Source organism: Microbacterium sp. KRD172 (assembly GCF_017168295.1).
GTDB classification, from domain to species: Bacteria; Actinomycetota; Actinomycetes; order Actinomycetales; family Microbacteriaceae; genus Microbacterium; species Microbacterium profundi.
On record NZ_JABFAS010000002.1, the window covers coordinates 680,491 to 738,161 of the forward strand.

At 66.8% G+C, this 57,671-nt stretch carries 52 protein-coding genes and 1 pseudogene (1 of these 53 running past the window's edge); 27 read left to right on the plus strand and 26 right to left on the minus strand.

The window, feature by feature from the left end; all coding sequences use genetic code 11:
* Together J1M43_RS03555 and J1M43_RS03560 are read left to right on the plus strand one after the other, a co-directional pair.
* A partial coding sequence (locus J1M43_RS03555; RefSeq protein WP_241245183.1) for a cytochrome b/b6 domain-containing protein occupies positions 1–1,472 on the plus strand: 1,472 nt, incomplete at its 5' end.
* Complete coding sequence (locus J1M43_RS03560; RefSeq protein WP_033105908.1) at positions 1,472–2,335, plus strand: alpha/beta fold hydrolase; 864 nt, start codon at positions 1,472–1,474, stop codon at positions 2,333–2,335. The genes J1M43_RS03555 and J1M43_RS03560, both read left to right, overlap by 1 nt.
* A 25-nt stretch (positions 2,336–2,360) precedes the next feature.
* Here the strand turns inward: J1M43_RS03560 and J1M43_RS03565 are convergent, their stop codons facing one another.
* Complete coding sequence (locus J1M43_RS03565) at positions 2,361–2,867, minus strand: GNAT family N-acetyltransferase (protein ID WP_033105909.1); 507 nt, start codon at positions 2,865–2,867, stop codon at positions 2,361–2,363.
* Positions 2,868–2,976: 109 nt separating this feature from the next.
* Here J1M43_RS03565 and J1M43_RS03570 point away from each other — a divergent pair, with 109 nt between their 5' ends.
* From J1M43_RS03570 to rocD, 7 genes are all read left to right on the plus strand, one after another.
* The gene (locus J1M43_RS03570) at positions 2,977–3,537 is read left to right on the plus strand and encodes a thioesterase family protein (RefSeq protein WP_206475821.1); all 561 of its coding nucleotides are present in this window, start codon (positions 2,977–2,979) and stop codon (positions 3,535–3,537) included.
* Positions 3,538–3,628: 91 nt separating this feature from the next.
* The gene (locus tag J1M43_RS03575) at positions 3,629–7,300 is read left to right on the plus strand and encodes a proline dehydrogenase family protein (protein ID WP_206475823.1); all 3,672 of its coding nucleotides are present in this window, start codon (positions 3,629–3,631) and stop codon (positions 7,298–7,300) included.
* 95 nt (positions 7,301–7,395) lie between these two features.
* Positions 7,396–7,830 (plus strand): hypothetical protein, encoded by a 435-nt coding sequence (locus J1M43_RS03580; RefSeq protein ID WP_206475825.1) that lies wholly within the window; start codon positions 7,396–7,398, stop codon positions 7,828–7,830.
* Positions 7,830–8,045: a helix-turn-helix transcriptional regulator gene (locus tag J1M43_RS03585; protein WP_206475827.1), complete on the plus strand. Its 216-nt coding sequence runs from the start codon at positions 7,830–7,832 to the stop codon at positions 8,043–8,045. Before J1M43_RS03580 ends, J1M43_RS03585 begins: the two co-directional genes overlap by 1 nt.
* Position 8,046: 1 nt before the next feature.
* On the plus strand, positions 8,047–9,048 hold the full coding sequence (locus tag J1M43_RS03590) for an NAD(P)-dependent alcohol dehydrogenase (protein WP_206475829.1): 1,002 nt from the start codon (positions 8,047–8,049) through the stop codon (positions 9,046–9,048).
* 171 nt (positions 9,049–9,219) lie between these two features.
* Positions 9,220–10,134 carry a dimethylargininase gene (gene ddaH / locus J1M43_RS03595; RefSeq protein WP_206475831.1) on the plus strand — a complete coding sequence of 305 codons (915 nt, stop codon included), beginning with the start codon at positions 9,220–9,222 and terminating at the stop codon, positions 10,132–10,134.
* Positions 10,131–11,342: an ornithine--oxo-acid transaminase gene (rocD, locus tag J1M43_RS03600; protein ID WP_206475833.1), complete on the plus strand. Its 1,212-nt coding sequence runs from the start codon at positions 10,131–10,133 to the stop codon at positions 11,340–11,342. Before ddaH ends, rocD begins: the two co-directional genes overlap by 4 nt.
* Before the next feature lie 208 nt (positions 11,343–11,550).
* Here rocD and J1M43_RS03605 read toward each other — a convergent pair whose 3' ends face one another.
* From J1M43_RS03605 to J1M43_RS03615, 3 genes are read right to left on the minus strand one after another with little or no spacing between them, the layout of a single operon-like run.
* Entirely contained in the window at positions 11,551–13,452 is a 1,902-nt protein-coding gene (locus tag J1M43_RS03605; RefSeq protein ID WP_206475835.1) for a BCCT family transporter, read from the minus strand.
* Between the two features lie 38 nt (positions 13,453–13,490).
* Positions 13,491–14,816: an MFS transporter gene (locus J1M43_RS03610; protein WP_206477310.1), complete on the minus strand. Its 1,326-nt coding sequence runs from the start codon at positions 14,814–14,816 to the stop codon at positions 13,491–13,493.
* Between the two features lie 5 nt (positions 14,817–14,821).
* A complete protein-coding gene (locus J1M43_RS03615; protein WP_206475837.1) occupies positions 14,822–15,262 on the minus strand; it encodes a MarR family transcriptional regulator in 441 nt (146 codons plus the stop codon).
* Between the two features lie 44 nt (positions 15,263–15,306).
* Between J1M43_RS03615 and J1M43_RS03620 the strand changes: the two genes are divergently transcribed.
* The 4 genes from J1M43_RS03620 to J1M43_RS03635 all read left to right on the plus strand — a co-directional run bounded on the left by J1M43_RS03620 (position 15,307) and on the right by J1M43_RS03635 (position 18,960).
* The gene (locus tag J1M43_RS03620) at positions 15,307–16,050 is read left to right on the plus strand and encodes a copper homeostasis protein CutC (RefSeq protein WP_206475839.1); all 744 of its coding nucleotides are present in this window, start codon (positions 15,307–15,309) and stop codon (positions 16,048–16,050) included.
* A gap of 97 nt (positions 16,051–16,147) precedes the next feature.
* The gene (locus J1M43_RS03625) at positions 16,148–17,014 is read left to right on the plus strand and encodes an alpha/beta fold hydrolase (RefSeq protein WP_206475841.1); all 867 of its coding nucleotides are present in this window, start codon (positions 16,148–16,150) and stop codon (positions 17,012–17,014) included.
* Between the two features lie 18 nt (positions 17,015–17,032).
* Complete coding sequence (locus tag J1M43_RS03630; RefSeq protein ID WP_206475843.1) at positions 17,033–18,082, plus strand: lipoate--protein ligase family protein; 1,050 nt, start codon at positions 17,033–17,035, stop codon at positions 18,080–18,082.
* Positions 18,079–18,960, plus strand: a complete 882-nt coding sequence (locus J1M43_RS03635) for a site-specific DNA-methyltransferase (RefSeq protein ID WP_206475845.1) — start codon at positions 18,079–18,081, stop codon at positions 18,958–18,960. Before J1M43_RS03630 ends, J1M43_RS03635 begins: the two co-directional genes overlap by 4 nt.
* Before the next feature lie 13 nt (positions 18,961–18,973).
* On the opposite strand, the gene J1M43_RS03640 is transcribed toward J1M43_RS03635, so the two are convergent.
* The 4 genes from J1M43_RS03640 to J1M43_RS03655 form a co-directional block, all read right to left on the minus strand.
* Positions 18,974–19,762 carry an aldose 1-epimerase gene (locus tag J1M43_RS03640; protein WP_206475847.1) on the minus strand — a complete coding sequence of 263 codons (789 nt, stop codon included), beginning with the start codon at positions 19,760–19,762 and terminating at the stop codon, positions 18,974–18,976.
* Positions 19,763–19,828: 66 nt separating this feature from the next.
* Positions 19,829–21,136, minus strand: a complete 1,308-nt coding sequence (locus tag J1M43_RS03645) for an ABC transporter substrate-binding protein (RefSeq protein WP_206475849.1) — start codon at positions 21,134–21,136, stop codon at positions 19,829–19,831.
* Between the two features lie 69 nt (positions 21,137–21,205).
* Positions 21,206–22,066: a carbohydrate ABC transporter permease gene (locus J1M43_RS16650; protein WP_206475851.1), complete on the minus strand. Its 861-nt coding sequence runs from the start codon at positions 22,064–22,066 to the stop codon at positions 21,206–21,208.
* Positions 22,056–22,916 carry a carbohydrate ABC transporter permease gene (locus J1M43_RS03655; protein ID WP_206475853.1) on the minus strand — a complete coding sequence of 287 codons (861 nt, stop codon included), beginning with the start codon at positions 22,914–22,916 and terminating at the stop codon, positions 22,056–22,058. The genes J1M43_RS16650 and J1M43_RS03655 overlap by 11 nt, the downstream gene beginning before the upstream one ends.
* A gap of 335 nt (positions 22,917–23,251) precedes the next feature.
* Here J1M43_RS03655 and J1M43_RS03660 point away from each other — a divergent pair, with 335 nt between their 5' ends.
* The 7 genes from J1M43_RS03660 to J1M43_RS03690 all read left to right on the plus strand — a co-directional run bounded on the left by J1M43_RS03660 (position 23,252) and on the right by J1M43_RS03690 (position 30,367).
* Entirely contained in the window at positions 23,252–24,247 is a 996-nt protein-coding gene (locus J1M43_RS03660) for a LacI family DNA-binding transcriptional regulator (RefSeq protein ID WP_206475855.1), read from the plus strand.
* A gap of 127 nt (positions 24,248–24,374) precedes the next feature.
* On the plus strand, positions 24,375–25,589 hold the full coding sequence (locus J1M43_RS03665; RefSeq protein ID WP_206475865.1) for an N-acetylglucosamine-6-phosphate deacetylase: 1,215 nt from the start codon (positions 24,375–24,377) through the stop codon (positions 25,587–25,589).
* A gap of 14 nt (positions 25,590–25,603) precedes the next feature.
* Positions 25,604–26,371, plus strand: a complete 768-nt coding sequence (locus J1M43_RS03670) for a 6-phosphogluconolactonase (RefSeq protein WP_206475867.1) — start codon at positions 25,604–25,606, stop codon at positions 26,369–26,371.
* Positions 26,371–27,816, plus strand: coding sequence for a tagaturonate epimerase family protein (locus tag J1M43_RS03675; RefSeq protein WP_206475869.1), 1,446 nt, complete (start codon positions 26,371–26,373; stop codon positions 27,814–27,816). Before J1M43_RS03670 ends, J1M43_RS03675 begins: the two co-directional genes overlap by 1 nt.
* Positions 27,813–28,580, plus strand: coding sequence for an SDR family oxidoreductase (locus J1M43_RS03680; protein WP_206475871.1), 768 nt, complete (start codon positions 27,813–27,815; stop codon positions 28,578–28,580). The genes J1M43_RS03675 and J1M43_RS03680 overlap by 4 nt, the downstream gene beginning before the upstream one ends.
* Positions 28,581–28,610: 30 nt before the next feature.
* Positions 28,611–29,849, plus strand: coding sequence for a D-mannonate dehydratase ManD (manD, locus tag J1M43_RS03685; protein WP_206475873.1), 1,239 nt, complete (start codon positions 28,611–28,613; stop codon positions 29,847–29,849).
* Positions 29,846–30,367, plus strand: coding sequence for a gluconokinase (locus J1M43_RS03690; RefSeq protein ID WP_307823227.1), 522 nt, complete (start codon positions 29,846–29,848; stop codon positions 30,365–30,367). Before manD ends, J1M43_RS03690 begins: the two co-directional genes overlap by 4 nt.
* Here the strand turns inward: J1M43_RS03690 and J1M43_RS03695 are convergent.
* The 4 genes from J1M43_RS03695 to J1M43_RS03710 all read right to left on the minus strand — a co-directional run bounded on the left by J1M43_RS03695 (position 30,354) and on the right by J1M43_RS03710 (position 34,548).
* On the minus strand, positions 30,354–31,826 hold the full coding sequence (locus J1M43_RS03695; protein WP_307823229.1) for a carboxylesterase family protein: 1,473 nt from the start codon (positions 31,824–31,826) through the stop codon (positions 30,354–30,356). The genes J1M43_RS03690 and J1M43_RS03695 overlap by 14 nt on opposite strands.
* Positions 31,827–31,899: 73 nt before the next feature.
* Entirely contained in the window at positions 31,900–32,073 is a 174-nt protein-coding gene (locus J1M43_RS03700; RefSeq protein ID WP_206475752.1) for a hypothetical protein, read from the minus strand.
* 106 nt (positions 32,074–32,179) lie between these two features.
* Positions 32,180–33,157, minus strand: a complete 978-nt coding sequence (gene galE / locus J1M43_RS03705; protein ID WP_206475877.1) for a UDP-glucose 4-epimerase GalE — start codon at positions 33,155–33,157, stop codon at positions 32,180–32,182.
* Between the two features lie 23 nt (positions 33,158–33,180).
* A complete protein-coding gene (locus J1M43_RS03710; RefSeq protein ID WP_206475879.1) occupies positions 33,181–34,548 on the minus strand; it encodes an 8-oxoguanine deaminase in 1,368 nt (455 codons plus the stop codon).
* 224 nt (positions 34,549–34,772) lie between these two features.
* On the opposite strand from J1M43_RS03710, the gene J1M43_RS03715 reads away from it, so the two are divergent.
* Positions 34,773–36,338: a nucleobase:cation symporter-2 family protein gene (locus tag J1M43_RS03715; RefSeq protein ID WP_033105928.1), complete on the plus strand. Its 1,566-nt coding sequence runs from the start codon at positions 34,773–34,775 to the stop codon at positions 36,336–36,338.
* A gap of 114 nt (positions 36,339–36,452) precedes the next feature.
* On the opposite strand, the gene galK is transcribed toward J1M43_RS03715, so the two are convergent.
* Positions 36,453–37,649, minus strand: coding sequence for a galactokinase (gene galK, locus J1M43_RS03720; RefSeq protein WP_206475881.1), 1,197 nt, complete (start codon positions 37,647–37,649; stop codon positions 36,453–36,455).
* A complete protein-coding gene (gene galT, locus J1M43_RS03725) occupies positions 37,646–38,737 on the minus strand; it encodes a galactose-1-phosphate uridylyltransferase (RefSeq protein ID WP_241245315.1) in 1,092 nt (363 codons plus the stop codon). The genes galK and galT overlap by 4 nt, the downstream gene beginning before the upstream one ends.
* Positions 38,738–39,004: 267 nt before the next feature.
* Here galT and J1M43_RS03730 point away from each other — a divergent pair, with 267 nt between their 5' ends.
* Positions 39,005–40,000 (plus strand): LacI family DNA-binding transcriptional regulator, encoded by a 996-nt coding sequence (locus tag J1M43_RS03730; RefSeq protein ID WP_033106543.1) that lies wholly within the window; start codon positions 39,005–39,007, stop codon positions 39,998–40,000.
* A gap of 26 nt (positions 40,001–40,026) precedes the next feature.
* Here J1M43_RS03730 and J1M43_RS17150 read toward each other — a convergent pair whose 3' ends face one another.
* From J1M43_RS17150 to pgm, 3 genes are all read right to left on the minus strand, one after another.
* Positions 40,027–40,329, minus strand: coding sequence for a hypothetical protein (locus J1M43_RS17150; protein ID WP_374058527.1), 303 nt, complete (start codon positions 40,327–40,329; stop codon positions 40,027–40,029).
* The gene (locus J1M43_RS16655; RefSeq protein ID WP_241245184.1) at positions 40,320–40,610 is read right to left on the minus strand and encodes a hypothetical protein; all 291 of its coding nucleotides are present in this window, start codon (positions 40,608–40,610) and stop codon (positions 40,320–40,322) included. Before J1M43_RS16655 ends, J1M43_RS17150 begins: the two co-directional genes overlap by 10 nt.
* A gap of 356 nt (positions 40,611–40,966) precedes the next feature.
* On the minus strand, positions 40,967–42,628 hold the full coding sequence (gene pgm, locus J1M43_RS03745) for a phosphoglucomutase (alpha-D-glucose-1,6-bisphosphate-dependent) (protein WP_206475887.1): 1,662 nt from the start codon (positions 42,626–42,628) through the stop codon (positions 40,967–40,969).
* Between the two features lie 74 nt (positions 42,629–42,702).
* Between pgm and pheA the strand changes: the two genes are divergently transcribed.
* Entirely contained in the window at positions 42,703–43,653 is a 951-nt protein-coding gene (gene pheA, locus J1M43_RS03750; protein ID WP_033105933.1) for a prephenate dehydratase, read from the plus strand.
* A gap of 145 nt (positions 43,654–43,798) precedes the next feature.
* Here pheA and J1M43_RS03755 read toward each other — a convergent pair whose 3' ends face one another.
* Together J1M43_RS03755 and J1M43_RS03760 are read right to left on the minus strand one after the other, a co-directional pair.
* Positions 43,799–44,026: a methyltransferase gene (locus tag J1M43_RS03755; protein WP_235272352.1), complete on the minus strand. Its 228-nt coding sequence runs from the start codon at positions 44,024–44,026 to the stop codon at positions 43,799–43,801.
* Between the two features lie 89 nt (positions 44,027–44,115).
* Positions 44,116–45,171: an LLM class flavin-dependent oxidoreductase gene (locus J1M43_RS03760; protein WP_033105934.1), complete on the minus strand. Its 1,056-nt coding sequence runs from the start codon at positions 45,169–45,171 to the stop codon at positions 44,116–44,118.
* 73 nt (positions 45,172–45,244) lie between these two features.
* On the opposite strand from J1M43_RS03760, the gene J1M43_RS03765 reads away from it, so the two are divergent.
* Positions 45,245–47,011, plus strand: coding sequence for a sodium:proton antiporter (locus J1M43_RS03765; protein ID WP_206475889.1), 1,767 nt, complete (start codon positions 45,245–45,247; stop codon positions 47,009–47,011).
* A 99-nt stretch (positions 47,012–47,110) separates the two neighbouring features.
* Here J1M43_RS03765 and J1M43_RS03770 read toward each other — a convergent pair.
* Positions 47,111–48,034: pseudogene (locus J1M43_RS03770) on the minus strand (dicarboxylate/amino acid:cation symporter); the annotation flags it as partial.
* Between the two features lie 100 nt (positions 48,035–48,134).
* On the opposite strand from J1M43_RS03770, the gene J1M43_RS16945 reads away from it, so the two are divergent.
* Complete coding sequence (locus J1M43_RS16945) at positions 48,135–48,512, plus strand: BRCT domain-containing protein (protein WP_206475891.1); 378 nt, start codon at positions 48,135–48,137, stop codon at positions 48,510–48,512.
* A 35-nt stretch (positions 48,513–48,547) separates the two neighbouring features.
* Here the strand turns inward: J1M43_RS16945 and J1M43_RS03780 are convergent, their stop codons facing one another.
* Both J1M43_RS03780 and J1M43_RS03785 read right to left on the minus strand, forming a co-directional pair.
* Positions 48,548–48,997: a TA system VapC family ribonuclease toxin gene (locus J1M43_RS03780; RefSeq protein WP_206475893.1), complete on the minus strand. Its 450-nt coding sequence runs from the start codon at positions 48,995–48,997 to the stop codon at positions 48,548–48,550.
* Positions 48,994–49,230: a CopG family transcriptional regulator gene (locus J1M43_RS03785; protein WP_206475895.1), complete on the minus strand. Its 237-nt coding sequence runs from the start codon at positions 49,228–49,230 to the stop codon at positions 48,994–48,996. Before J1M43_RS03785 ends, J1M43_RS03780 begins: the two co-directional genes overlap by 4 nt.
* Positions 49,231–49,298: 68 nt before the next feature.
* Between J1M43_RS03785 and J1M43_RS03790 the strand changes: the two genes are divergently transcribed.
* Positions 49,299–50,999, plus strand: a complete 1,701-nt coding sequence (locus tag J1M43_RS03790; protein ID WP_241245185.1) for an HNH endonuclease signature motif containing protein — start codon at positions 49,299–49,301, stop codon at positions 50,997–50,999.
* A gap of 246 nt (positions 51,000–51,245) precedes the next feature.
* Here the strand turns inward: J1M43_RS03790 and J1M43_RS03795 are convergent, their stop codons facing one another.
* From J1M43_RS03795 to J1M43_RS03810, 4 genes are all read right to left on the minus strand, one after another.
* Positions 51,246–52,601, minus strand: a complete 1,356-nt coding sequence (locus J1M43_RS03795) for a hypothetical protein (RefSeq protein WP_206475896.1) — start codon at positions 52,599–52,601, stop codon at positions 51,246–51,248.
* Positions 52,602–52,675: 74 nt separating this feature from the next.
* Positions 52,676–54,559: a hypothetical protein gene (locus tag J1M43_RS03800; protein WP_206475897.1), complete on the minus strand. Its 1,884-nt coding sequence runs from the start codon at positions 54,557–54,559 to the stop codon at positions 52,676–52,678.
* Between the two features lie 48 nt (positions 54,560–54,607).
* Positions 54,608–54,682, minus strand: coding sequence for a helix-turn-helix domain-containing protein (locus J1M43_RS03805; protein WP_084595794.1), 75 nt, complete (start codon positions 54,680–54,682; stop codon positions 54,608–54,610).
* Positions 54,683–54,942: 260 nt separating this feature from the next.
* A complete protein-coding gene (locus J1M43_RS03810; RefSeq protein WP_152594851.1) occupies positions 54,943–55,233 on the minus strand; it encodes a hypothetical protein in 291 nt (96 codons plus the stop codon).
* 262 nt (positions 55,234–55,495) lie between these two features.
* Between J1M43_RS03810 and J1M43_RS03815 the strand changes: the two genes are divergently transcribed.
* Positions 55,496–57,671, plus strand: partial view of an ATP-dependent Clp protease ATP-binding subunit gene (locus tag J1M43_RS03815; RefSeq protein ID WP_033105944.1) — the 5' portion only. Its footprint extends 353 nt past the window's final position; 2,176 of the gene's 2,529 nt are visible here — the first part of the coding sequence; the start codon lies at positions 55,496–55,498; its stop codon lies beyond the right edge, outside the window.

Sequence of the window (57,671 nt, forward strand, 5' to 3'; positions counted from 1 at the left end):
CTGCCGCAGCATCCGCCGCACCGTCCGCCCCCGCCGCACCGTCCGCTCCCGGCCCCAAGGTCGAGCCCCCGCGGGGCGTTGAGCGAGCCGAAGGCGAGACGAAACGGGTTGAGCAAGCGGAGCGCGTCGAAACCGCGGCAGCATCCGCAATCGAAACCTCGACTCCCGCGGCAGCATCCGCAGGTGACGCCCTCCGCCGGGGCCTGCCCCGCACGCCCGGTGGCGAGCCCTGGCCTCCTGCCGGTACGGCCGCCAACGCGGGTGTGGCTGTTCCGGCCGCTGCGTCTGTCGAAGCGTCCGGGGCTGCGGCAGCGACAACGAGCCCTTCGACAGGCTCAGGGATCGGCTCGACAGGCTCAGGGATCGGCTCGACAGGCTCAGGGATCGGCTCGACAGGCCCAGGGATCGGCGAAGTGGCATCGTCCGAGGTCATCCCGGCATCCACCACCGTCGCGACGGTCGATGTCAGCACTCCACTGCCGTTCCAGCGCACGGTGTTCCCCGGCAAGAACGCGTTCACGCGTCCGGCCCCGAAGCCGGAGCCGACCCGCATCGGTCCGTTCACGAAGGTGCAGTGGGCTGGCGCGGTGATCGTCGGCGGTATCGGTCTGCTGGGCGCTGCCGCGATGGCTGTGCTGTTCGTGCGCTGGCTGCTGAGCCTGTCGGGTATGCAGGACTTCCTGCAGACCTATCCCGGCGAATACCACCTGCCCGAGGGTGCCCCGGTCGGGTTCCCGGGGTGGCTGGGCTGGCAGCACTTCTTCAACGTGTTCCTGATGGTGCTGATCATCCGCTCCGGTCTCAGCGTGCGAAACGACAAACGTCCGACCGCGTTCTGGACTGCGCGGGGCAAAGCGAAGAGCAAGATCAGCCTGACGCTGTGGTTCCACCAGTCACTCGACATCCTGTGGCTCGTCAACGGCATCATCTTCGTGATCCTGCTGTTCGTCACCGGGCAGTGGATGCGCGTGATCCCCACCAGCTGGGAAGTCTTCCCGAACGCGATCTCCGCAGTGCTGCAGTACATCTCGCTGGACTGGCCGACCGAGAACGGCTGGGTGAACTACAACTCGATCCAGCAGATCACCTACTTCGTGACGATCTTCATCGCCGCGCCCCTGGCCGCGATCACCGGTGTGCGGATGAGCGGTATCTGGCCGAAGAACGCGGACAAGCTCAACAAGGCCTACCCGGTCGAGTGGGCGCGTGCGCTGCACTTCCCCGTGATGCTGTACTTCGTCGTGTTCATCGCGATCCACGTCTTCCTCGTGTTCGCGACCGGAGCGCTGCGCAACCTCAACCACATGTACGCCGCGCAGGGCTCGACCGATCCGAACGCCTACGCCGACAACTGGACCGGCTTCTGGTTCCTCGTCGCATCCCTCGTCGTGATCGCCGCCGCATGGGTCGCGGCCAGACCGTTGGTCCTCGCACCCATCGCCAAGCTCTTCGGCAACGTCAGCGCCCGCTGATGACGACGGAATCTCCGCAGCCGATACGCGTCGACAACGACGGGATCGCGCTGATCGGTGACCACTGGCCCGCCGGTGACGACTCCAAGGGCAGCGTGCTTCTGCTGCACGGCGGTGGCCAGCGCAGGCACTCCTGGCGGGGAACAGGCGAGTGGCTGGCACGGGCAGGCTGGTCCGCATATGCCTTCGACGCGCGAGGACACGGCGAGAGCGACCGGTCTCCGAGCGGTGACTACGCGGTCTCGGCGCTTGTGGACGACGCGATCGCCATCATCGACAAGATCGAGGAGGCACCCGTGCTCGTCGGTGCTTCGATGGGCGGGATGACATCGCTGATCGCCGAGGGAGAGCGCGGCCCTCTGGCGCGAGGACTCGTGCTCGTCGACATCGTCGCGCGCATCGAGCCAGCGGGTGCATCGCGAATCCAGGAGTTCATGCGCGGAGCGCCGAACGGATTCGCGACGCTGGAAGAGGCATCAGACGCCATAGCCGCGTACAACCCGCATCGTGCGCGCCCGAAGTCACTCGACGGGCTGCGGAAGAACCTCGTTCAGCAAGACGACGGACGCTGGCACTGGCACTGGGATCCCCAGTTCCTGCAACGTGGCACCGAACCGGAACGAGAGGTCCGGCATGCTCGCGCCGCGGCCGCCGCACGGAACATCGCCGCGCCGACGCTTCTGGTGCGTGGTGCGCATTCCGACATCGTCAGTGATGAGGGTATGCAGGAGATGCGCGCACTGATTCCGCATGCGCAGGCCGTCGAGGTCAGCGCGGCCGGTCACATGATCGCCGGCGACGACAATGACGTGTTCACCGGAGAACTGCTCCGGTTCATCGATTCCACTGCGCTTCCGCGCTGACTCGGGCCTCGGCGCACGTGGCGTCTCAGCGCGTGAAGCGGACTTCGGTCAGCGTCTCGCCGAGGAACGGCTCGGTGTGGCTTGCGCCATCGAGAGCGAAGCCGTTGCGCGCGTAGAAGCGGTGAGCGCGGGGGTTGTCCTCCGCGACCCAGAGGTACAGCGGCTCGTCCTTCTCGACAGCCGCATCGAAGAGCTTCTGGCCGAGGCCGGTGGAGTGATACTCGCCGAGCAGGTAGATGAAGTACAACTCGCGGAACGCCGGAGCGTCCTTGTCGCGCGCAGGCCCCGAGCCGACGAAGCCGACGATCTCGCCGTCGACGAGCGCGGCGCTCATGCTGAAGTCATCACCCTGCGCAGCCCAGTGCGTCCAGAGCTCCGCCATGCGCCGGGGCGAGACGCGTTCGAGCGCAGCCTTGCTGATCAGGTGGTCGTAGGTCTCGTGCCAGCACTGCGCGTGCACGCGACCCAGAGCTTCCGCATCCACATCACGGACCGGACGGATGATGACTTCGGGCTGGGCTTCGGCGCTCATGCCCGTGACTCTACGCGCGCCTCGGGCGAAGGTGAAATCGAGCGACGTCGCTGTTCGATTCCCACAAAGGAGTTCGCGGATCATAAGCCGCTGGCTACTATCGATCCTCGTGAACGTGATCTGGAGAACCCTGCTCGTGATGTGGCGTGCGCGCCGGCGACTGCGTAGAGAAGGGCGTTGCGCGCCCGCCGATGTCGGGCGGGTCAGGGCGACGACCCTGCCGACGGACATCGACGTGCTGCGTCACATGAACAATGGACGCTATCTGTCGCTGTTCGACCTCGGCCGCTGGGATCTGCTCGTGCGCACGGGTATGGCCGACGCGATGAAACGCAATGACTGGTACGCGGTCGTGTCCGCGGAGACCGTGACGTTCCGCAAATCGCTGCAGCTCTGGCAACGGTTCGACATCGAGTCGCGCCTGCTCGGTCATGACGACAAGGCGATCTATCTCGAGCATCGCGCCGTGGTCGACGGCGAGATCTACGCCAAAGCGATCATCCGCGCACGGATGCTCAAGCGCAGCGGCGGTACCCTGTCGCACCAGGAGCTGTTCGCCGCCGTCGGCAGGCCAGAGGGCCTTCCGGACGTCGAGGCGTGGGTGCACGAGTGGGCGACGGCATCCGCCCTTCCCTCGACCAGAGCAGTCGCCCTCAGCGTCTGGGAGTGAGCATGAGGACGCAGCGTCGTCGCGTGAAACGAACGTGATGGCCGCTGTGTGTCACCGCGCCATGATGCGGCCGCGCTCCTAGGCTGAACACATGTCAGAGTCGTCGCTGCGCGGAGCCGATCAACTCGCCGATCAGGCGGTCGAACTCGCGCGTCGCTGGATCGCCGAGGCGGCAGAGGCCGAGGTCGATCCTGCAGCCGCACGCCTGGCCGCCGTGCTGCAGGACAAGAACGGGCTTGCGTTCACGCTCGGTTTCGTCGACGGCGTCATGCGGCCAGAATCTCTGAGTGCCGCCGCCGCCCAGTTGCAGCGGATCGCACCGATCGTGCCAGACTTCCTGCCCTGGTATCTCCGCGGCGCGGTCCGCGTCGGCGGCGGCATCGCCCCGGTGCTCCCTGCACCGACGGTGCCGATCGCCCGGCGTGTGCTGCGCGAGATGGTCGGGCACCTCGTCGTCGACGCACGTCCGGCGAAGCTCGGCCCCGCCATCGAGAAGCTGCGGGAGACGGGCGCGCGACTGAACCTCAACCTCCTGGGCGAAGCCGTGCTGGGTGAGGCGGAGGCGAAGCGCCGACTCGACGGCATCCATGATCTGATCAAGCGGGACGACGTCGACTACGTGTCGGTCAAGGTCTCGTCCGTCATCAGTCACGTGTCGATGTGGGCGTTCGACGAGATCGTCGACGCGGTCGCTGCGCGCCTGCTGCCGCTCTATCTCACTGCAGCATCGAACGGCACCTTCATCAACCTCGACATGGAGGAGTACCGCGATCTCGACCTGACGATCGCGGTGTTCACCCGCATCCTCGAAGACGACCGTCTGCTTCTTCTCGAGGCCGGCATCGTGTTGCAGTCGTACCTGCCCGATGCGCTCGAGGCGCTGCGTGAGCTCACCGCGTGGGCGAAGGCGCGCGTCGAGCACGGCGGCGCGAAGATCAAGACCAGACTCGTCAAGGGCGCGAACCTCGCGATGGAGCGAGTGGATGCCGTGATGCACGGGTGGCCGCTCGCCACGTACGACACCAAGCTCGACACCGATGCGAACCACCTGCGGCTGCTCGATGAGGCCCTGCGTCCGGAGAACACCGCCGCCGTGCGGGTCGGGGTCGCCGGACACAATCTGTTCGGTATCGCGCACGCCTGGCTGCTCGCCGGCGAACGCGGTGTGACGGACGACGTCGAGTTCGAGATGCTGCTCGGCATGGCGCAGGGGCAGGCTCAGGCCGTCTCGCGCGTCGTCGGCCCGGTGCTGCTCTATGTGCCGGTGGTGAAACCGCATGAGTTCGACGTGGCCATCAGCTACCTGGTCAGGCGCCTCGACGAGAGCGCTGCGCCGGAGAACTTCCTCTCCGCTGCATTCGAGCTGCACGCCGACGAGATCCTGTTCGAGCGGGAACGGCGGCGATTCCTGCAGGCCCTGGATCGTGCGGGTGACCGCACACTGCGGGTCGTCCCGTTCCGTATTCAGAACCGGCAGACGCCGGTGCACGAATCACTGAGACCGATGACTGCCGCGCCGAGCGACGACGCTGACCTCACCAAAGCGGTGCTCGGAATCGCACGCGGCTCGGACGGCTCCGATGGGTCGGACGGTGAGGCGTACGTCGAGACAGCGGTGTACTCGCGACGCGAGGTGGAATCCGATCCGGCGGGTGCGCCGGGATTCGCGAACACGGTGGACAGTGACCCTGTTCTTCCGGCGAACCGTGAGTGGGCAGACGGCATCCGTGCCCGGATGGAGGCGTCGACGGTCGGCGATTCCGCACTGCGTGACGCCAGGATCGACGACGCCGCCGTGCTGGAGCAGCGGATCGCACGGGTGCGCGCCGCGGCGCCGGCGTGGGGTGCGCGTCCGGCATCCGAGCGCGCCGAGACGCTGTTGCGCGCGGCCGCGGCACTGGAATCGCGTCGGGGCGAACTCATCGAGGTCTCGGCATCCGAGACCGGAAAGGTGTTCTCCGAAGCCGACATCGAGGTCAGCGAGGCCGTCGACTTCGCCCGCTACTACGGTGCGAAGGCCCGTGAACTGGATGCCGTCGCCGGCGCCGAGTTCGCGCCGTCCCGCGTCACTGTCGTCGCACCGCCCTGGAACTTCCCCATCGCGATACCCGCGGGCGGCGTGCTGGCTGCGCTCGCCGCCGGCTCCGGCGTGCTGTTCAAACCTGCGCCGCAGGCCAGGCGGTGCGCAGCGGTCGTCGCCGAAGCGCTCTGGCAGGCCGGCATCCCGCGAGACGTCCTCGCGCTCGTCGACGTCGAGGAGGGTGACCTGGGGCAGCAGCTCATCGGGCATGAAGCAGTGGATCGCGTCATCCTGACCGGCTCGTGGGACACCGCGGCGCTGTTCAGATCCTGGCGACCGGAGCTGCCGCTGCTCGCGGAGACCAGCGGCAAGAACGCGATCGTCATCGCGCCGTCGGCCGACCTCGACCTGGCCGTCGCCGATCTCGTGAAGAGCGCATTCAGCCACGCGGGGCAGAAGTGCTCTGCGGCGTCGCTCGCGATCCTCGTGGGCCCGATCGGCCGGTCCAAGCGCTTCGCGCGTCAGCTGGCGGACTCGGTGCGCTCGCTGAACATCGGCTGGCCCACCGACCCGCTCGCAGAGGTCGGCCCGGTCATCGAACCGCCGCAGGGCAAACTCGCCTGGGCGCTGTCAGAGCTCGAAGGCGATGAGAAGTGGCTGATCAAGCCCTCGCTGGTTGGCGGCGATGAGTCCGGACGGCTGTGGCGGCCCGGCATCCGCGTCGGCGTAGATCCTGGATCGCGATTCCACCGAGAGGAGTTCTTCGGTCCGGTGCTGGGCATCATGCACGCCCCGACCCTTTCTGCCGCGATCGACCTGCAGAACGACGTGGCATACGGCCTGACCGCCGGGCTGCACACCCAGGATCCCGATGACCTCGCACTCTGGCTGGATCGGGTGCGGGCCGGAAATCTCTACGTCAACCGCGGAATCACCGGAGCGATAGTGCAGCGCCAGCCCTTCGGCGGCTGGAAGCGCTCCTCGGTCGGACCCGGTGCGAAGGCCGGCGGACCGAATTACCTGATCGGCCTGGGAACGTGGCGTTCGCTGCCTCGCGGCAGAGCCTCGAGCACGCTGCATCTGCGGGGGCTCGACAGCCGCATCTCGGGACTCATCGAGTCGGCGCAGTCCTCGCTGGACTTCGAGAGCTTCGAATGGCTGCGTCAGTCTGCGCTCTCGGATGCCGTCGCCTGGGATCGTGAATTCGGTCAGGTGCGTGACGTGTCGCAGCTCGGCGTCGAACGGAATCTGTTCCGCTACCGGCCGGTCCCGGTGATCGTGCGCGCGACCGCGGACGCACCGCTGCAGGACGTGCTGCGGGTCGTGCTTGCCGGCATCCGCTCCGGGGCCGGGTTCTTCGTGTCCATCGCCGACGGACTTCCCGCCGCGGTGCGCAGTGCGCTCAGCGACCTCGGCGCGCGCATCGCTGTCGAGAGCGACGAGGAGTGGATCGAGCGGATGCTGCGGCGCGAGGAACCGTCCGCGGATGAGATCCTCGCAGCCGACCACCCCAACCGCGCCTCGGGGAACCGGGTGCGACTCGTCGGCGGGCGCAGCGCCGTCGCCGCACTGCACCGCTCGCTGGCAGAGGCCACGGGAGGCGATCCGGATCTCGCCGTCTACGACGACGAGGTCACATCGGCCGGTCGATTGGAGCTGCTGCCCTTCCTGCATGAGCAGGCGATCAGTATCACCGCGCACCGCTTCGGCAACCCCGACGACTGGAGCTCGGACGTCATCTGAGCGGTCGCGTTTCTCGATGTAAAAGATTCTTGACATGGATGCTGTGACGGCAGTATCTTCAAGATGTCAAGAAACTTTTACATCGGAGGTGCGTCATGGTCTACACGGAACGCAACACCTGGTCGACGCTGATCGCCGCGGCCGTCATCATCCCCGGCTACATCGTCGTCGTCCTCCAGCAGGCGGCCGGCGGGCCGCTCACATCGGTCGACTGGTTCCCGATCATGCTGTGGGCGATCGGGATAAGCATCGCTGCCACGATCGTGCTCAGCATCCTCTGGGGGATCGTCGCAGGGCTCCGAGACCCGAAGGGCGCGACCACCACCGACGTCCGCGACCGTGACATCGACCAGATGGGCGGTCGCGTCGAGCACTCGCTGCTGGTGATCGCAGGTCTCGGTGTCATCGCGCTCTGCGCTGTGGGTGCCGACGTCTTCTGGATCGCGAACGCGATGTTCCTCGGCTTCGCGATCTCCACATTGATCGGCAGCATCGCGAGGATCATCGCCTACCGCCGGGGGCTCATCTGATGGTCAAGCCCACGCTCGTCACCAACAGCATCCGCTCACGACGGGAAGAAGCCGGGATCACCCAGGCCGATCTCGCCGGCCGCATCGGCGTCACCCGGCAGACGCTCATCGCCATCGAGCAGGGCCGATACTCGCCCACGCTCGAACTCGCCTTTCAGATCGCCCGCGCATTCGAGGTCGGCATCGACGACCTCTTCCAGTACCCGGAGGATTGAGATGAACACGACCATCGCCAAGAGCATGCCCGCCTGGCTGAACGACGAGTACGGATCAGCGAGCAGCACCCGGCGCGAGACCGTTCGGACGCCGGAGCCGCGGCGCGGCGAGGTGCTGCTGCGCATCCGCGCCACAGCGCTCAATGCCGCCGACGTGCGGGTGATGCTCGGCGACCCGCTTCTGCTCCGGCCGGTGTTCGGCCTGCGCAGGCCCAAGCAGGCGATCAGAGGTATCGACGTCGCAGGTGCGGTCGTCGCGGTCGGCGAGGACGTCGACCCGGCTCTCATCGGAGATGAGGTACTGGTGGAACTCGACGCCGGCGGCGGACTCGCTCCCTACGCCGCCGCGCGCGCCGATCGGCTCGTCGCACGACCGGATGCGCTCGCGCCGGAGCTCGCAGCGACCCTTCCGATCGCGGGCGGCACCGCCGTTCAGGCTCTCGACGTCGCGGGTGTCCGTGAGGGACAGCGCGTTCTCGTGATCGGCGCGTCCGGGGGAGTGGGCACCTTCACCGTGCAACTGGCCGCCCTTCGTGGCGCGGAGGTATGGGCGACCTGCGGCGAGACCAATCGCGCGCTGGTGGAATCGCTCGGAGCGACCCGCACCTTCGACTACCGCACGACCGATCTGTCGACGCTCCCCGCGACCTTCGACGCGATCATCGACATCGCAGGTGGTGCACCGCTTCGCCAGCTGAAGCGGCTGCTCGCGCCGACCGGCGTCATCGCGATGGTCGCGGGTGACGGAGGTCACGTGCTCGGCCCGATCCCACGGATGCTGCGTGCGGTGTTCCTGTCGATCGGATCGCGGCGCCGCATCCGTCCCGTCGCCGCGGTGTCGAAGCGCGACATCAACGAGCAGTTGGTGGCGCTCGCCGCCGACGGGAGGATCACGCCGGTGATCGAGCAGATCCTCCCGTGGGACGGCGCGGCGGACGGCCTCGCGCGGCTCGAGTCCGGGCACACTGTCGGCAAGGTCGTCGTGCGCGGTCGCGAGGAATAGGCAGAAGTCGTGTCCGGTGGACGCGTCGCTGGCGCATCCACAGGCTCGGATGTCAGAATGAACACTGGCGTGCCTGCGTCGCATCTTCCCTGCCAATGTCAGCATTGAATGGCGGGTCGAACTTCCGCCGGGCCCCTGGACAGCGTCCGCCGCATCTCTTCGAGGAGCAAGATGTCGACGCCAGAAACCGTCACCGTACCCAGCCCGATCCCTGAGCCTGCCGAAGGGCGCACTGCGCATCACCGGCGGTACCTGATGTGCCGGCCCGAGCACTTCACGGTCAGCTACAAGATCAACCCGTGGATGGAGCCGGCGAAGCCCACCGACACCGCGAAGGCCGTCGCGCAGTGGCAGATGCTGCACGATCTGTACCTGGAGCTCGGCCATGAGGTCGAGCTGATCGACCCGCTCGAGGGCTTCCCCGACATGGTCTACACCGCCAACGGCGGCTTCGTGATCGACGGGCGCGCCTACGTGCCGAAGTTCCGCTTCGTGGAGCGCGCCGGAGAAGCTCCGGCGTTCGCCGACTGGTTCCGCGCCGGCGGATTCGACACGGTCGAGCCGGAAGAGGTCAACGAGGGCGAGGGCGACTTCCTGCTCGTCGGCGACACGATCCTCGCGGGTACGGGCTTCCGTTCGACGGGCGACAGCCACCGCGAGGTGGGCGAGGTGTTCGGCCGTGAGGTCGTCTCCCTGAACCTCATCGACCCGCGCTTCTATCACCTCGACACCGCCATCTCGGTGCTCGACCCCGTCGAGGGGGCAGCGAACGGCGGCCCGGAGCGCGCGAACATCGCGTACCTGCCCGGCGCCTTCGACGACGCCAGTCGCGCGATCCTGGAGGAGCGCTTTCCCGATGCCATCCTCGTCGCCGATGCGGACGGCGCAGTGTTCGGACTGAACTCGGCGAGCGACGGATACAACGTCATCATTTCGCCCCGCGCCACCGGCTTCGAGAAGCAGCTGCGCGAACGCGGCTACAACCCGATCACCGTCGACCTGTCCGAGCTGCTACTCGGCGGCGGAGGTATCAAGTGCTGCACGCTCGAGCTGCGTGCGGCCCGCGACTCGGAGGTGGACGCATGACCCTTCGACAGACTCAGGGATCGGCTGCGGTGGGCACCGAGGTGCACGTCGCGAGCAATTACAGTCCGCTGCCCGTCACCGTCGCATCTGGTGAGGGTGCCTGGCTCACCGACGTCGAGGGCAAGCGGTACCTCGACCTGCTCGCGGCGTACTCGGCAGTGAACTTCGGCCACCGGCATCCGGATCTCGTGGCCACGGCGAAAGCGCAGCTCGACCGCGTGACGCTTGTGAGCCGTGCGTTCATGAGTGACCGGCTCGAGCCCTTCGCAGACGCTCTCGCACGGCTGTGCGGCAAGGAGATCGTGCTGCCGATGAACACCGGCGCCGAAGCCGTCGAGACGGGCATCAAGGTCGCCCGCGCCTGGGGCTACCGGGTCAAGGGCATCGCGCCGGGCAAGGCGCGCATCGTCGTCGCCGCCGGCAACTTCCACGGCCGCACCACCACGATCGTGAGTTTCAGCGACGACGAGTCGGCGCGCGATGACTTCGGGCCGTACACTCCCGGCTTCGACGCGGTGCCGTTCGGAGACGCGGATGCCGTCGCCGCCGCCATCACGGATGACACGGCGGCAGTGCTCGTCGAGCCGATCCAGGGCGAGGCCGGCGTGATCATTCCGCCTGAGGGCTATCTCGCGCGCGTCCGCGAGATCTGCACCGAGAAGAACGTGCTCTTCATCGCGGATGAGATCCAGGCCGGCCTCGGCCGCGTCGGCGAGACGTTCGCATGCGACCGCGAAGGCGTCGTCCCCGATCTCTACCTGCTGGGCAAGGCTCTCGGTGGCGGCATCCTTCCCGTGTCTGCCGTCGTCGGCGACCGCGACGTGCTCGGTGTCATCCGGCCGGGGGAGCACGGTTCGACGTTCGGCGGCAACCCGCTCGCGGCTGCTGTCGGACTGCGCGTCGTCGAGATGCTGGAGACGGGCGAGTTCCAGGAGCGCGCACGCACGCTCGGAGCGCACCTGGACGAGGGGCTGCAGAAGCTCATCGGGAACGGCGTCACGGCTGTACGCGTCGCGGGCCTGTGGGCCGGTGTAGACATCGATCCCGCCCGCGGCACCGGCCGGGAGATCAGCGAGAAGCTGATGGACCGCGGCGTGCTCGTCAAGGACACCCACGGCCAGACGATCCGCATCGCGCCGCCGCTGGTCATCCGCAGCACCGAGATCGACTGGGCGCTCGAGCAGCTGAGGCTGGTGCTGGAGGGCTGACGTTTCGTCTCGCTCCGCTCGCTCAACGCGTTTCGTCTTCGGCGCTTCGCGCCTTCGCTCAACGACCCGCGAGAGGATTCTGCGCGTCGTTGGGCTTCGCACCTTCCCTAAAGGACCCGCGAGGAAACTCTCTGCGGGTCGTTGAGCGAGCGAAGCGAGACGAAACGGGTTGAGCGAGCCGCAGGCGAGTCGAAGCCGTCGACCGTGCTCAGCGCACGGGAGGCTCCTGATCCTCCCCGTGCGAGGGGATGTCCTGGTCGTCGTGAGCAGACAGCTCGTCCGCCGACACCAGGTCGTCGACGTCGAGCATCGCAGGGCCGGCATCCGCTCGGCTCTCCGCGCTGAGCAGTTCCACCGGGATGCGGATCGGCGCTGTCGGCGCGACCGGCAGCCCGAGGCGGCGCTGGAGGTTTCTCAGCCAGCGCGGCTGCGCCCCGAGCAGCCCCGTCTCGTCGCGTGCCTCGACCTCGAGGCCGTAGTAGTCGCCGATCTTGTCGATGAGCTGGGCCCGTTCTGCCCGCGCATACGCGCGCCGCTCGCGTATGAACGCCACCATCGTCGACCAGCAGATCAGCAGCATGACGATACTGAAGGGCAGAGCGATGGTGATGGCCGCCGTCTGCAGGGCGGTCAGACCGCCCGCGAGCAGCAGTGCGATGGCGAGTGCCGCGGTGATCAGCACGAAGAACGTGCGGATCCAGCGTTTCGGATTCTGCTGCCCGCCGGTCGCGATCATGCCCATCACGAGCGCGCCGGAGTCCGCCGACGTGATGAAGAAGATCCCGATGAGCAGGATGACTCCGATCGTGACGACCTGTGTTCCTGGCACGTACTCGAGCATCTGGAAGAGTGCGCCCTGCAGGTCGACCTCGCCGTCGGCGTTCAGCAGCGCCCCGGGCGTCTGAAGTTCAATCGCGAGCGCGGATCCGCCCAGGACCGAGAACCAGAGGATGCCGAGGAGCGTCGGAACGAGGATGACGCCGGCGACGAACTCGCGCACGGTGCGTCCCTTCGACACTCGCGCGATGAAGATGCCCACGAACGGCGCCCACGAGATCCACCAGCCCCAGTAGAACGATGTCCACTGCGCCTGCCATTCCTCGCCGGCCGTGCCCTGGAACGCGCTGACATTGAAGGAGAGACCGACGAAGTTCTGGATGTAATAGCCGATCGACTGCACGAAGTCGCGCAGCAGGAACTCGCTCGGTCCCATGACGAGCAGATACAGCACGAGGAGTCCTGCGAGCACGAGATTCACCGTGGAGAGCAGCTTCATGCCCTTGGTGAGTCCTGACAGGACGGACATCAGCACGAAAACGGAGATGATCAGGATCACGACGACCTGTGTCGTCTCATCGGGGTTCGCGATACCCGCGACTCCGAGGCCGGAACTGATCTGAATGACACCGAGACCCAGCGACGTGGCCACGCCGAAGAGCGTGCCGACGAGGGCGATGACGTCGATCGCGTGGCCCCACCCGCCCTCGACACGCTTGCCGAGCAGCGGTTCGAGCGTCCACCGGATCGAGATGGGACGGCCCCGACGGTGGATGGCGTACGCAAGAGCGAGGCCGATCACGACGTAGATCGACCAGGCATGCACGCCCCAGTGCAGATATGTCTGACCGAGAGCGGCCTGTGCCAGCTGCTCCGGAGTGCCGGTCACGCCCGGACGCGGGGTGGCGAAGTGGGTCAGCGGCTCTGACACACCGTAGAACACCAGGCCGATGCCCATGCCGGCAGCGAACAGGAGCGAGAACCAGCTCAGCAGCGAGAACTCCGGCTCGTCATCATCTTTTCCGAGCTTGATGTCGCCGAAGCGACTGAATCCGAGGTACAGGCTGAACGCGACGAAGACCGCGGCGATGAGCACGTAGTACCAGTTGAAGGCGTTGACGATCGTGGTCTGGATGTTCTTGAACAGTGCCTCGGCGATGTCCGGCGCGATGAGTGTGAAGGCGACGAAGACGATGATGATGGCGGAGGCCGGCCAGAACACCCAGCGCTGCACCGGGGGGAGAGACCGGCGAGGCGCTGCCACAGCATCCGGTGAGGCGGTCGAGGCCGACGGGGGACGGTACTGACCGTTTGCGTTCTCCGGTTCGCTCATCCCACCACGCTAGTCATGCGCGGCGGAGAACGGGAGCCTCAGTCCGCGCGAAGGGTACGGATCGGTGTGGTGGCGGCCGCGACCTCGTCACTGAACTCCACGGGGTCGGCGCGCATCACGGAGATCGGCCGCGTCTCATCCAGCGTCAGGCGGAAGCGGGTGTTCTTCTGACGGTGCAGACGCCCTGAGGCCAGCATCCACGTCACACCCACCGCCATGGCGACGAGTCCCGCGATGCCGCCGAACATGATCGATGCCCGAGGGCCCGCCACATCCGTGATCCAGCCCGCGATGGGCGCGCCGATCGGCGTCGACCCCATGACGACGGCCATGTACAACGCCAGCACGCGTCCGCGCAGTGCGGGGTCGGTCGTGGTCTGGACGTAGCCGTTGGCGGTGGTGAGCATGGTCACGGTGGAGAATCCGACGAAGATCAGGACCGCGGCGTAGCTCCAGTAGCTCGGCATCCAGGAGGAGATCATCGATGCCAGCCCGAAACCGCCCGCAGCGATCACCAGCACGCGGATGCGCGCCCTGTCCCGCCGTGCGGCCAGCAGGGCACCCGCGAGGGAGCCGATCGCCAGCACCGAGCTGAGCACACCGTATCCGTCCGCCTCGCGTCCGAACTCCAACGCCATGGTCGAGGCGTAGATCGGGAAGTTCATGCCGAACGCGCCGATCAGGAACACCATCACGAACGTCACCTTGAGATCGCTCCGGCCCCAGACGTAGCGGAAGCCCTCGGCGAGACGCGTGCGCCCGGTGTTCTTGATGCGGGGAAGCAGCTCGCGGGAGCGGATCAGCACGAGCGCGACGAGCATCGCGAGGAAGGTCGCCGCGTTGATCACGAACACCCAGCCGGTGCCGACAACGACGATGAGAAGACCTCCGACTGCGGGGCCGATGAGGCGTGCCATGTTGAACGACGCCGAGTTCAGGGCCACCGCGTTCGAGGCATCGCCCACCATGACCATGTCGGAGACGAACGCCTGACGCGCGGGTGCGTCGAAGGCGTTCGTGATGCCGAAGGCCAGTGCGAAGCAGAACATCAGCGGCAGCGTCATGACTCCGGTGAGCAGCAGGGCCGCGACGCCGAGTGCGAGCGCCATGAGAACGGTCTGCGTGAGCAGCAGGATCTTGCGCCGGTCGAAGCGGTCGGCGACCCAGCCGGTGAGGCTGACCAGCACGAGGGGCGGCCCGAACTGCAGCGCCATCGTGAAGCCCATCGCGGTGGCGTCGTTGTCGGTCAGTTCGGTGAGTACGACCCAGTCCTGCGCGGTTGCCTGCATCCAGCCGCCGACGTTCGACACCAGAGCGCCGAGGAACCAGATCCGGTAGTTGAACGAGCTGAAGGAGCGGAACATGGCGGTCATCGTTCTGCCACCTTCCGCATCAGGGATGCCGCTTCTCGGAGCGTGCGCAGCTCGTCGTCGGTGAAGTCGAACTCGGCGAGCGCATCGGCCAGTGCAGCGTCGCGCTTCTGCACGGTCGCGGCGACGATCTCGGTGCCGGTGCCGGTGATCTCGATGTAGACGCGCCGCCGGTCCTCGTCGCTGGGCACTCTGACCACGTGGCCGCTCTCGGCCAGTGCATCCACGATGTTCGACATCGTCGGCGCGCTCACGCGCTCCCGCTGGGCGAGCTCACCCACCGGGAGTCGGCCGTTGCCGCGCAGGCAGGCGAGCACCGCGAACTGCGCATCGCTGATGCTGTCGACGGCGCGCTCGCGGCGCAGGCGTCGTGCGAGGCGGAAGGTCGCCAGGCGCAGATCGGTGGCGGTGGCGTGCAGAAGATCATCCGGTTCAGTCATTACTTAGGTAGTCTAACTAAATTTCCTGAGAATGGGGGGGCAGAATGGATGCCGTGAACATCGCGCTCGAGCTCGCCGTCCAGGACCCAGCCGGCGTTCGCGTCGCACGTGAGGTCGGCGCTGCGCGCGTCGAGCTGGCCCAGGCACTCGCACTCGGCGGCCTCACGCCGTCGCCGGCGACACTCGAACTCGCACGCGAGGCGGCGGGGGAGAACGGCCCGGAGATCCACGTGCTCATCCGGCCGCGTGCCGGCGGATTCCATTACGACGTCGACGAGATCGCGCTCGCGGTGCGCGACGTCGAGTGGGCGATCGCGAACGGCGCTGACGGCGTGGTCGTCGGAGCGCTCGACGCCTCCGGCGCTCTCGACGTCGATGCGATGGCCCGACTGCGCGACGCCGCGGGGGAGGCTTCCGTGACGCTGCACCGCGCGATCGACGTCACGGCCGACCCGACGGTGACGCTGGAGCGCGCGATCGATCTCGGGCTGCGTCGCGTGCTGACATCCGGCGGAGCGTCGACCGCGATCGAGGGCGTCAACACGCTGCGTGCCCTCGTCGCCGTCGCGGACGGTCGCATCGAGATCATGGCCGGAAGTGGCGTGGTGGCCGGCAGTGCTTCTGCTCTCGTGGCGACCGGTGTCGACGCGCTGCACTTCTCGGCGAAGCGCGCTGTCGCCGGCGACGGGCCCGGCGTTCGCATGGGGTCGGCCTCGGATGGTGTCGGAGGCTACGAGGTCACCGACCGCATCGCGGCCTTCGCCGTGCGGGAGGCGCTCGGAATCTGAGCGGATGCGGCGGCGGTGGCTGCCGCCGGATGAACGGCGGTTGCGGTGCATCCGACATCTCGCTGACGCGGACGCGCCTGATACGTAGACTCGACGCATGCCCCAGACATCGGAGTTCACCGACGCGCACGGCGTCGCGATCGTCTACGACGTCCACGAGGCGGTGGGGGCGGCCCGCGGGGTCGTGCAACTGCTGCACGGCGTCGGCGAGCACGCCGGCCGTTACTCCGCGCTGATCGCCGCGCTGACCGGTGCCGGCTTCATCGTGTACGCCGACGATCATCGCGGGCATGGACGCACCGGCATCCGCCAGCACGACGGCGAATCGGCGAAACTCGGCAAGCTCGGCAAGGGCGGGATGCGTGCCGCGAAGGACGCGATCTGGCAGCTCACCGGCATCATCCGCGAGGAGCATCGCGGCCTGCCTCTGGTGCTGCTCGGGCATTCCTGGGGGTCGTTCCTGGCGCAGATGCTCGTCAACGATCATCCGGAGGCGTGGGATGCCGTGATCCTCTCGGGCTCTGCGCTTCGCACGCCGCGCGATCTCAACGCCGCACCGTTGAACGCGCGATGGGAGGCCGCGGAGGCGTCCGGCTACGAATGGCTCAGCCGCGATGCCGCGGTGTGGAAGACGTTCGACGACGACCCGCTCACCACGAACGTGCCGCTGCTGAAGCTGTTCGGCCCCGTCGAGGCGCTGAAGCTGTACGGGCGGCCGGCGAAGGATCTCGGGCGCGACATCCCGATGCTGCTGCTGGTCGGTCGCGACGACCCGGTCGGTGGGCCGCACAGCGTGCACAAGCTCGCCGAAGAGTACCGCAGCCGCTCGGGCCTCACCGATGTCACGACGCTGGTCTACCCGGATGCACGGCACGAGATCTTCAACGAACTGCAGCAGGACGAGGTGCGCGCCGACCTGCTCGCGTGGCTCGACAAGCACATCCCGGCGCCTGTCGAAGGGTGAGCGGCTTAAGCTGGACTCGTGCATGGTGAGTACAAGGTCCCCGGTGGAAAGCTCGTCGTCGTCGATCTCGAGGTCGAGGACGGTCGACTGACCGACTTCCGCCTCGCCGGCGATTTCTTCCTCGAACCAGACAGCGCTCTCGAAGACATCAACGCGGCGGTCAACGGACTGCCTGTCGAGACGGATGCCACGGCCATCGCCGCGGCGGTCCGCGAGGCGCTGCCCGCGGGGGCCCAGCTGCTCGGCTTCAACCCCGAATCGGTCGGCACCGCCGTGCGCCGCGCACTCGTCACTGCTCCGGGCTGGCGCGACTTCGATTGGGAGATCGTGCACGAGAAAGCCGTCTCGCCGCGCATGAATCTCGCGCTCGACGAGGTGCTCACGTCCCGCGTCGGCGAGGGCCGTCGCCGGCCGACGTTGCGGATCTGGGAGTGGGACGAGTCGGCCGTCGTGATCGGCTCTTTCCAGTCGTACCGCAATGAAGTCGATCCCGAAGGTGCCGCCAAGCACGGCTTCGACGTCGTCCGACGCATCTCCGGCGGCGGTGCGATGCTCATGGCGGCCGGTCAGATCATCACCTATTCGCTGTACGTGCCGGCATCCCTCGTGCAGGGCCTGACGTTCGCCGATTCCTACGCGTTCCTTGACGACTGGGTGCTGCAGGCGTTGAAGTCGGTAGGGATCGACGCAACCTATCAGCCGCTCAACGACATCGCCAGCCCCACCGGCAAGATCGGCGGAGCCGCGCAGAAGCGTCTCGCGAACGGCGGAGTGCTGCACCACGCGACGATCTCGTACGACATCGACGGTCAGGTCATGACCGAGGTGCTGCGCATCGGACGCGAGAAGCTCAGCGACAAGGGCACGACCTCCGCCGCGAAGCGCGTCGATCCTCTCCGCACCCAGACCGGCCTCAGCCGGGCCGAGATCATCGAGAGGTTCAAAGCCACTTTCCGGTCGCTCACCGATGCCGAGGACGGCACGATCACCGCCGACGAGTACGCCGATGCGGAGGCGCTCGTGGAGTCGAAGTTCGCGACCGACGCGTGGCTGCACCGCGTACCGTGACAGTCTCTCATCCGGTCCCTGAGCCTGTCGAAGGATCCGTCTCGATCATCCAGGGCGACAACCTCGCGATCGCGAAGACGCTGCCCTCGGCATCCTTCACGCTCGTCTATCTCGACCCGCCGTTCAATACGGGCCGCGCGCAGAATCGCCAGGTCGTGACCGCCCGTCGGTCCTCGGGCGAGGACGAGCAGACCGGCGAGGTCCGCCACGGCTTCCACGGGCATCAGTACGAGCGTGTCCGCGGCATGCTGCGCAGCTACGACGACAGCTTCGATGACTACGGCGACTTCCTCATGCCCAGACTCGAGGAGGCCTGGCGCCTGCTCGCCGAAGACGGCACGCTGTACCTGCACCTGGACTACCGCGAGGCCCACTACGCGAAGGTCATGCTCGATGCGGTCTTCGGGCGCGACTGCTTCCTCAACGAACTCATCTGGGCCTATGACTACGGTGCGAAGTCGCGCACACGCTGGCCGACCAAGCACGACACGATCCTGGTCTACGTGAAGACCCCGGGCGGACACGTGTTCAACGCCGACGACATCGACCGTGAGCCGTACATGGCGCCCGGCCTCGTCACGGCCGAGAAGGCCGCGCGCGGCAAGCTCCCCACCGACGTCTGGTGGCACACGATCGTGCCGACGACCGGGCGCGAGAAGACCGGCTATCCGACGCAGAAGCCCGAGGGGATCCTGCGCCGGATCGTGCAGGCATCCAGCCGCCCGGGCGACCGCGTTCTCGATCTGTTCGCGGGCTCTGGGACGACAGGGGCGGTGGCATCCGCACTCGGACGCGACGCCGTCCTCGTCGACGAGAGCTCAGAGGCGGTGCAGGTCATGCGCAAGCGGATGCCGCACGCCGAGGTCACGACGGCATGAACAGCGAGCGTTCCTAAGCAGTCGGCCAGACCAGTTCCATGGTGAGCCGCGCGGGTGCGCCATCGACGGCGGGTGTTCTTCCTGCCACGAACTCTGCAGGGGTGTGGGTCCACGGCTCCACGCACAAGCCGAGCGGATCGCGTTCGTAGACGACCCAAACCTGCGCGTCACTGTGCACTTCGAGTCGGCGGCCATCGTGCCACTCGATGCGGGGTGCGCTGCCATCAGCGCGGTACAAGTCGTCGCGGGGAGTCGAGGCAATCTGAGACGTCTCGATCTCATTGCCCTCATCATCACTGATGATTCTGCGCCCGGGGGTGAAGGTCAGCCGTGGAAGGCTGCCGTCATCTTCGCGAGAGAACCAGGGATGGAAGCCGAGCCCGACCGGGACGTCGCCGACGGCACGGTACTCAAGTTCGATCCGCAGACGGTCTGGCGCGAGTTCGACGCTCTGGCGGCACACGCCGCTCCACGGGCCAGCACTGTCGACGTCGCACCGCAGCTCGACTCGAGACTGCGCGAGGTGAACGACCTTCCACGCCATGGTGTTCACGTAGCCGTGCTTCAGGTCGCCATTCGCGCATCGCGGAATATCGGTGCGATGACCGTCTGCAACCACCCAGCCCTGAGGCAGAGTCCCAGCCCAGGGCGCCAGAGGATAGCTCCCGCCGCGCCAGGGATCTCCTTCTGTGCGTCCGCCGTCGGCAAGATACTCCCGTCCATCGAACTCGAGGCTGACGATGCGTCCGCCGAAGTCAGGCCGGATGAAGGCACGTGCAGAGCCGTTGCGCAGTTCGATCACGGAACGACCTCCTGGGAAGACGAAGGGTGAGGGCGCCTCACGGCACCCTCACCCATCGATACGTGATCAGTTGCCGAGATCAGAGGTCGCGATCAGATCCTCGAAGCTCGCGATGAACTGGTCCTCATCGATGCTTCCCGTCAGGAACTCCTGCAGGAGCTGCTTGCCGCGCTCCTGGATCATGGGCAGATCGTTGTACATCGGTGCCGGGACGGACAGCTCGACGAAGCTGTACATCTCGTCCTTCCACTCCGCATCGATCTGCTCGAAGTAGCGCTTGAGGACGGGCAGCTTCCCCCATTCCTCACCCGCCTGCACCTGCAGGTCGGACATCATCGCGGTCGAGATGAACTCCAGTGCGAGTTCCTGGTTCTCCGATGCCGTCGGGATGATGACCCCGGCGCTGAAGGCGAAGGACCCGTTCTCGAGCGACCCGGGCATAGCCAGGAGGGCAACGTTCTCCATGCCGAGGGTCTGGCCAGCCTCGGGGACGCGCGATGCGGTCTCCAGCAGCATGCCGAGGCTGCCGGCGTTGAAGTTGCTGCGCCCGGCATCCTTGTTACTGAAGGTGTCGACGGTGAAGACGCCGGCCTCGACGCCCTTGCGCCACACGCCGAGAACCTCACGCATCTCGGCGGTGTCGAAGGTCAGCGTGGTGCCGTCCTTCGCATAGATGTCGCCGCGAAGCGCCTGCTCCACGGCGAACATCGTGGGCACCGCGTTCGGACCCCACTGAATGGTCATGCCGGGCTGGCCGGTGGCGGCGGTGATGGCGGCCGCCGCATCGTAGACATCGTCCCAGGTCTTGAACTCGGGCAGCGCGCCGTCCGTGCCGAGCAGGCCGGCCTGCTCGAGGATCAGCTTGTTCGCGCTGATGTTGTACGCCTCCAGACCGAACGGCATGGCGAACTGGTTGCCATCGAGCTCAGTGAAGGTGAGCGCCTCTCCGATGAACTCGGACTCGGCGAGATCGCCCTCGAAGATGCCCGTCTCGTTGAAGTCGACGATGAGGTCCTGCTCGACGAACTGCACAGCGGTGGAGGCGCCGTCGGTGATCACGATGTCCTGATCGGACTGGCCCTGACTCCACTGGAGCGCGAACGTCGAGAGCGCTTGGTTATCGGCGTACTCGACGAGCTCGACCGTGTAGCCCTCGTGCTCTGCTTCGAACTGGTCGGCCATCGCCTGCACGGCGAGCTTGTCGCTCATCCACGCCTGGATCGCGACGGTCAGGGTCTTCGACCCGCCTTCCTCGCTCGAATCTCCCGCCCCCGCGGGTGCCCCCGCGGGCGTTCCGCCGCAGGCGGAGAGGACGAGGGCTGCTGCGGCGATGCCGGCGACTGTGCCGAATCGTTTCATGTGATTGGTGTTCATTACGTGCCTTTCTGAGTGATCGGTACTGCAGTTCGGACTTGCTGCGTGCGATGCGGCCGCATCCGCCGTTCAGCCCTTGACAGAGCCCTGCGTGATCCCGGCGACGATCTTTCCCTGGAAGAGCAGGAAGATGGTGATGGGGGGAATGATGGCGAGCGTGATGACGGCGGCGAGCGTGCCGTACTCCCAGACCTCGCTCTTCAACAGCGTCAGACCGACGGAGAGAGGCATGCCGTACGGCGAGGTCGACAGGGTCTTCGCGAGCGTGTACTCGCCCCAGATGCTGTAGGTGGTGATCACCGTGACCAGGATCATGCCATTGCGCGTGAGCGGAAGCATCACCGACCACCAGCGCCGGAACCGGCCGGCGCCGTCGATCGCCGCCGAGTCCTCGAGCTCCTGCGGAATGTCGGAGAAGTGCTTGTTCATGATCAGGATCGCGAACGGAAGATTCACCGCCACGTTAGGCAGGATGAGGCCGAGCTGCGTGTTCAGCAGTCCGGTGGCGTTCTCCATGATGAACATGGGCACCAGCAGGATCGCGAGCGGCAGGGTGAGCGTCGCGATGATCGCCGCGAACAGGATCCCGGAGCCGCGGAACCGCAGCTTGGAGAACCCGTACCCCGCGAGAGAGCTGAGCACGACGACGAGCAGCACTCCGACCACGGTGATGACGACGGTGTTGGTGAAGTAGTTCCCGAATCCGCCGGAGAAGAGGACGTTCTCGTAGTTCTCGAGCGTCCACCTCTCAGGAAGGATCGACGGAGGGACCTTGAAGATGTCCTCGGTGACCTTGAACGAGTTCAGGACGATGTAGAGGATCGGAGCGATCAGCAGGATCGAGGCGATCACCAGTGCCACATGCGTGGCGACCTTCGATGCGACCTTGCGGCGACCGGCGTGCCCGGTGGCTCTTCTTTCACGCGTCACGTCGAGACCTCCCCATGGAGATGAAGTAGTTGATCCCGATGAGGATCAGGATGATGGCGCCGAGGATGTATCCCATCGCTGAGGCGTAGCCCATGTCGAAGTAGTTGAAGGCAGTCGTGTAGATCTGCTGGTAGAGCACGAGCGTGCTGGTTCCGGGCCCGCCATCGGTGAGCACCATCGGTTCGACGAAGACCTTCAGCGCGTGCAGCACGCCCCAAGTGCCCGTGATGACGAACGTCGGACGCAGACTCGGCAGGATGATGTGCGTGAAGCGCTTCCAGCCACCGGCACCGTCGATCTCGGCTGCCTCGAGCATCTCTTCCGGTATCGCTTGTAGACCCGAGAGGAAGAGGATCGTCAAGAAGCCCACCGTTGCCCACAGCGAGAGCACGACGATGGCCGCCATGGCGGTGGTTCCCTCGCTCAGCCACGCGCGAGTGAGACCGGGCATGCCGAAGACGTTGCCGATCACGTGATTGAGCAGGCCGTAGTTCGGCTGCAGGATCCATACGAAGATGAGTCCCGCCAGAGACAGCGGAACGACGATCGGCATGAAAACCGCGCTGCGGTAGAAAGCGTTGAATCGGAGCTTGCGGAACAGGAGCATCGCGAGGGCGAGTGAGAGCACCATGACGACGACGAAGTAGGAGATGCCGTAGACGATGGTGTTCCACAGCGCAGTGCGGAACAGCGGATCGTTGACCGCCTGGACGTAGTTGTCTATTCCGACCGGAGTGGGCGATGCATCGCGCACGAAGTTGTAGTCGGTGAAGCTCAAGACTCCGGATGACACCAGCGGATACAGCATGAAGACGAAGATGAAGACCGCCGCGGGGAGCACGAAGAGCATTCCCGCTAGCGCATCACCACGCTTGTAACGTGCTTTCGGCCGGCCGGGAACGGTCAGAGTGCGCGTATCGGGCTCGGGTGCCGCGCGCCGCGACCTCCGGTTCTCAGCGGTGGATCCTATGACCATTGGTGTCCCATCGTTGTGCGCGGCTGCATCGATGCAGTCTTGCTGACGCCACAGTAACCGGGTTACTGCACAATTTGCAACTCTTGCATTCGCTTGCAGTCAAATTGTGCACATAAGGGACTATGTTGTGGATAAAGTGGAGCACTGTTCGACAGGGCGGCTGGTGTTGCACTATCGGAATAGATCGTGATTCATCTATCGGAGGCACCGTGAAGGTCACTCTCACTGACGTCGCACGCAGCGTCGGCCTGTCGGCTGCGACCGTATCCCGCGCGATCTCGGCACCGGAGCGTGTCAATGCCGTGACGCGGCAGCGCGTCCTCGAGGCGGCGCACGAACTCGGGTACGCGCATCCGGGGAATACCCGGCCTGCTGCCGCTGCCGGAGGCCCGCTCGGTCTGATCGTGCCGGACATCGTGAACCCGTTCTTCCCGCCGATCATCAAAGCCGTGCAGTCGCGTGCTGCCGCGCGCGGCCGCACCATCCTCATTGCCGACATCGACGAGCACCCGCACGATGAGCTCCGCCGAGCCGAAGAGCTCTCGGATCAGGTCGACGGGCTGATCGTCGTGAGTGCGCGCACTCCGGAGGACAAGCTCGATCGCCTGCTCGCACTGCAGCCCCTTGTGCTCGTCAACCGTAGCAATCCCGCTGTCGCCAGCGTGCTGATCGATGAGCGCGCCGGGATCTCGGAAGCAGTCGAGCACTTGGCGGCTCTCGGCCACCGCAAGATCTGCTATCTGAACGGACCGCGCCGTTCCTGGTCGAACGGGCAGCGCCAGCAGGCGGTGCGGAGCGCTGCGAAGGATGCGGGGCTGGAACTGGTGGAGTTCGGCCCATTCGAACCGCAGATCCAGGCCGGTGTGCGCGCAGCGGATCTCGTCGTCGCCTCTTCTGCCACGGCCGTCATCGCCTACGACGACATGATCGCCCTCGGCGTCATGACGCGCATGAACGAACGCGGTATGAAGGTCGGCGAGCAGCTCAGCGTGATCGGGGTCGATGACAGCCTGATGTCGGGGATGGCGTACCCGTCGCTGACGTCGATTCACGTCCCCGGCGCCGAAGCCGGAATGACGGCGGTAGATCTCTTGATCGACCTCATCGAGACGAAGTCCGATCCGGCGGCGTCTGAGCGATCCACATCAACGCTCGACACTCGACTCGTCGTGCGTGCGTCCACTGCTGCTCCGCCCGCTGTTTAGCAATCCCTCGTTCTTTGCTGCAAGTTTTGCTAAAACATGCAGTATCGATGCTAGTCTGTGCTGCAAGCACTGAGGCATCCGCGCTACGGCGTCCCACCTCGGTGAGGCCACGTCGGAACGAGGAACAGTGAGCGCAGCACCGGGCTACGACAGCACGTCGTCGCAGAAGGCATCCGCCTACGCCATTGTCGGTGCCGACGTCGCGCTTGCCGACCGTCTCCTGCAGCGGCATGCTGTCGTCGTCGAGGACGGTCGGATCGCCGGCATCCTCCCCGAGGACGCGTGCGACCCCGGCATTGCCCGTCACCGGCTCGAAGGCGGGATACTTGCGCCCGGGTTCATCGACGTGCACGTGCACGGCGCGGCAGGATCGAGCTTCAACGACGGCGACGTCTCGGCGACTGCTTCTGCAGCCAGGGCGATTCTGGCGGCCGGGGTGACGACCCTGCTGCCCACTCTCGCCAGCGCAGCGATTCCACAGCTCCTCCAGGGGCTCGATGCCATTCGTGAGGCATCGACGCTTCCCGACATGCCGCGCTTCGCCGGGGCGCACCTCGAGGGGCCGTACTTCTCCTCAGCGCAGCGCGGCGCCCAGTCAGAGGCTCATCTGCGTGACCCTGGTGATGGAAGCGCCGATGCTCTGCTCGCCCGCAGCGCGGAGATCCGCATGGTGAGCCTCGCTCCAGAGCTTCCCGGTGCTGTCGCTCTCATCGACCGGCTCGTCGACCATGACATCGTTGCCGCGGCGGGCCACACGGATGGGACCATCGACGATCTCCTCCGTGCGCAGCGGGCCGGCCTCAGCCACGTGATTCACCTCTACAGCGGCCAGTCGACGACGAAGCGGGAGGGGCCATGGCGCGTGCCGGGCATGCTCGAGGCATCGTTGGCATCAGACGATCTCACCGTCGAGCTCATCGCAGACGGCAAGCATCTGCCGCCCGCGCTCATGACTATCGCCTACCGCGCACTCGGAGACCGGCTGTGCCTCGTCTCGGATGCCACGTCGGGCGCGGGTATGCCTGATGGCAGCCGGTATCGGATGGGCCCGAGCGAGTACCTCGTCGACAACGGTGTCGGAGTGACTCTCGATCGGTCGTCGTTCGGCGGGAGCACGACTCTCCTGCCTGCCATGCTGCCCATCGCCCGGAACGTGCTCGGGATCGGTGCCATCGAAGCCATCGCGATGGTCTCATCGGTCCCCGCGCGCGCGGCGCGACTCGAGAACGTCGGCGAGATCGCCCTCGGGGCGCATGCCGATCTCGTCCATCTGAACGATCGCCTGGAGGTCCTCGCCGTCGCACGTGACGGTCTGTGGAACGCGGGCAGAAACCACCACTGAGAACAAGGAGATCCATGCAAAATCGGACCTATGGCGACCTCGCCGTTACCGTTCTGGACGACAACGCCGCACTTGGTCAGCACGCTGCTGCAACCTTCGCCGAGCTCGTTCATGCTGAGCTGAGCGAGCGCGACGAGATCTCCGTCATCCTCGCCACCGGAAACTCGCAGCTGAGCTTCATCAAGGCCGTCGCCGAACGCGATGACATCGATTGGTCGCGCATCACCGTCCTGCACATGGACGAGTACATCGGTATGGCGGAGGACCATTCGGCGAGCTTCCGGCTGTGGATGCAGCAGAACGTCGTCGAGACCGTGCGCCCGAAGGTGTTCCACGGTGTCCGCGGCGACCACGAGCCGGTCGAGCAGGAGGTCGAGCGCTACGAACAACTGCTCCTCGATCTCGATCCGGTGATCTGCGTGATGGGAATCGGTGAGAACGGTCACCTGGCCTTCAACGACCCGCCCGCAGACTTCCACGCCACTCAACTCGTGCACATCGTGGCGATGGATGAGGTCTCGCGCCGCCAACAGGTCGGAGAAGGGCACTTCCCCTCGCTCGCAGAAACACCGACCCACGCGATCTCGCTGTCGATTCCCGCACTGCTCAAGCCGGCGCACGTGCTGGTGCTGACGCCGGAAGCGCGAAAGGCCGCGGCCGTCAAGCGGGCACTGGAGGGCGACATCTCGCCGGAGAGCCCCGCATCGATTCTGCGCACGCAGCCGCATGCGCAGCTCTTCCTGGACAGTGAGTCTGCCGCCGAGCTCTCCGTGAGGGTGTAATGACACTCCACTCGGAGCGACTGTCCGCCGACATCGACATCGACGTCGTCGGCGGACAGCGCGTGCTCGTGCTGCGTGCGACCGACCTCGACGCGTTCGAGGGATTCGAAGGCCGACGCTTCGATGCTGCCGACAACAGGATCATCGAGGGTCCGCTGAGCGAGACGAACGCTGCGGCGCTGCGCAGAGAGTTCACGCATCTGCAACCGCGTCCGCTCGGCACCGGAACATCGGCGGGCGTGGGAGACCGGCTCGGTCTGGCGACTCCCGGCCAGGCCGCGGCGTTCGCACGCCACGGACGCGGTGTGACTCCCGTGTTCGCGCAGCAGTCCATCCGTGAGATGGACAGGCTGGGGCGCTCCCCGCGCGCCGTCCTCGATGATGCGACCTTCGGCTGCGTCATCGCGGGATGGACGGGCCGAGTAGGCGCCGATCTCGACCACATCCGCGATGTCGCGGACATCGATCGTGGAATCGATGCGGGATTCACGACTTTCACGCTCGACCCGGGCGATGGGGTGCGCAACGTCGCATCCTCTGCGGTGGAGGCGGCTGTGACGGCCACGAACTGGAGCGTGCTCGAGGACGACATCGAAGCAGTCCTGCGCCGGTACGCCGGCGTCACCGTCGGACTCGACACCGGATCGTTCACTCCGAGTGAGCAAGAAGTGAAGCGGGCAGTGGCCAAGTACGGTGATGCCGTTGCTCTCACCGCGCAGATGAGCAGGCACCTCGCGAGCCGCAATCCGAACGCGTACGAGATCGAGGTCGCAGTCGATGAGACCGCGGTCGAGACAACGCTGTTCGAGCACCACTACCTCGCAACCGAACTCGCGCGCCTGGGCGTGAGGTGGGTGAGCATGGCTCCGCGATACTCCGATGGCTTCGAGAAGGGGCTCGACTTCATCGGTGACAAGCCGACGCTGATCGAGAACTTCGCAGGACATCACGCCGTCGCGCAGCTTCACGGCGGCTACAAGATCAGCATGCACACCGGGTCCGACAAGTTCAGCGTCTATCCGCAGCTCGTGGAGGCCACCGCTGGACGCATCCACCTCAAGACCTCCGGAACGAGCTGGTTGACTGCGCTCGCCGTCATCGCACGGCGCGAGCCTGCGCTCCTGCGTGAGATCTACCGCCTCAGCCTGGAGAGCTACGTCGACGCACGGGCGAGCTACCAGGTGTCCGCGGACGCCGAACGCGCCCCGCGACTGGATGCCGTCAGCGATGGCGAGCTCGAGGAGATCGTCTCGCTGCCAGATTCTCGACAGATCCTGCACGTCGGGTACGGCGCCGTGCTCACGGCGACGGACGACGCAGGACATCGCCGGATGGATGCCGACATCCGCGAAGTGCTCCTCACGCACCGTGACGAGTACGCATTGCGGCTGGAATCGCATATCGGACGACACCTGACAGCGTTCAGCGAAGGGGCCGTGTCATGATCGCCACGATGCTCGATCTGACGGGTAAACGCGCGGTGGTGATCGGTGGCACGGGGGTTCTCGGAGGACAGTTCTGCCGGACGCTCGCGGCGGCCGGTGCCGAGGTGTTGGTGCTCGGCCGCGACTCGCTTCGGGGGGAGCGCGTGGTCGAGGACATCGTCACCGCGGGAGGACGAGCGCAGCATTTCAGCGTCGATATCGCCGAGCGAGCTTCGTTGGAGGCTGTTCGCGACGCGATCAGCGATGGCGGACTGGATGTGCTCGTCAACGCGGCGGGCGTCAACAGCACCACAGCGTTCACGGACATCGACGATGAAGAGTGGTTCCGACTTCAGGACATCAACCTCGCGGCGGTGTTCCGCGCATGCCAGATCTTCTCGCCGCTGATGGTCGAGCGCGAGAACGCCGCATCGATCATCAACATCTCGTCGGCCTCTTCGGGCCCTCCGCTGAGCAGGGTGCTCACCTACGGAGTCGCGAAAGCCGGGGTGAACAACCTGACGCAGTATCTTGCACGTGAACTGGCCGAGAAGCACATCCGCGTCAATGCGCTGGTACCGGGGTTCTTCCCCGCCGAACAGAATCGTGCCGTCCTGACCGAGGAGCGTGTCTCAAGCATCCTCGGTCACACCCCGATGAATCGACTGGGCGACCCAGGCGACCTCGACGGCGCGCTGCTCTGGCTCGCGTCGTCGCGAGCCTCCGCCTTTGTGACCGGAGCGCTGATCCCGGTCGACGGCGGTTTCAGCGCCATGACGATCTGATCGCCACGACCTGCGAACGAAAGAGGAACCATGATCATCGACAAGGCCGAAGTCATCGTCACGAGCCCGGGGCGGAACTTCGTCACGCTGAAACTCACGACGGCCGACGGGCTCACCGGGCTCGGGGATGCGACGGTGAACGGGCGAGAGCTCGCGGTCGTCACCTACCTGACCGAGCACGTCGTGCCACTGTTGATCGGATCGGATGCGTCGCGCATCGAAGACACCTGGCAGTTCCTGTACCGGAGCGCATACTGGCGTCGTGGACCGATCACTATGGCAGCGATCGCGGCCGTCGACATGGCGCTGTGGGACATCAAGGGCAAGGCTGCCGGAATGCCCGTTTACCAGCTGCTCGGTGGCGCATCGCGCAAGGGGCTGATGGCATACGGGCACGCGTCGGGCAAGGAGCTTCCCGAGCTGTTCGACTCGATTCGCGCTCATCAGGAACAGGGTTACAAGGCCATCCGCGTGCAGACCGGTGTTCCGACGCTGAAGGCGATCTACGGCATCGCCGCGCAGGGCGCCGATGTCGGCGACGCCACGGTGCGGTATGACCACGAGCCGGCCCGACGCGGTGCCAAGCCAGTGGAGGAGGACTGGGACACCCGCGCGTACCTGAATCACCTGCCCGGTGTGTTCGAGGCCGTGCGCAATGAGTTCGGCCCCGACATTCCGCTGCTGCATGACGGTCACCATCGGATGACGCCGATCCAGGCCGCGCGCTTGGGCAAGGACCTCGAACCGTACGACCTGTTCTGGCTCGAGGACTGCACGCCGGCCGAGAACCAGGAGGCTCTTCGTCTGGTGCGCCAGCACACCACCACTCCTCTCGCGATCGGCGAGATCTTCAACACAGTCTGGGACTTCAAGGACATCATCCGTGACCAGCTCATCGACTACGTCCGTGGTGCCGTCACCCACATGGGTGGTATCTCAGCGCTGAAGAAGACGCTCGACTACGCCGCGATGTACCAGATCAAGTCGGGCATGCACGGGCCGACCGACATCTCACCGGTCGGCATGGCCGCCGCCATGCACCTCGGTCTCAGCATCCACAATTTCGGCATTCAGGAGTACATGCAGCATTCCGAGGCGACGAACCGGGTCTTCCAGCAATCTTTCACATGGACCGACGGATACCTGCACCCCGGCGACGAGCCGGGCCTCGGTGTGGAACTCGATGTCGATGAGGCGGGCAAGTACCCCTACGAGCAGGCCTACTTGCCGTACAACCGACTGCTCGACGGAACGGTCCACGACTGGTGAGCGACTGCTCTCCGCTGATCTGCGTGATGGGGGTGTCGGCGGTAGGGAAGTCCACCGTCGGCGCCGCCCTCGCCGAGTCGCTGCGCGTGCCCTTCGTCGATGCAGACAGTCTGCATTCTGACGCCAACAGAGCGAAGATGAGTTCTGGCATCGCTCTCACCGATGAGGACCGCTGGCCGTGGCTCGACGCGGTCGGCGAAAGCTTCGCTACGGCCGCGGACACGGGCCTCACTATGGCGTGCAGTGCGTTGCGTCGGGCCTATCGCGACCGCATCCGATCGATCGCCCCCGGCGTGCTGTTCGTGCACCTGGTCGGATCGCGGGAGCTGCTGATCTCGCGTGCCGAGGCCCGCACCGACCATTTCATGCCCGCATCGCTCCTGGATTCTCAGTGGGGAACGCTCGAGATGCTCGATGCAGACGAGGCGGGCTTCGAAGCAGACGTCGGGCACGAGCCCGCCGCGGTGGTTCGGGAGATCATCGAGCAGCTGCGCGTGTCAGGCGCTACCCGGGGATGAGCGCGAGGACGCTGTCGTAAGCACCCTCCGCGATCTCGGATCCGTCGCCGCCGAACACCCGGGCGATGCCGGGGTCGGTCGACCAGGCCGGCCACCCCGGATCTCCATCCGTGATGAACTGCACGGCCGCGCCATGCATCTCGTCCGCCAGCGACTGCGGCGGATTCGCCCCGGCGAGATTCGTGACCTTTTCCCTGTCGAGCCCATCGAACCAGAACGGCACGTCGAGGCAGTGGCAGGCCCAGCCTTTCGTCGGCGACACCCACGAGAATCGGTACGCCCAGGTGGCGGCATCCGCCCCTCGGCGCGCTTCGGCGACCCGCGGAACGAGCACCCGGAACACGTGATCGCTGATGAAGCGGCCGGCGACGGCCGCTGCGCCCTTCTTGCGCTGAGCGGCATTCGCTGCAAGGTACTCGCGCCGGATCTTGCGGTTGCGCAAGAACGGCAGAAGCACCACGCCCGCGGGGATGTAGCGGGCCTTGGCCGCTTCTTTCACGGCGACCATCGTGAACTCGTCATCAGCGGATCCGAGCAGCAGCGGCTTGTCGGCACCGATGCCGGCGGCCAGGGAATCCACTGTCGGGAGTGCGAGCAGTTCGCCGTCGATCATGGGGCCCCATGGCAGGCCGCTCGTGATCAGATCGAGCACCATGCCGATGCCCTTGCGCGGCGTTGCGGCCTTCGGCTGCAGCTGCCGGACTCGGCGCTCGGTGAGACTCCGGAAACCCTCAACGTCTGCCGTGACGCCACCGAGCTCGGCAATGCGCTCGGCGCGTGCACGGGCGGTGGGCAGCGGCACATCGGCGACGGCGCCTGAGAGCGAGATCGCCTGATGGAAGAGGTGCTGCGTCTGCGGCATCCCGAGCAGCGTCAGCACGGCGCCGCCGCCGGCGGACTGTCCGCCGATCGTGACGCGCGAGGGGTCGCCGCCGAAGGAGGCGATGTTCTGCTGCACCCACTCGAGGGCGGCGATCCAGTCGCGGACCCCGCGGTTCGCCGGCGCCCCCTCGATGTACCCGAAGCCATCGAAACCGAGCCGGTACGAGATCGTCACGGTGACGACGCCGTCGCGATTGAACCGCGCGCCGTCGTACCAGGGGCTCGCGGGCGATCCCTCGGTGTATCCGCCGCCGTGGATCCAGACGAGCACCGGCAGCGAGCCGCCGAGCGCGGGCGTGAACACGTTTACGTTGAGCGTGCTCGTGCCCGGAACCGCGGGTTCGGGAATGAGATTGTCGACGCCCGAGATGCGCAGTGCGGTCGCGCCGTAGGCGGTGGCCTCCAGCGGTTCGGTCCACGGTTCCGGCGGCGTGGGGGCTTCGAAACGCAGGTCGCCGACGGGCGGTTTCGCGAACGGGATGCCGAGAAAAGCAGCGGATGCGTCGGGGCTGCCCTCGTCGCGCCAGAAGCCTCGCACCGGTCCGGAAGCGGTCTCGACGAGGGGGGTCTCGGTCACGCGGTGTCTCCTTCGATCGCGAGCGCGCATTTCGCAGAAACGCGCGTTCCGAGCGATGTCAAGCTGTGTGGAGTCACGCGGCCTTGTTTTGTGGTTTCTCGTTGGGCAGGTTGATCCCGACCGTGCCAGCGGGTGTGGGTGTGCTCGGGCGGGCGCGGAAGCGTTCCGGGTGCGCGTGCGGCTGCACCTGATACTCGTGCACGATCTCACGGATCTCCGTGGCCGTGAACCCTGGACTGACAGTCATCACCCTGACTCCCTACTGATCATGAACGACTCACAACCAGCTTGACAAAGAGGGTTCTTCGCACGAATCTACTGAATTGCTGCGAAGGAAGTGCACATCTGCGAGCTCAGTCGGCGTTGCGGCGGGCGTCCCAGCCCGTGCGCACCATCTCGTCGACCGAGTAGCGCATCTTCCAATCCAGGTCGCGGGCGGCGAGCTCGCCTGTCGCCACGATGCGGTCTGGGTCGCCGGCACGGCGAGGGCCGATCTCGGGCGTGAAGTCGATGCCGGTGACGCGCACGACGGCATCCATGATCTGCTTCACGCTCAACCCGTCGCCGGAGCCGAGGTTGTACGCCGGTTCGATGCTCTCGCCGGACGCCAGGCGTTTGGCTGCCGCGACGTGCGCGGCCGCGATGTCGCCGACGTGCACGTAGTCGCGCACGTTCGTGCCGTCTTCCGTGGCGTAGTCGTCGCCGTTGATGCGGGGAGTCTTGTCGGCGAGCAGCGCTTCGAACACGATCGGGAAGAGGTTGTGGGGGCTGACGTCGTAGACGGTCGGGTCGGCGGATCCGACGACGTTGAAGTAGCGCAGCGAGGTGTGCCGCAGCGGACGCTCGGACTCGGCCGTCGCGATCGCCTGGTCACGCAGCATCCACTCGCCGATCAGTTTGGACTCACCGTAAGGGCTCGCCGGCTTCTTCGCGGTCTCCTCGACGACCAGTGGCACGTCGGGGGTGCCGAAGACAGCAGCGGAAGAGGAGAAGACGATGTTGCTGACGCCCGCGGCTTCCATCGCCAGGAGGATCACGCGCGTGCCCTCGACGTTCTGGGCGTACGTGTGCAGCGGTCGCTGCACCGAGACCCCGGCGTACTTGAAGCCCGCGACGTGGATGACGCCCTCGGCGTGGTGGTCGCGGAGCGCCTTCTCGACCAGGTCGCGATCGAGGATGCTGCCCTGCACGAACGGCACGCCCTCCGGCACGAACGAAGCGACCCCGCTGGACAGGTCATCCAGCACGACCGGGGCGAGCCCGGCATCCGCGAGTGCACGCACGACGTGCGCTCCGATGTAGCCGGCTCCGCCGGTGACGATCCAGGACATGTGGCTCCTTCTCCTCGAAGCTCTCATTCTTTCAGGCCGGAGACCAGGGTGCGGGCCGCCCGGGAATGCTCGGCGATCAGAGACTCCACGTCGAGGCACACCACCTCGCCGTCGCGCACGCGCCACTCGCCGCCCACCATGACCCGGTCGGCGCGCTCGGCGCCGCACAGCACGAGTGCTGCGATCGGATCGTGAGAGCCGGAGAACGCGAGGCCGTCGAGCCGGAACATCGCGAGGTCGGCCTGCATCCCCACCGCGATGCGGCCGATGTCGGTGCGGCCGAGAGCGGCGGCCGATCCGACGGTCGCCCAGTCGAGCACGCGGGCGCTCGTGACCTGCTCGGTGCCGTATCGCAATCGCTGCAGGTACAGCGCCTGGCGCACCTCGCGGATCATGTTGGAGGCGTCGTTGGACGCGGAGCCGTCGACCCCGAGCCCGACAGGCACCCCGGCATCCTCGAGCTCCACGACTCGGGCGATGCCGCTGGCCAGGCGCATGTTCGAGGTGGGGCAGTGCGCCACCGAGGTGCCCGCCGCGCCGAGTGCCGCGATCTCGTCGTCGTTGAAGTGCACGCCGTGCGCGAGCCAGGTGCGATTCGACAGCCAGCCCACCGAGTCCAGATATTCGACCGTTCGCATGCCGAAGCGGTCTCGGCAGAACTGCTCCTCGTCCAGGGTCTCGGCGAGGTGAGTGTGCAGCCGCACATCGAGACGTTCCGCGAGCGCCGCGGAGTTCGCCATCAGCGAGGTCGTCACCGAGAACGGCGAGCACGGGGCGAGGCCGATCTGCACCTTCGCGCCCTCGCCTCGCTCGTGGTAGCGCTTCACCAGCCGCTCCGAATCCGCGAGGATCACGTCCGGATCCTGCACCGTGCGCTGCGGAGGGAGTCCGCCGTCGTCCTCGCCGAGCGACATGGAGCCGCGGGTGAGCATCGCGCGCATGCCGAGTCGGCGTGTGACGTCGACCTGGATGTCGATCGCGTCGTCCATGCCGGTGGGGAAGAGGTAGTGGTGATCGGCTGCGGTCGTGCAGCCGGACTGCAGCAGCTCCGCCATCGCCACGGTCGTCGCGAGCTCGAGGGCACGTGGGGTGAGCTGTGCCCACACGGGGTACAGGTTGACGAGCCAGCCGAACAGCGGCAGGTCGGCGACCGGCGCCCAGGCTCTGGTGAGCGTCTGGTAGAAGTGGTGATGCGTGTTGATGAGGCCGGGCGTGATCACATGCGCGCCGGCATCGAAGACCTCGTCGGCCTGCGGTCGCACATCGTGGGCGACCAACTCGACGATCGTGCCGAGCGTCGTGTCCACGACGATGCCGCGCGCAGCGGCTGCGGGATCAGCATCCGATCCCAGGTGAATCGCGAGCGGATCGCGGAGCCAGATACGTGTCATGGTGTCGCCTACTCTCTGGCGACGCAGGGCTGGGGCTCGGGCCGCCAGCTCAGGTTTCTCGGCGTCTGCTGTTCCGCCGGCCGGCTCGTGGAGGGCCAGCGCTCGTACGCTAGCACGCGGGGTCATTCGGTGCTAGCATCGCCGCTATCGCAGTTGCGGAAATCGGATTCCACGATTCGGAAACAACCGCGAATCCATGACAGACAACCTCAACGGAGAGATCAATGTCGAGAACGCCCAGAATCCGCCGACCCGAAGACGAGAGGCTCCGCCTCGGTCCCACTTTCGCCTACGGACTGCAGCATGTGCTGACGATGTATGGCGGGATCATCGCTGTGCCGCTCATCATCGGCAACGCCGCCGGCCTCGCCCCGGCAGAGATCGGCCTGCTCATCGCATCGTGCCTGTTCATCGGCGGACTCGCCACGATCCTGCAGTCGTGGGGTGTTCCGTTCTTCGGATCGCAGCTGCCGCTCGTGCAGGGCGTCTCGTTCTCGGGCGTCGCGACCATGACCGCGATCCTCGCCGCGGGCGAGGGACTGCCCGGTGTGTTCGGCGCCGTGATCGCGGCATCCGTCGCCGGACTGATCGTCGCGCCGTTCTTCGCGATGATCGTCCGATTCTTCCCACCCGTCGTGACCGGCACCGTGATCACGACGATCGGGCTCACGCTGATGCCGGTCGCGGCGAGCTGGGCGATGGGCGGCACGTCGCCCGAGGATCCGATGTGGGGCAGTCTGCAGAACATCGGCCTGGCGATGGGAACCCTGCTCGTCGTGCTCGTGCTGAGCAAGGTCGCGTCTCCCACGGTCTCGCGCCTCGCGATCCTCATCTCGATCGTGCTCGGCACTGTGTTCGCCGGGATCGTCGGCTGGGCCGACTTCTCGAACATCGCAGACGGCGGCATCGTGGCTCTGCCACAGCCCTTCGCGTTCGGGTTGCCCACGTTCGGAGTCGCCAGCATCATCTCGATGTTCATCGTGATCATCGTCACGATGACCGAGACCACGGCAGACATCATCGCAGTCGGTGAGATCGTCGGCACGAAGGTCGATTCCAAGCGCATCGCCAACGGCTTGCGCGCCGACATGATCTCGTCCGCCGTCGCCCCGGTCTTCAACTCGTTCACGCAGTCGGCGTTCGCGCAGAACGTCGGACTCGTCGCGATCACCGGAGTGAAGTCCCGGTTCGTCGTGAGCGCAGGCGGCGTGATCCTCGTCGTGCTCGGGCTGCTGCCGATCGTCGGCGGGCTGGTGGCTGCCGTGCCGCCGCCCGTGCTCGGCGGTGCGGGCATCGTGCTGTTCGGATCGGTCGCGGCCGCCGGCGTGCGGACGCTCGCGAAGGTGAACTACGAGGGCAACATGAACATGGTGATCGTCGCCGTCTCACTGGGTTTCGGCGTGATCCCCGTGGTCATGCCCGGCTTCTACGACGCCCTGCCGAGCTGGGTGGGCATCATCCTGCACTCCGGCATCTCTTCCGCGGCAATCATGGCGGTGCTGCTGAACCTGCTCTTCAACCATCTCGGCGGGAAGTCGGCCGAGCGTTCGGCGTTCATCCCTGGGACCGGACGGGTCATCCGCGAGGAGGACCTCGCCCGCCTCATCGCGAACGAGACCCTCTTCGACGGCGACACGATCAAGGACGGCAAGATCCTGGATGCTGACGGCGAAGAGGTCCCCGTCGTCACTGCCTCGCAGGAAGTGGTGATCACCGACGGGATCAAGACGGGGAAGATCCGCAGCCGGAACGACATCCGACGAGCTCTGGCCGAGGCCGACGCCGAGTAGGCCGCTCGTCGCTTCTCACGCGCGTCTATTTCTGCCGAATGTACGGTCTCGAGAGCCCGGAACGTACGCAAGGCAGAAATAGACGGGCTGGTGGCACGGCGCAGGACCGGTGGGTCAGGCGTCGCGGCGGGCCCCGGCGGAGGGCGTCACCGTGAAGAGGTGCGGAGGCGTGAAACCGGATGCCGCGAAGGCGGCGGTCACAGCATCCGACACCGTCTGCACGGCAGCCTGCTCGATCAGAGCGATCGCTGCACCGCCGAAGCCGCCGCCGGTCATGCGAGCACCGATGGCACCAGCAGACAGTGCCGCCTCGACCGCCGTGTCGAGTTCCGCGACCGAGATCTCGAAGTCGTCGCGCATCGAAGCGTGCGATGCGACGAGCAGATCGCCGATCGCCCTGGCACCGCTCTCGCGCAGCGTCTTGACCGTATCGAGCACCCTCTGGTTCTCGGTCACGATGTGGCGCACCCGGCGGAAGGTCACATCGTCCATGAGCTCCTCGGCGCGGGCGAGGTCGCCCATCGACACGTCTCGGAGCGACGGCACGCCCATGATCGCGGCACCGCGCTCGCACGACGCGCGCCGCTCGCGGTAGCCACCCGTCGCGTGCGAGTGCTGCACGCGGGTGTCCATGATGAGGATTGCGAGTCGCGCCTCGGCGATGCCGACCGGCACGAGGTTCGTGTCGAGCGTGCGGCAGTCGAGGAAGATCGCCGCGTCGGGCTCGCCGAGCATGGATGCCATCTGGTCCATGATCCCGGTGGGAGCCCCGACGGCCTCGTTCTCGGCGCGGCGGCCGATGCGTGCGAGTGCGGTGCGGTCGAGCCCGGCGTTCCAGAGATCGTTCAGGGCGGATGCTGTCGCCCCCTCGATCGCGGCCGACGAGGAGAGTCCAGCGCCCACAGGAACATCGGATGCGATCGCGATGTCGACGCCACAGCCCGCAGCCCCTGGGTCTGTCGAAGGGTCCGCGGGCTGCAGCGCCCAGGCCACGCCCAGCGGGTAGGCCGCCCATTCGGCGACCGCCGGCGTGGCGCCCGTCGGGGTCGGGAACAAACCCGCCAGTTCGTCGAGCGCGACCTCGACCGGTGCGTCATCGGCGAACGTCGAGGCGACGCGGATGCGCCCGTCGTCGCGCATGCCGACCGCGGCATATGTACGGTGCGGAATCGCGAACGGCAGGACGAAGCCGTCGTTGTAGTCGGTGTGCTCGCCGATCAGGTTGACGCGGCCGGGCGCCGACCAGACGCCGGCGGGAGCGTGCCCGGTGAGCTGCTCGAACAGGGCGCTGGCGTCGTCCGGAGCGGTCATGCGCCGGCTTCCTCTGCGCGTGCGATGGCCTCACGGATCCGTGCGGCGGACTGCTCCGGCGGGATCTCGGCGGTCCACGCCCACATGGCGGCCTCGGAGCCGGCGAGGAACTTCAGCTTGTCAGCGCCGCGCCGCGGGCTCGTGAGCTCCAGGTGCAGCCGCACCGAGTCGCGTCCCACGTTCACGGGAGCTTGATGCCACGCGGCGATGTACGGCGTCGGCGTGTCGTAGAGCGCGTCGATGCCGCGCAGCAGTCGCAGGTAGAGCGGCGCGAGCTCGTCGCGTTCGGCCTCCGTGGTCTCGGCGAAGTCGGCGACGTGACGGTTCGGCAGGAGGTGCACCTCGACGGGCCATCGGGCGGCGAACGGCACGAAGGCCGTCCAGTGCTCGCCCTGGAGCACGATCCGCTCAGATGCCTGCTCGAACTCGAGGATCCGCTGGAACAGGTCGGGTGCCGTGCGGTCGATGCTCTCCAGCAACCGCTGGGTGCGCGGCGTGATGTACGGGTAGGAGTAGATCTGACCGTGCGGATGCGGCAGTGTGACGCCGATCGCCTCCCCGCGGTTCTCGAACGGGAAGATCTGCTGGATTCCCGGCAGCTGCGACAGTGCCGCAGTACGGTCGGCCCAGGCTTCGATCACCGTGCGGGCGCGAGTGGCGGACTGAGTGCCGAAGGACCCTGCGTGGTCGGGGCTGAAGCACACGACCTCGCAGCGGCCGACCGAGGTGCGGGTGCGGCCGAGGCCGAGCGCCTTGAGGTCGTCGAGCCCGCGCGGGGGATTGCTCGCGCGGGGCGCGGCGCCCAGGGCCTCGGCGAGAGCGGGGCCGAACGCGGGGGAGCGGTTCTCGAACACGGCGACGTCGTAGAGCGACGGAACCTCTGAGGGGTTCGTCGGCGTCTGCGGTGCGAGCGGGTCGGCGTCGGCGCTGGGCATCATGACGCGGTTCTGGCGGTTCGCGGCGACTGTGATCCAGTCTCCCGTGAGCACGTCGAGGCGCATCGTCGCGGTGTCCGGGCGCGGGTCGAGGGTGCGGGCATCGACGGCGCGGTCGGTGCCCAAGACCGTGCCCGGGTCGTCGTAGTACATCAGGTCGCGGCCGTCGGCCAGCGTGGTGGAGCGTTTGATGACGCCGGCGGTGAGCTCGGTCGCGCGCAACTCCGGAGATTCTTCGATGTTCACGTAAACACGGTACCTTCCCCGCGGTGGTAACGTCAACATGCAGGAGTTGTGCACCGGGGTGCCAGGAGGGGCGTGCAGATGGACGAGTGGGATGAGCTGAATCGCCTCGCGAAAGCCGGCGCGCGCGCGTCTGGTCGTGCGTCGTCGGGGCGCGTGTCTTCCGGGCGCGTGTCGATGGCCAGTGTCGCAGGTCGCGCCGGCGTCTCGGGTCAGACTGTGTCCAGAGTCGTCAACGGCAGTCCACGTGTCGACCCCGCAACGCGGATCCGCGTCGAGAACGCGATGACAGAACTCGGCTATCGCCCGCATCGGGCTGCCAGGGCGCTGCGCACCGGCCGCACCCAGACGATCGGCCTGGTGGTGACGACTCTCGCCACCGTAGGCAATTCGCGGATGCTGCAGGCCACAGCTGAAGCGGCGGAAGAGCGTGGCTACGCGCTGCTGCTCGTCACGGCGGGTGACACTGTCGCCGAAGCCTTCGAACGCTTGCATGATCAGGGCGTCGACGGCGCGATCGTGCTGAACGAGGCGTCGGCGCTCACCCGGGCCGACGATCGGCCCGAGGGCCTTCGTCTCGTCGCCGTCGACGCGCCGGCCGCATCCGGATTCCGCGTGGTGCACAGCGACCACGCCGGCGGCGCGGCAGCGGCGACGGGCAGGCTCCTGGCACTCGGACACGAGAACGTCTGGCATCTGGCCGGCCCCGAGGACTCGTTCGCCGCCGCGGAGCGCGAGCGCGGCTGGCGCGAGACGCTGCGCGCGGCAGGGATCACGCCGAAGTCGGTCGAACGGGGCGACTGGTCGGCCGAGTCCGGCCACGCTGCGGCCGGCGCTCTGACGCAGGCGACGGCTGTCTTCAGCGCGAACGATCAGATGGCACTCGGCCTCGTCCGCGGGTTCGAGGAGCGGGGGCGCGCCGTGCCTGATCAGGTCAGCGTGATCGGATTCGACGACGTGCCCGATGCGGCGAACTACCGCCCGCCTTTGACGACTGTTCGCCAAGACTTCAGGGCGCTCGCCGTCGCTGCCGTAGATGCGTTGGTCGCGGAGATCGAAGGCACTGGAATCGACGGTGCCGGGACCGAAGGCGCCGGTATCGCACTCGACGGCGATGCCCAGAGAATCGTCCCCACGAGCCTGATCGAGCGGAGCAGCACCAATCGGGCGTGATCCGGGCGGAACGGGGTCGATGAGCCTCAGCTCGCGGTGCCGAGCAGGGCCACGACTTCGGCATCCGTAAGTCGCCCGTCGGCGACGGCGCCGCGGAACGAGAGCGTCACGCTCGAACCGTTCGACGTGTGAGGCGGAGGGGAACCGCCAGGCGAGCCGCCGTAACCGCCGCCGACGCGCCCGTGCGTGCCCGGACTGCCGAGCTCGACCGGCTCGTCGAGCGCGCGCAGGGTCGTGCGGGTGCCGAAGGTCCACGCGCGCGGGTCGTCCGACGGAAGCAGCTGCCACGACGTGTCTTCTATGAGCAGCGTCGCACCAGTCAGAGCGATCCAGTTCGCGGTGGCGGTGAAGCGGTTGTCGGCGTGACTGCAGAGCCGTCGTCGCGAACCGCCACGATGCGCACATCGACGGCCAGATCTTCGGTGCCCCCGACGGGGGAGGTCTGGACGAAGGGCGCGTGCACTTCGCTGAACAGTGCACCGGCACGCGCGGTGCGCTCGACCCAATGCGCGATGCCGTCGACCGTGACGCGATCATCGAATTTCGTGATCGCCGCATCCGGGATACGGATGGGATCGGGCGCCCTGCGCACGGCTTCGAGCACTTCCATGTATGCGCCGGTGCCGACTCCGCCATCGTTGACTGAGGTGGCGGGGCGAGGGCGATTTCGTCTCGCTCCGCTCGCTCAATCCGTTTCGTCTCGCTCCGCTCGCTCAACGTCCCGCGGGGCTGCCCTCGCTCAACGTCCCGCGGGGCTGCGTTCGCTCAACGTCCCGCGGGCTGCGTTCGCTCAACGTCCTGCGGGGCTGTGCTCGTCCAACGTCCCGCGGGGTTGCGTTCACTCAACGTCCCGCGGGGCTGTGCTCGTCCAACGTCCCGCGGAACGTGCGGGGCGTTGAGCGACGAGCGCAGCGAGGAGACGAAACGGGCTGAGCGAGCGGAGCGAGTCGAAGCCGCGACCAGCGCTCAGGCGCCGAGCGCCGCTGACACCACCGCGCGGGCCTCTTCCTGCACCTGGGCGAGATGCTCGGCGCCGCGCAGGCTCTCGGCGTACAGCTTGTAGACGTCCTCCGTGCCTGAGGGGCGCGCGGCGAACCACGCGTGCTCGGTCTGCACCTTGAGGCCGCCGATCGCGGCGCCGTTGCCGGGCGCGTGCGACAGTTTCGCGGTGATCTTCTCACCCGCCAGGGTCGTGGCCGTCACGGCATCCGGTGCGAGCTTTCCGAGCGTCGCCTTCTGCTCCGGCGTTGCGGGGGCGTCGACCCGCTGATACGCGGATGCTCCGAAGGCCTGCTCCAGTTCGGCATAGCGCTCCGACGGGCTCTTGCCGGTGACCGCGATGATCTCGGCGGCGAGCAGGCAGAGCAGGATGCCGTCTTTGTCGGTCGACCACACGCTCCCGTCGCGGCGCAGGAACGATGCGCCGGCCGATTCCTCCCCGCCGAACGCGACGGTGCCGTCGAGCAGTCCTGGGACGAACCACTTGAATCCGACGGGCACCTCCAGCAGGCGTCGCCCCAGCGACTCGGCGACGCGGTCGATGATCATCGACGAGACCAGGGTCTTGCCGATCGCGGCATCCCGTGGCCACTCCGCGCGGTGCGAGAACAAGTAGTCGATCGCAACAGCGAGGTAGTGGTTGGGGTTCATGAGGCCGGCATCAGGGGTGACGATGCCGTGCCGGTCGGCGTCGGCGTCGTTACCGGTGAGCACATCGAAATTCCCGCGCTTCGCGACCAGGGATGCCATCGCGTTGGGGGACGACGGATCCATCCGGATCTTCTCGTCCCAGTCCAGCGTCATGGAGCGCCAGGTCGGGTCGACCTCGGGATTGACGACCGTGAGGTCGAGGCCATGCAGTTCCTTGATCAACTGCCAGTACTCGACGGATGCCCCGCCCAGCGGGTCGGCGCCGATCCGAACGCCCGCGTTCTTGATCGCGTCGATGTCGATGATCGTCGGCAGATCGCGCACGTAGGCGTCTCGGAAGTCGTAGTTCGGGAGCGAGTCCCAGTCGATGTCGGCGAAGCTCTTGCTCTTCACCTCGGCCAGACCGCCCTCGATCAGCGCGTTCGCCCTGTCGGCGATCCAGCCGGTCGCGTCGGTGTCGGCTGGCCCTCCGTGCGGCGGGTTGTACTTGAAGCCGCCGTCGCGCGGCGGATTGTGCGACGGCGTCACGACGATGCCGTCGGCCCGGCCCGCAGCATCCGCAGCCGATCCCTGAGCCTGTCGAAGGGCTCGGTTGTACGTGAGGATGGCGTGGCTGAGTGCGGGGGTGGGCACGTACGAATCGCGGGAGTCGACACGCAGGTCGACGTCGTTGGCGATCAGCACCTCGATCGCGCTGCGCTCCGCCGGCAGTGACAGCGCATGCGTGTCGCGGCCGAGGAACAGCGGGCCGGTGATCCCCTGCGAACGGCGGTAGTCGACGATCGCCTGGGTGGTGGCGAGGATGTGCTGCTCGTTGAAGCTCTTCGACAGCGATGAGCCGCGATGCCCGCTGGTGCCGAACACCACACGCTGTGCGGGAACCGACGGATCAGGCACGCGGTCGTAGTACGCGGCGATCAGTTCGTCGACATCGATGAGGTCACTTTCCTCCGCGGGGAGGCCGGCACGGCTCGTCATGAGTTCAGTCTGCCCCGATCTCGCTCTGCGCGCATCATCGCCACCCGGTTCTCACAGCCGATGGAAGGGCTAGGGTGAAACGCGTGACTGAACGGCGCACCTACAGCTACCTCGGACCAGCGGGAACCTTCACGGAAGCAGCACTCGACCAGGTGGCGGAGGCGTGGGGGCAAGAGCGACGGCCCGTGCTCAACGTCGGCGAGGCGCTCGCCGACGTGCTCGAGGGGCGCAGCTATGCGGCGATGATCGCGATCGAGAACTCCATCGAGGGCGGCGTCTCCACCACTCAGGATGCCCTCGCGACGCTGCCGGGGCTTCGCATCGTCGGCGAATACCTGGTGAAGGTGAACTTCGTGCTCGTCGCAGCGCCGGGCACGAAGCTCGAAGATGTGACCTCGATCGCCGCGCATCCGGTGGCCTACGCGCAGTGTCACGGATGGCTCGGCGAGCACCTGCCGCGGCACTCCCACGTCCCCGCCGCCAGCAACGTGGCATCCGCGATCGGCGTGCTCGACGGCACGCTGCCGGCCCAGGCGGCGATCGCCCCTCCAGGGATCGCCGAGCACTACGACGTCGACGTGCTCGCCTCGGAGATCGGCGACAACACCTCCGCCGTCACGCGCTTCGTGCTCGTCACTCGCACGGCCACGCCGCCGATGCCCACCGGTGCCGACAAGACGTCTCTGATCGTCGAGCTGCCCAATGACCGCCCTGGCTCCCTGCTCGAGATGCTCGAGCAGTTCTCGACCCGCGGCATCAACCTGTCGCTGATCGAGTCGCGCCCGATCGGTGACGAGCTCGGTCGATACCGGTTCGTGCTCGACGCCGACGGTCACGTGCACGACGAGCGGATGGCGGATGCCCTGCTCGGCATCCGCCGCTTCAGCCCGCGCGTCGTGTTCCTCGGGTCGTACCCTCGTGCCGATCGGCAGATCGTGCACTATCCCGACCGCTACGCCGACGACGTGTTCGTCGAGGCGCGCGACTGGTTGCGCGACCTGCTCTCCGGTGCTCCGGAGGAGTGAGGGGCGGTCGCCGTTTCGTCTCGCTGCGCTCGCTCAACGACCCGCGGGGGAGGAGTGAGGGGCGGTCGCCGCTTCGACTCGCTGCGCTCGCTCAACGCGCTTCGACTCGCTGCGCTCGCTCAACGACCCGCAAGGGTGAGCGGGTTCAGTGCTCCTGGTAGCGCGGCCAACCGCTGCCCGGGATCATGTGCGAGTACAGCGCACCCTTCGCGACTTCGAGTGACGGGTAGGTGCCGGTCTCGGCATCCGCCCCGCTCATGACGACGACGTACCCGTCATCCGAATGGCGGATGCTACCGACAACCCCGTTCGTTCCGTATGCGACCCAGAGTCCTCGGGTCTTGCTGTTCACAGACGCAGTGGTGCTCATCATCGAACTCCCTTCCGACATGGCCGGCATCGCCGACACTGCCGACGGTACCCCCGGGCCGAGAATAAGGCCAGGCCCCGGCCGAGCCGCGACTACAGCGCCGCGGCGATCAGCTCGAGGGTCTGTGCGCGACCGGCGGCGGAATCCATCGCCTCGGCTTCGTACGCGCCCGCCACCGGCGAGAGCATGACTTCGTCGACGCCGTACTTCTCGCCGAACGCGCGCACCTCGGCTGCGACCGATTCTCCGGTGCCGACGAACCATCGCTCTCGGGCCGCCTGCACGATCTGCTCTGTGGTGGCATCCGCCTCGGCGATGCCTGCGGCGATCGCCTCTTCGACCGTCTCGAGTGCGGTGAGGGGCTTGTTCAGGCGCAGGCGCGACATCATGCGCAGCTGCGGCAGGGCACGTGCCTCGGCTTCTTCGGCCGTCGGTGATGCGACGGCGTTGACGGTGAGGAAGGTGCGTGGCTCGGGGTGCGCCTCGCTGGGCTGGTAGCCGGTGCGGTAGAGATCGAGCGCACGCTCGAGACCCTGGCCGGAGAAGTGGTTCGCGAAGACATACGGAAGGCCCTGGGATGCTGCGAGCTGGGCCGAGTAATCGCTCGAGCCCAGCAGCCAGACGACGGGCGCGCCGGTCGCCGCCGGTGTCGAATGCACGGTGTACTCGCCGCCGGAGGTGAACCGCACGGTCGCGCCCTCGCCCGAGAGCAGAAGGGAGATGTCCTGCACGTAGCGCGGGAACTGCTCGACGTCGCTGGTGGTGCCCGTCGTGCGCAGCAGCTGGGTGATCACCGGGTCGCTGCCGGGGGCACGACCGAGGCCGAGATCGATGCGACCGGGCGCGATGGCCTCGAGGGCGGCGAACTGCTCGGCGACGATCAGCGGCGCGTGGTTCGGGAGCATGACACCTCCGGAACCCAGCCGCATCCGCTCGGTGCGCGATGCTGCGGCGGCGATCAGCACGGGGGGAGTGGTGGATGCCACTGCCGGCATGTTGTGGTGCTCGGCGAACCAGTATCGACGGTAGCCGAGACGGTCGGCGATCTCGGCGAGAGAGAGGGAAGCGGCGATCGCCTCCGCGCTGGTCTGGCCGGTGCGAACCGGGACGAGGTCGAGGACGGAGAGGGCGGGGGCTGCAGAAGTCATCGTGGAGTGCAACCTCGGCCATCGCGCCGGCATTCCGTCTTGGCCCATTGTCAGCATCGCTAACATTCAGCACATGGACGCCGAGATCTTCTATGTGCTTGTCGGTGCAGTCATAGTGGCGGCGATCGCTCGTTGGCGCGGCTGGCCCGCACCTCTACTCGTCACGGTCGTCGCGCTCGCGGCATCCTTCCTGCCGTTCATACCGGAGATCACGATCGACGGGCACGTGCTGCTCAATCTCGTGCTGCCTCCGCTGTTGTACTCCGCGGCGCTGGATGTGTCGTTCGTCGGGTTCAAGCGCAGCCTTCCGCAGATTCGCAGGCTCGGGATCTGGCTGGTGCTGCTCACCGCGCTCGTTGCCGGCCTCGTCGCCTGGCTCATCTTCCCTGCGCTCACGCTTCCCGGGGCGCTGTTGCTCGGCGCGATCGTCGCGCCTCCGGATGCCGTGTCCGCTGCCGCCATCGGTCGGAAGCTCGGGCTGCCGCGGCGCGTCATGACGGTGCTCTCGGGGGAGAGCCTCATCAACGACGCCACTTCGCTGACGCTGTACCGGGTGTTCGCGGCGATCATCGCCGGTGCGACGCTCACGGTGTGGGACGGCATCTGGCAGTTCGTGCTCGCGGTCGTGATCGGCGTCGTCGTAGGCCTCGTGTTCGGCGTCCTGCTGCACCAGTTGCGCATGCGCGTCGCCGACCCCGTCGTTATCGGCACGTTCGGGCTGCTGGTGCCGTTCGGGGCGTATGCGATCGCCGAGCACCTCGGCGGATCGGGCGTGCTGGCCGTCGTCGCGATGGGGCTGTATGTCGGATACAACGCTCCTCGCACCGACTACACGACCAGGCAGCAGGAGGCGCCGCTGTGGCTGTCGGCGGATCTTCTGCTGGAGAGTTTCGTGTTCGCCTACATCGGGCTGCAGTTCCGGCGCGTGCTGGAGGATCTCGGCGATGAGTCGGTGGTGCGCATCCTGTGGCTCTCCGGCACCGTGCTGCTCGTCGTGCTGGCGGTGCGTCCGCTCTATATCTATCCGGCGCATGCGTTCGCGGTGTGGATGCAGCGACTGCGGCTGAAACGGTGGGAGAGAGCGGTGGCGTCGGGGGAGTGGACGCGCCGCGAGCGACTCGACGATGAGCGACGAGAACGGTTCGCCGCCAGGCATCCGGATCGGGCGGCGAGACCGCCACGCAGATCGCAGACGGCCGACGAGATCCGTGTCAGGCTGACCGAGCCAGCGCTGGACTGGAAGGACAACGCCGTCATCTCGTGGGCTGGCATGCGCGGCGTGGTGACCCTGGCGACGGCGCTGGCCGCAGCGGACATCGCCGCACTTCCCACCGGCCCGTCGCACGCGATCGTCATCGTGGCGTTCATCGTCACAGTCGGCACCCTGCTGCTGCAGGGGCTCACTCTGCCGTTGCTGATCCGCCGCCTGGGTGTGGCGAGCGACGTCGATCACGAGGCGGATGTGCGCGCGCTCGCCTCAGTGCGCGCGCGCAGCAAGGAGGCGGGCAAGGCGTTCCTCGCCGAGCAGCGCAAGGTGTGGGAGCAGAAGTACGGCGAGATCGATCTGCGCACGTTCGACGCCTTCGCGGATCGGATGACCAGAGTCGAGACCGACACCGATCAGGCGCAGGAGGCGGAAGAGGCGGCTGCTCGTCCCTCGACCGAAGATCTGGTGGCGCTGTCACGAGGCTGGTTGCAGGTGCGGCGCGAAGTGCTCCTGGCGGAGCGCGATGCGGGGAACATCGACGAAGAGGTCATGCGGGAGCTGATCACCGCGATGGATGCCGAGGAGTTGGCGCTGGACACGCGAGGGGCGATGCGGCTTCCGGGGCGGGCGTAGCCTGGCTTCCGTCCGCCGGACGACGAGACCGATTTTGCGGCACGAGACATACCGTGGGAACGGAAGTCACGTGCCGAAAACTCGGTCTCGCAGGGCGGGTCAGCGGGTGGTGGCGGGCTCGCCTTCCACAGCGTCCTCGTCCGCGGCATCCTCGTCCGCGGCATCCTCGTCAGAGTCGTCCGCGAACGGCAGGCCTTCGCGCGGAGCGTTGTAGAGCTCCTCGTCGAGGATGCCCTCGCGCTTGGCGACGATCGTCGGCACCAGGGCCCGGCCGGCGACGTTGACCGCCGTGCGTCCCATGTCGATGATCGGGTCGATCGCCAGCAGCAGGCCGACGCCCTCAAGCGGCAGGCCGAGAGTCGACAGCGTCAGCGTGAGCATGACGGTCGCTCCGGTGGTGCCTGCGGTGGCGGCCGAGCCCAGGACCGAGACGAGCACGATCAGCAGGTACTGGATGAAGTTCAGTTCGATGCCGAAGAACTGTGCGACGAAGATCGCGGAGATCGCGGGGTAGATGGCCGCGCAGCCGTCCATCTTCGTGGTCGAGCCGAAGGGGACGGCGAAGGACGCGTACGAGGCGGGAACTCCGAGGTTCCGCTCGGTGACGCGCTCGGTGAGCGGAAGCGTGCCGATCGAGGAGCGGCTGACGAATCCGAGCTGCACAGCGGGCCACACGCCGGTGAAGTACTGCTTGATCGAGAGGCCGTGGACCCTGACGAGGATCGGATAGACGACGAAGATCACCAGGGCGAGGCCGATGTAGACGGCGGCGGTGAACCACGCCAGCGAGGCGAGCTTCTCCCAGCCGTACTTGATCACGGCCGAGCCGATGAGTCCGAACGTGCCGAGCGGAGCGATGCGGATGATCCACCACACGACGCGTTGGATGACCTTGAGCAGCGACTCGGTGAAGGCGAGGAACGGCTCGGCCTTCTTGCCGGCCTTGAGCGCGGCGATGCCGACGACGGCGGCCACGACGATCACCTGAAGGATGTTGAAGCTGATGCTGGATTCGACGGTGCCCGCATCCGCGTCGAACTCGGAAGCGATCGCGGACGGCGTCATAAGTCAGTAGGAGCGCCGAGAGATCGCGCAGATCGCGACGATTCTGGATCAGCCGCCGGTGGAGCTTCCGGCTGCCCCTGTCATCGATGTCGTTCGCCCGACCAGTCAGGTCGGGGTGGCTGCGCAGAAGGCTCGTGGCGCTGGTGGCAGTGCGTCCGTGACGGCGGCTGAAGTGGACTTCACGCTTTCACCCGGCGCCCGCGTCGTGTTCACCGGAACGATGAGCAGGCCACGTGAAGAATGGGCGCGCGCTTTGGCGGATGCGGGGTTCGTCACAGGAAGTGTCACGAAGAACTGCGTCGCTCTCGTCGCAGAGGATCCCGCGACTCAGTCGGGCAAGGCCAAGACGGCGCGAGCGCATGGCATCCCGATCATCACCGAGGCCCAGTTCATCCCGGCATTCGAAGCGTTCATCCCACAGCGCCGCATATCCTGACGTTCGCGCGCGGGGTCTTGTCACAGGATGCGCGCTCAGCGCCCAGCATCCGCCTTGCCGGGATCGAACCATTTCAACCCAGCGAACCGCGCGAAGCCACGATCCCTGGTGGCCAGGCGTGCGCGATTGGCGAGGCAGAGCGCAGCGATATGCGCGTCGGCGACGAGGTTGCCGCGGACAGCGGCGTCGTCCGAAGCCAGCGCGTCGAACTTCTCCCATGCAGACGAGCCCTGCTGCAACCAGTCGGTGTTCGGAGCATTGAGCAAGTGCCGCACATACGCGAGAGCCGCGCCGGCCGGGGTCGGCTCCGCGTAGATGCGGGGGTGAGTCACGATCCGCATGAAGCCGCTGAGAATCGTGTCGGCGACGCCGATGCGGTCCGTGCGCAACGCGCCGTTGAGCCAGCCGGCGTATGCGTCGTGGTCGGGCGCATCCGTACGGAAGGCATAGACGAGCACATTGACGTCGGGGACGAAGAGCGTCATGCGCTCTTGTCCAACGCGTCCCAGACTGCGTCCTTGTCGTCGAGGTCGACCAGGCTCCCGGATGCCTTCGGCGTATAAGTGGGCAGGGGGATGGGAGAAGCATCTGGCGCTTCGCGCGCGAGGTGCTCCCGAAGCGCCTCTTCGAGGAAGCTCGTGAACGTACGGCCTTCGGTCGCTGCGCGCGACTTCGCTTCGCGCGCGAGAGCGTCGGAAAGGTTGAGCGTGGTGCGCATACAGATCATCATACGTCGCCAAAACAGATGTCTGCCTCCAATGTCCGTGGCCCCTGTGAGTATGAAGTATGGCAACTTTCACCGAGATCGCGGAGCTGATCCCCACCCTGCGTGGGCACCTCTCCGACGACTCGTGTGCCGACGACGTGCTCGCCGCGATCGGTCGGATGACGGATGCTGAGGTCGTCGCCATTCTCGAAGAAGTGGTGCACGGCGCAAAGGTGTTCGAGCAGATCAAGCTCAGCGCCATCGGCGTCGGGGCTGCTCGGTCCGCCCGAGAGCGCGGACACTCCGGGCTTGCGCAATCACGCGGACACCGTTCCATGGTCGAGCTCGTGCGGCACATCACCGGTTCCACCAGGGGTGACGCCGCTCGCGAGGTGCGCGTGGGAGCCGCGCTGCTCGAGCACGGGCCGGAAGTAGAGGACGAGTGGGGTGCCGACGGAGCGGGGTCGGAGGGTGCTGGGGATGCTGGGGCAGAAGGCTCAGGCAATTGCGATTCCGACCGCGACGGAGCCGCCGGTGGCGGTGCTGATGGTTCAACCGGCGCGGGCGACGCGCCCGGAGCAGACCAAGGCGGTGTTGGCGATTCTCAGGCTGACGGTTTCGATTGGGGGAGCGGCATGGGCGGGTCACGAGGCGGCTCGGCCGACTCACGATCCCCGAGGCCTGCCGCGCCGTGGCATGAGCCGCTGCACGTCGCACTGCGTACCCAGGTGATCACCGCGTCACAATTCGACGCGATCCGCGGCGGTCTCGGCGAACCGCCGGCGACTGCTGCCGGTGATCCGACAGCCGCCAGGCAAGCGCGTGAGGCATGGACTTGCGCCGCAGAGCACCTCATCGACGAAGCAAGCCAGCGCACGGTGGAAGAACTCCGCAGCGCCGCGCGTGCGCTGCGCGATCAGCTTGACCCCGAGGGAGCGGAAGCACGCTTCCTGGCGCAGTACGAGGCGCGCTCTTTCCGCATTTACCGTGACGCCGAGGGCCGCAAGCGCGGCAGCGTTGTGTTCGACGAGGAGAGCGGCGCATTCGTCGAGGCGTTCATCAATGCCGCGATGCGTCCGCGCCGTGGAGGACCGCGCTTCGTCGACTCCGAGGAGAAGGCCAAAGCGGCTGAACTCGTCGACGACCAGCGCACGAACGATCAGCTGACGTTCGACCTGATCATGGACGTGCTCCGTGCCGGGGTGCTCGCCGACGCCGCAAGCGTCTTCGGCACGCGCCAGGCTGGAGTGCGACTCGTGCAGGCCGTCGCCGCCGACGGAAGCCGCGCCCCGATCGTGCACACTGAAGACGGCTTGGTCACCATGCCGGCCTCAATCGGCGATCAGCGCATGTGCGAGAGCGGATTCGTGCCGGTCACCGTCGATTCGTGCGGGAACCCGCTCGATGTCGGCCGTGAGCAGCGCCTGTTCACGCCCAAACAGCGCATCTCGCTGGCGATTCGAGACGGCGGATGCCGGTGGCAAGGGTGCGATCGACCCGCCTCCTACTGCGAAGCCCATCACATCGACGAATGGGCCAAGGATCACGGGCGGACTGACATCGATCGTGGCATTCTGCTGTGCCGATATCACCACATGACTCTGCACAACGGCGGATGGTGGATCACCCGAGACGGCAAGGGCGACTTCGTGTTGCACCATCCGGGTGGAGAAGAATTCGTGCTCAAGCCGAGGTTGGTCCTTGCATACACGTACGCCCAAGCGTGGCCGGGTTTCGGCGCCGACCCGCCACCGAAACGGTTCCGCCCGGCGGCGGCGTGAGCACGTTGCGGCGAACCCGCCGGGATGCTGTCGGAGAGTCGCGGGGGTGGCGGAGAAGCCGCCGGTACGTTGTCGGGAAGCAGCCCGGGACACTACCGAGATCACCGCGAGATCACCGCGAGATCACCGCGAGATCAACGACGATACCGAGAAGTCACCGACACCACCGACACCACCGAGAACTACCGACAACCACCGAAAACTACCGAGGAGATGGCGCCGATCCCACTGAGTCAGCTCCTTCGCCTAGATCAGCTTCGCCTTCCGGAACGCCGCGATGCACGTCGGCCGACGACGATTCTGCTCGACCACCTGGCTCAGGAACACCGTGAACTCGGCCTCGTGATCTGCACCGGCCGACTGCGCGACATGCCGCATCCGCTTCAGTATCTCGGCGGCCGAACGGTAGTTGCGCTTGTCCGTCACTACCAGGGTCTGCTGCAAGATGGCGCGATACACGGGCAGCGTATCGGCTGGCCTGGTCGCCGATCTGTACTTGCACAGGTTCAGCCATACATCGGCGGCCTCGGTCGGATCGATGCGTGCCGTGGCGAAATCCCACGCCTGGTCGCCCCGATCTTCAGCGAGCAGATAGCGCACGAACCCACGCGGATCATTCAGCGACAGCTTCTCCTCGGCATCCGGCCGCTCGTCCTCCCAGACGCCGGCGTGCGAGGCGGTCTCGCGCAGCGCATCGAACGCCGTCGACTGCGTGAACCGCGCAAACCAGCTGCGGCGCAGAGTCACGGCTTCATCCGCGGCGCTACGGGTGACAGCATCCTCGACCAGGAGATCGATGAGCGTGCGGTCCCAGCCTCGGCTGTCGAGCCGCACGCCCATCTGCGCATATGCGACGGCATCCTCATGCAACCCGGCCTCGTCGAGATCGGCGACGAGGCTCTTGGCGACCAGCGCGTTCGTGGGCTCACCCCCGGATGCGGCGACGATCGCATCGCGGTCGCGATCGAGCACCGCCAACCGCCGGAGGGGGTACCCGCCGGACTCGCCGAGGTCGATTCCGGCGATCGCCTTACGGTATTGCGCGACGCTCGTGGCGCTGAGCCCGGGCGCGTAGGCGACGATGTCCGGATCGAAGAAGTCCTGCGTGCCGCCATAGCGGTACTTGACGATCCACTTCACCAGGCGCGTCTGCTCGGGTTGCGTCAAGGCAGGAGATGCTGAGCGCACAGCCGTGGCATGCGCGTCGAGCAGTGTCCGTACCAGGTCGCCCTGCAGTCCGGAGGAATCGTCAGACTTCAGAATCGCCCGCGTCGTCAGCGTGATCGCCCGCTCGATGACCGGGATCAGCGCCGGCGTCGCCTGCGCGGCCTGGTCGCTGAGCAGCTGCACAGTGTCGTACGCATTCGAGGCGTAATGATTTGCCTGGTAGTAGTCGTAGAACCGGCGAGTCGGTGCGAGATCGCGATTGACGATCGCGAGCAGGTCACCGGGATCGTCGGAGGCCGCAGCACGACGCGTCTCGAGCCAGTCGGCGAGACCGGCGACGTCGCGCGCGGCGAGATCGAGCAGCGAGCGGATGTCGTCTTCGTCCAGCGCGCCGAGCCAATCGTGCAGCGGGGAGAGCGGGGTGGGAGATGCCATCTTCCTATGCTCTCAGGCGGAATGACCGTCGCGCTTCGGCCGCCGGAAGAATCTTGGCGAGCCGTCGACGACGCTCACTCTCCGCCTTCTCCGTCCAGGTCATCCGAATCATCCAGGTCATCCGAATCATCCAGGTCGTCCAGCGCATCCATCACGACCATCGACGTCACCAGGCTGCGCGCGACGATGCCGCGCAACGGCTCGGGAACGATGAACGATTCGCCGTCCGCGTTCTCTACGACGATCCCGAGCTCCGCGAGTCCCCGCATCCGCCCGTGCACTGCCGCGGTCATGAAGCCATCCGTGTCCTCATCGACGAAGTCCTCCGCGAACTCGGGCGACAGCGCCAAGACCAGTTCGTGCAGCAGATCCGCTGCGGTGATCTGCTCGAATCTGCTGGCTGCCGCGTCGGGGTTGACGATCTCGTTCAGGAACATTCCGATCACCTTCTCGGCGTCGTCGAACGGCGGCTCCTGCCCGGACCGCCACCGCTCGGCGGCCGCACCGGGCCGCACCCGCGTCGCCGTGACCTCGATCAACTCGCTAATCTGCAGAGCTCCCCACCACGCGCGCAGTTCGGGCAGCTCACCCATCGACAGCACGCGGCGCGGCCCGTCGGCGGCGATGTCATCGGCCACGCGAGCAACCCCCACGGCGTCGATGCCGATCAGGCGGGCGATGTCCGCGATGTCGGCTCGTCGCACTGAGCCGGCGGGCGTGACCGGCCGGCTCATCCCGATCCAGGTCAGCAGGTCGGTGACGGCGTTGACGATCGGCAGTGCCAGATATGCGGCCATCCGATCGGCGACGGGAATCCGCTGTGCGGCACTGAGCGCCTCTTCGAAGGGATTCGGACCCACTGGACCGAGCTCGTCGAGGGCATCCTCGATCGTCGTGTGGGCCTCAGCCCACGCCGCGGCATCGTGGCCGTCCAGGTGGAAGTGCACGTAGAGGTGCAGTGCGTCGAACTGATCGAAGAGGATGTCGTCCGCGGCATCCCCGTCGGGGCCTTCCTCTCCCTCGGAGGCTTCGAAGAGCACGTCCACGATCTCATCGAAGTCGTCAGGGGTGCTCAGATCGAGTCCTAGCACGCGCATGGCGGTCAGGATCTCCTCGAACTGCGAGAACTGTTCGGACATCGTGCTGGCGGCTTCCGGGCTCTCCTCGAGCCAGCGGCTGAACTCCCGCAGCAGGTGCCGGTCCCTGAAATCCACAGGCGTGGCGGGTGGGACGGGCTTCACGAACGCGGATCCGGCGGTGCGAGCGGCGCCGGTGTCCTCGGTCTGCGGAGCAGGCGCGCCATCGAGCATCCGCTCGGCGACTCCGTCCAGCAGTTCGCCCGCGGCTTCGGCGACGGCGATCAGGGATGCTGCGACGACGAGCGCCCCACCCTCCAGCGTGCTCAGCCCGCGGTGACGGCGGATCAGCCCGTCGACGGCGTCGAATGCCCGGCCCTTTCGTGCGAGCGGGAGCAGATCGGATGCCGCGGCGCGGGACTGCTTGCGGTGCCACGCGGGCACGGGTACGCGCGGCAACGCCGCAAGGGCGCCGCCGTCGGCGTACCAATCGTCGATCAGGCCGAGGCTGACACCGGTCACCTGCGAAACGGATGGCGATGTTCCGTCCGCCTCGGGCGGTACGCGTTCGATGATCGCTTGCGCACGAGCATCGTCGCCGTCGGCGATCGCTGCGGTGAAGGCGCGAAGGACGCCGAGCGACCGGCGGCGGTCTGCGCCCACAGGGGTGAGCAGGCTCAGGTTGTAGCGCTCGATCGCTCTTTCCATCGCGGCGTTGATGGTCGCGATATCGTCGCCGTCGAGATCATCGAGATCGACTCCGTCGGCCTTCAGCAGCGGGGTGATCTCTTGAAGCAGATCGGCCGCCATTCCCGGTCGATGGGCCACGCCCGCCTTGGCCAGCAGTGCTCGGAACTCGGGATCGTCGAATGAAGGGGCCATGCGGCGAGGATAGCGCGATGAGCCGTTCGATTCGAAGGCGGATCGTCGCTACGTCAGCACGAGCAACTCGCCCACCTCGCAGTCGAGCGCATCGCAGATCGCGCGCAGCGTGGAGTATCGGATCGCACGAAGCTGCGGGAGTCACACAAGGCCCTCCGTGTCCTTCTGCAGTCGCTGACCTAACTCGAAGGCTGCCGCCACCAGTGCCAGGCCTAGCGCCCATCCCACCGGCGCGAGATCGAGGTTGAGGATCCACAACGAGACGCCTTCGTACGAAGGATCAGCTTCGTTGCCACCGGCCGTGACCAGTTGGGCGCCCAGGTACTCAACGACTGAGGTCCGTGCTGCACTTGCGAAAATCTGGGCGCCGACTCCTGACACCATCACGACGAGTGCGGCTGACCCCGCCACGTGCGTGAGGGAACGAACGAACCGTCGCCATGCAGCAGCAGTGACAACCAGAACACGGCGGTGCAGATCGCGATCACCGCCAACGCGGGTAGTGCGATCTCTGCATACATCAGCCAAGGTGTGCCGACGGGCAGCCCGAAGACAGTGAGCCAGACCGTCTCGTATCCAGCATCGACGATAGGGTCGGTTTTCTGGGCGAACGCGGGCACCTCGGCGTTTCCGACGACGAATCCGCGCACGACCGCCGGATCGGATGAGAACACCGACGTTCCGAACACGAGTGCTGATACGGCGCCGACCGACTTCGAACGCGGTCGCCAGGAGTGCGAACGCGGCAGTCGCCAGAACGGGAACCATCGACCGCCGAAACGCCTGCTGCCGGATCAGCGACAGTCGCTCTCACCGCGCTATGCCGACGGCGAACACGGGCTTACCAGGCCCGATCGCTCGTTACTCTCGATGTACAGGCGCTGAAGAGCCGTCTGGCGTCAGTGCATTCGCCCCGTGCGAACCAAGGAGTTGACAATGTTCGAGAGATTCACCGACCGTGCCCGTCGTGTCGTCGTCCTCGCCCAAGAAGAGGCGAAGATGCTCAACCACAACTACATCGGCACCGAGCACATCCTGCTCGGCCTCATCCACGAGGGCGAAGGCGTCGCAGCCAAGGCCCTCGAGAGCCTCGGCATCTCCCTCGACGCCGTGCGCGAGCAGGTGCAGGACATCATCGGCCAGGGTCAGCAGCAGCCGACCGGCCACATCCCGTTCACGCCGCGCGCCAAGAAGGTGCTCGAGCTGAGCCTGCGCGAAGCGCTGCAGCTCGGCCACAACTACATCGGCACCGAGCACATCCTGCTCGGCCTCATCCGCGAGGGCGAAGGCGTCGCAGCTCAGGTGCTCGTCAAGCTCGGCGCAGACCTCAACAAGGTGCGCCAGCAGGTCATCCAGCTGCTCTCCGGCGCTCCGGGCCGCGAGCCCGCAGCTGTCGGCGCGACCACGAACGACAGCCAGCAGGCCGCCCAGGGCGGATCTGCCGTGCTCGACCAGTTCGGCCGCAACCTCACTCAGGCTGCCCGCGACAACAAGCTCGACCCGGTGATCGGGCGCGAGAAGGAGATCGAGCGGGTCATGCAGATCCTCTCCCGCCGCTCCAAGAACAACCCCGTGCTGATCGGTGAGCCGGGCGTCGGAAAGACCGCCGTCGTCGAAGGTCTCGCCCAGGCGATCGTCAAGGGCGACGTCCCAGAGACTCTGAAGGACAAGCAGCTCTACTCGCTCGATCTCGGCTCGCTCATCGCCGGATCCCGCTACCGCGGTGACTTCGAAGAACGCCTGAAGAAGGTCACGAAGGAGATCCGCACACGCGGCGACATCATCGTCTTCATCGACGAGATCCACACCCTCGTGGGTGCGGGTGCCGCCGAGGGCGCGATCGACGCGGCCAGCATCCTGAAGCCGCTCCTCGCCCGTGGCGAGCTGCAGACGATCGGCGCCACCACGCTCGACGAGTACCGCAAGCACTTCGAGAAGGATGCTGCGCTCGAGCGCCGCTTCCAGTCGATCCAGGTCGCCGAGCCGAGCCTGCCCCACACGATCAACATCCTCAAGGGGCTGCGCGACCGCTACGAAGCGCACCACAAGGTGCAGATCACCGACGGCGCGATCGTCGCAGCATCCAACCTCGCCGACCGCTACGTCGCCGACCGCTTCCTGCCGGACAAGGCCATCGACCTGATCGACGAGGCCGGCGCCCGCCTTCGTCTGAGCATCCTGTCCAGCCCGCCCGAGCTGCGCGAATTCGACGACAAGATCGCTGCCGTGCGTGAGCAGAAGGAAGCGGCATCCGAGGAGCAGGACTTCGAAAAGGCCGCATCGCTGCGCGATGAGGAGAAGAGCCTGCTCGCCGAGCGTCTGCGCCTCGAGAAGCAGTGGCGCTCCGGCGACGTCGCGACCGCAGCCGTGGTTGACGAGGGCCTGATCGCTGAGGTTCTTGCTCAGGCCACCGGCATCCCGGTGTTCAAGCTGACGGAAGAAGAGTCCAGTCGACTCGTCTTCATGGAGAAGGCGCTGCACCAGCGCGTCGTCGGGCAGGAAGAGGCCATCGCGGCGCTCTCCCGCACGATCCGTCGCCAGCGCGCAGGCCTCAAGGACCCCAAGCGCCCCTCCGGCTCGTTCATCTTCGCCGGCCCGACCGGTGTCGGAAAGACCGAGCTCGCCAAGGCGCTCGCCGAGTTCCTGTTCGATGACGAGGGCGCATTGATCTCGCTCGACATGAGCGAGTTCGGCGAGAAGCACACCGTCTCGCGGCTGTTCGGTGCCCCTCCTGGGTTCGTCGGCTTCGAAGAGGGCGGCCAGCTCACCGAGAAGGTGCGCCGCAAGCCGTTCAGTGTCGTGCTGTTCGACGAGATCGAGAAGGCGCACCCCGACATCTTCAACTCGCTGCTGCAGATCCTCGAAGAGGGTCGGCTCACCGACGGCCAGGGTCGCGTGGTGGACTTCAAGAACACGGTCATCATCATGACGACTAACCTCGGATCGTCCGCGATCGCCGGCGGCCCGGTGGGCTTCCAGATCGAGGGCAACGCGCAGACGAGCTACGAGCGGATGAAGGGCAAGGTCGACGAAGAGCTCAAGCGGCACTTCAAGCCCGAGTTCCTCAACCGCGTCGACGACGTCATCGTCTTCCCGCAGCTGTCCAAGCCCG

Bases quoted from the DNA above. Each gene is read 5' to 3' on its own strand.
- J1M43_RS03560 (WP_033105908.1), top strand. From the start codon at position 1,472: ATGACGACGGAATCTCCGCAGCCGATACGCGTCGACAACGACGGGATC.
- J1M43_RS03565 (WP_033105909.1), bottom strand. From the start codon at position 2,867: ATGAGCGCCGAAGCCCAGCCCGAAGTCATCATCCGTCCGGTCCGTGAT.
- J1M43_RS03575 (WP_206475823.1), top strand. From the start codon at position 3,629: ATGTCAGAGTCGTCGCTGCGCGGAGCCGATCAACTCGCCGATCAGGCG.
- J1M43_RS03580 (WP_206475825.1), top strand. From the start codon at position 7,396: ATGGTCTACACGGAACGCAACACCTGGTCGACGCTGATCGCCGCGGCC.
- J1M43_RS03585 (WP_206475827.1), top strand. From the start codon at position 7,830: ATGGTCAAGCCCACGCTCGTCACCAACAGCATCCGCTCACGACGGGAA.
- J1M43_RS03590 (WP_206475829.1), top strand. From the start codon at position 8,047: ATGAACACGACCATCGCCAAGAGCATGCCCGCCTGGCTGAACGACGAG.
- ddaH (WP_206475831.1), top strand. From the start codon at position 9,220: ATGTCGACGCCAGAAACCGTCACCGTACCCAGCCCGATCCCTGAGCCT.
- rocD (WP_206475833.1), top strand. From the start codon at position 10,131: ATGACCCTTCGACAGACTCAGGGATCGGCTGCGGTGGGCACCGAGGTG.
- J1M43_RS03605 (WP_206475835.1), bottom strand. From the start codon at position 13,452: ATGAGCGAACCGGAGAACGCAAACGGTCAGTACCGTCCCCCGTCGGCC.
- J1M43_RS03610 (WP_206477310.1), bottom strand. From the start codon at position 14,816: ATGTTCCGCTCCTTCAGCTCGTTCAACTACCGGATCTGGTTCCTCGGC.
- J1M43_RS03615 (WP_206475837.1), bottom strand. From the start codon at position 15,262: ATGACTGAACCGGATGATCTTCTGCACGCCACCGCCACCGATCTGCGC.
- J1M43_RS03620 (WP_206475839.1), top strand. From the start codon at position 15,307: ATGGATGCCGTGAACATCGCGCTCGAGCTCGCCGTCCAGGACCCAGCC.
- J1M43_RS03625 (WP_206475841.1), top strand. From the start codon at position 16,148: ATGCCCCAGACATCGGAGTTCACCGACGCGCACGGCGTCGCGATCGTC.
- J1M43_RS03645 (WP_206475849.1), bottom strand. From the start codon at position 21,136: ATGAACACCAATCACATGAAACGATTCGGCACAGTCGCCGGCATCGCC.
- J1M43_RS03655 (WP_206475853.1), bottom strand. From the start codon at position 22,916: ATGCTCTTCGTGCTCCCCGCGGCGGTCTTCATCTTCGTCTTCATGCTG.
- J1M43_RS03670 (WP_206475867.1), top strand. From the start codon at position 25,604: ATGCAAAATCGGACCTATGGCGACCTCGCCGTTACCGTTCTGGACGAC.
- J1M43_RS03675 (WP_206475869.1), top strand. From the start codon at position 26,371: ATGACACTCCACTCGGAGCGACTGTCCGCCGACATCGACATCGACGTC.
- J1M43_RS03680 (WP_206475871.1), top strand. From the start codon at position 27,813: ATGATCGCCACGATGCTCGATCTGACGGGTAAACGCGCGGTGGTGATC.
- manD (WP_206475873.1), top strand. From the start codon at position 28,611: ATGATCATCGACAAGGCCGAAGTCATCGTCACGAGCCCGGGGCGGAAC.
- J1M43_RS03700 (WP_206475752.1), bottom strand. From the start codon at position 32,073: ATGACTGTCAGTCCAGGGTTCACGGCCACGGAGATCCGTGAGATCGTG.
- galE (WP_206475877.1), bottom strand. From the start codon at position 33,157: ATGTCCTGGATCGTCACCGGCGGAGCCGGCTACATCGGAGCGCACGTC.
- J1M43_RS03710 (WP_206475879.1), bottom strand. From the start codon at position 34,548: ATGACACGTATCTGGCTCCGCGATCCGCTCGCGATTCACCTGGGATCG.
- J1M43_RS03715 (WP_033105928.1), top strand. From the start codon at position 34,773: ATGTCGAGAACGCCCAGAATCCGCCGACCCGAAGACGAGAGGCTCCGC.
- galK (WP_206475881.1), bottom strand. From the start codon at position 37,649: ATGACCGCTCCGGACGACGCCAGCGCCCTGTTCGAGCAGCTCACCGGG.
- galT (WP_241245315.1), bottom strand. From the start codon at position 38,737: ATGTACTACGACGACCCGGGCACGGTCTTGGGCACCGACCGCGCCGTC.
- J1M43_RS03730 (WP_033106543.1), top strand. From the start codon at position 39,005: ATGGCCAGTGTCGCAGGTCGCGCCGGCGTCTCGGGTCAGACTGTGTCC.
- J1M43_RS16655 (WP_241245184.1), bottom strand. From the start codon at position 40,610: ATGGAAGTGCTCGAAGCCGTGCGCAGGGCGCCCGATCCCATCCGTATC.
- pgm (WP_206475887.1), bottom strand. From the start codon at position 42,628: ATGACGAGCCGTGCCGGCCTCCCCGCGGAGGAAAGTGACCTCATCGAT.
- J1M43_RS03755 (WP_235272352.1), bottom strand. From the start codon at position 44,026: ATGATGAGCACCACTGCGTCTGTGAACAGCAAGACCCGAGGACTCTGG.
- J1M43_RS03760 (WP_033105934.1), bottom strand. From the start codon at position 45,171: ATGACTTCTGCAGCCCCCGCCCTCTCCGTCCTCGACCTCGTCCCGGTT.
- J1M43_RS03765 (WP_206475889.1), top strand. From the start codon at position 45,245: ATGGACGCCGAGATCTTCTATGTGCTTGTCGGTGCAGTCATAGTGGCG.
- J1M43_RS03780 (WP_206475893.1), bottom strand. From the start codon at position 48,997: ATGACGCTCTTCGTCCCCGACGTCAATGTGCTCGTCTATGCCTTCCGT.
- J1M43_RS03785 (WP_206475895.1), bottom strand. From the start codon at position 49,230: ATGCGCACCACGCTCAACCTTTCCGACGCTCTCGCGCGCGAAGCGAAG.
- J1M43_RS03790 (WP_241245185.1), top strand. From the start codon at position 49,299: ATGGCAACTTTCACCGAGATCGCGGAGCTGATCCCCACCCTGCGTGGG.
- J1M43_RS03795 (WP_206475896.1), bottom strand. From the start codon at position 52,601: ATGGCATCTCCCACCCCGCTCTCCCCGCTGCACGATTGGCTCGGCGCG.
- J1M43_RS03800 (WP_206475897.1), bottom strand. From the start codon at position 54,559: ATGGCCCCTTCATTCGACGATCCCGAGTTCCGAGCACTGCTGGCCAAG.